The organism is Streptomyces sp. NPDC001728 (genome assembly GCF_040297565.1).
GTDB lineage: Bacteria > Actinomycetota > Actinomycetes > Streptomycetales > Streptomycetaceae > Streptomyces.
In genome coordinates, this window is sequence record NZ_JBEOZK010000009.1 from 156,191 (window position 1) to 213,861 (window position 57,671).

General features: G+C 72.9%; 43 protein-coding genes and 3 tRNA genes (1 of these 46 cut by a window edge). 22 read left to right on the plus strand and 24 right to left on the minus strand.

Annotated elements, in window-relative coordinates:
* Nucleotides 1-122: 122 nt before the first annotated feature.
* Nucleotides 123-2,573 carry a beta-glucosidase family protein gene (locus ABT154_RS16275; protein WP_351857481.1) on the minus strand — a complete coding sequence of 817 codons (2,451 nt, stop codon included), beginning with the start codon at nucleotides 2,571-2,573 and terminating at the stop codon, nucleotides 123-125.
* A gap of 177 nt (nucleotides 2,574-2,750) precedes the next feature.
* Here ABT154_RS16275 and ABT154_RS16280 point away from each other — a divergent pair, with 177 nt between their 5' ends.
* Complete coding sequence (locus ABT154_RS16280; protein WP_351857482.1) at nucleotides 2,751-3,332, plus strand: TetR/AcrR family transcriptional regulator; 582 nt, start codon at nucleotides 2,751-2,753, stop codon at nucleotides 3,330-3,332.
* A 135-nt stretch (nucleotides 3,333-3,467) separates the two neighbouring features.
* Nucleotides 3,468-4,181 (plus strand): carbon-nitrogen hydrolase family protein, encoded by a 714-nt coding sequence (locus ABT154_RS16285; RefSeq protein WP_351857483.1) that lies wholly within the window; start codon nucleotides 3,468-3,470, stop codon nucleotides 4,179-4,181.
* A 173-nt stretch (nucleotides 4,182-4,354) separates the two neighbouring features.
* Here the strand turns inward: ABT154_RS16285 and ABT154_RS16290 are convergent, their stop codons facing one another.
* Complete coding sequence (locus tag ABT154_RS16290) at nucleotides 4,355-6,541, minus strand: M4 family metallopeptidase (protein ID WP_351857484.1); 2,187 nt, start codon at nucleotides 6,539-6,541, stop codon at nucleotides 4,355-4,357.
* A gap of 147 nt (nucleotides 6,542-6,688) precedes the next feature.
* On the opposite strand from ABT154_RS16290, the gene ABT154_RS16295 reads away from it, so the two are divergent.
* A complete protein-coding gene (locus tag ABT154_RS16295) occupies nucleotides 6,689-7,651 on the plus strand; it encodes a LysR family transcriptional regulator (protein WP_351857485.1) in 963 nt (320 codons plus the stop codon).
* A 12-nt stretch (nucleotides 7,652-7,663) separates the two neighbouring features.
* On the opposite strand, the gene ABT154_RS16300 is transcribed toward ABT154_RS16295, so the two are convergent.
* The 4 genes from ABT154_RS16300 to ABT154_RS16315 form a co-directional block, all read right to left on the minus strand.
* Nucleotides 7,664-8,488: an EI24 domain-containing protein gene (locus ABT154_RS16300; protein ID WP_351857486.1), complete on the minus strand. Its 825-nt coding sequence runs from the start codon at nucleotides 8,486-8,488 to the stop codon at nucleotides 7,664-7,666.
* 28 nt (nucleotides 8,489-8,516) lie between these two features.
* Nucleotides 8,517-10,157: a serine/threonine-protein kinase gene (locus ABT154_RS16305; protein WP_351857487.1), complete on the minus strand. Its 1,641-nt coding sequence runs from the start codon at nucleotides 10,155-10,157 to the stop codon at nucleotides 8,517-8,519.
* A 143-nt stretch (nucleotides 10,158-10,300) separates the two neighbouring features.
* A complete protein-coding gene (locus ABT154_RS16310) occupies nucleotides 10,301-10,723 on the minus strand; it encodes an organic hydroperoxide resistance protein (protein WP_351857488.1) in 423 nt (140 codons plus the stop codon).
* Nucleotides 10,724-10,787: 64 nt separating this feature from the next.
* On the minus strand, nucleotides 10,788-11,807 hold the full coding sequence (locus tag ABT154_RS16315) for an NADP-dependent oxidoreductase (protein ID WP_351857489.1): 1,020 nt from the start codon (nucleotides 11,805-11,807) through the stop codon (nucleotides 10,788-10,790).
* A 118-nt stretch (nucleotides 11,808-11,925) separates the two neighbouring features.
* On the opposite strand from ABT154_RS16315, the gene ABT154_RS16320 reads away from it, so the two are divergent.
* Nucleotides 11,926-12,360, plus strand: coding sequence for a MarR family winged helix-turn-helix transcriptional regulator (locus ABT154_RS16320; RefSeq protein WP_332434676.1), 435 nt, complete (start codon nucleotides 11,926-11,928; stop codon nucleotides 12,358-12,360).
* A 52-nt stretch (nucleotides 12,361-12,412) separates the two neighbouring features.
* Here the strand turns inward: ABT154_RS16320 and ABT154_RS16325 are convergent, their stop codons facing one another.
* Complete coding sequence (locus ABT154_RS16325; RefSeq protein WP_351857490.1) at nucleotides 12,413-13,372, minus strand: SCO2400 family protein; 960 nt, start codon at nucleotides 13,370-13,372, stop codon at nucleotides 12,413-12,415.
* Between the two features lie 252 nt (nucleotides 13,373-13,624).
* Between ABT154_RS16325 and ABT154_RS16330 the strand changes: the two genes are divergently transcribed.
* The 4 genes from ABT154_RS16330 (at nucleotide 13,625) to ABT154_RS16345 (ending at nucleotide 19,172) form a co-directional block, all read left to right on the plus strand.
* Nucleotides 13,625-14,686 carry a rod shape-determining protein gene (locus ABT154_RS16330; RefSeq protein ID WP_351857491.1) on the plus strand — a complete coding sequence of 354 codons (1,062 nt, stop codon included), beginning with the start codon at nucleotides 13,625-13,627 and terminating at the stop codon, nucleotides 14,684-14,686.
* Nucleotides 14,687-14,774: 88 nt separating this feature from the next.
* Nucleotides 14,775-16,304, plus strand: coding sequence for a GAF domain-containing sensor histidine kinase (locus tag ABT154_RS16335; RefSeq protein WP_351857492.1), 1,530 nt, complete (start codon nucleotides 14,775-14,777; stop codon nucleotides 16,302-16,304).
* 166 nt (nucleotides 16,305-16,470) lie between these two features.
* A complete protein-coding gene (locus tag ABT154_RS16340) occupies nucleotides 16,471-17,655 on the plus strand; it encodes an MFS transporter (protein ID WP_351857597.1) in 1,185 nt (394 codons plus the stop codon).
* Nucleotides 17,656-17,714: 59 nt separating this feature from the next.
* Nucleotides 17,715-19,172 carry an acyl-CoA synthetase gene (locus ABT154_RS16345; protein ID WP_351857493.1) on the plus strand — a complete coding sequence of 486 codons (1,458 nt, stop codon included), beginning with the start codon at nucleotides 17,715-17,717 and terminating at the stop codon, nucleotides 19,170-19,172.
* Between the two features lie 58 nt (nucleotides 19,173-19,230).
* On the opposite strand, the gene ABT154_RS16350 is transcribed toward ABT154_RS16345, so the two are convergent.
* The 4 genes from ABT154_RS16350 to ABT154_RS16365 form a co-directional block, all read right to left on the minus strand.
* Entirely contained in the window at nucleotides 19,231-22,920 is a 3,690-nt protein-coding gene (locus tag ABT154_RS16350) for a S8 family serine peptidase (RefSeq protein WP_351857494.1), read from the minus strand.
* 221 nt (nucleotides 22,921-23,141) lie between these two features.
* Entirely contained in the window at nucleotides 23,142-24,395 is a 1,254-nt protein-coding gene (locus ABT154_RS16355) for an MFS transporter (protein ID WP_351857495.1), read from the minus strand.
* A complete protein-coding gene (locus ABT154_RS16360) occupies nucleotides 24,392-24,838 on the minus strand; it encodes a GNAT family N-acetyltransferase (protein ID WP_351857496.1) in 447 nt (148 codons plus the stop codon). The genes ABT154_RS16355 and ABT154_RS16360 overlap by 4 nt, the downstream gene beginning before the upstream one ends.
* Nucleotides 24,839-24,913: 75 nt before the next feature.
* A complete protein-coding gene (locus ABT154_RS16365; RefSeq protein ID WP_351857497.1) occupies nucleotides 24,914-25,132 on the minus strand; it encodes a hypothetical protein in 219 nt (72 codons plus the stop codon).
* Nucleotides 25,133-25,152: 20 nt separating this feature from the next.
* Here ABT154_RS16365 and ABT154_RS16370 point away from each other — a divergent pair, with 20 nt between their 5' ends.
* A complete protein-coding gene (locus ABT154_RS16370; RefSeq protein WP_351857498.1) occupies nucleotides 25,153-25,653 on the plus strand; it encodes an NUDIX domain-containing protein in 501 nt (166 codons plus the stop codon).
* Nucleotides 25,654-25,697: 44 nt separating this feature from the next.
* On the plus strand, nucleotides 25,698-27,323 hold the full coding sequence (locus ABT154_RS16375; protein ID WP_351857499.1) for a drimenyl diphosphate synthase: 1,626 nt from the start codon (nucleotides 25,698-25,700) through the stop codon (nucleotides 27,321-27,323).
* Here the strand turns inward: ABT154_RS16375 and ABT154_RS16380 are convergent.
* Nucleotides 27,320-27,808: a MarR family winged helix-turn-helix transcriptional regulator gene (locus ABT154_RS16380; RefSeq protein WP_351857500.1), complete on the minus strand. Its 489-nt coding sequence runs from the start codon at nucleotides 27,806-27,808 to the stop codon at nucleotides 27,320-27,322. The two genes, ABT154_RS16375 and ABT154_RS16380, sit on opposite strands and share 4 nt — an antisense overlap.
* Before the next feature lie 121 nt (nucleotides 27,809-27,929).
* Here ABT154_RS16380 and ABT154_RS16385 point away from each other — a divergent pair, with 121 nt between their 5' ends.
* The 5 genes from ABT154_RS16385 (at nucleotide 27,930) to ABT154_RS16405 (ending at nucleotide 36,429) form a co-directional block, all read left to right on the plus strand.
* Nucleotides 27,930-28,346, plus strand: coding sequence for an organic hydroperoxide resistance protein (locus ABT154_RS16385; protein WP_351857501.1), 417 nt, complete (start codon nucleotides 27,930-27,932; stop codon nucleotides 28,344-28,346).
* A 251-nt stretch (nucleotides 28,347-28,597) separates the two neighbouring features.
* Nucleotides 28,598-30,655, plus strand: coding sequence for a phosphocholine-specific phospholipase C (locus tag ABT154_RS16390; protein ID WP_351857502.1), 2,058 nt, complete (start codon nucleotides 28,598-28,600; stop codon nucleotides 30,653-30,655).
* Nucleotides 30,656-30,778: 123 nt separating this feature from the next.
* Nucleotides 30,779-33,109, plus strand: coding sequence for a hypothetical protein (locus tag ABT154_RS16395; protein WP_351857503.1), 2,331 nt, complete (start codon nucleotides 30,779-30,781; stop codon nucleotides 33,107-33,109).
* 26 nt (nucleotides 33,110-33,135) lie between these two features.
* Nucleotides 33,136-34,080, plus strand: coding sequence for a hypothetical protein (locus ABT154_RS16400; RefSeq protein WP_351857504.1), 945 nt, complete (start codon nucleotides 33,136-33,138; stop codon nucleotides 34,078-34,080).
* Nucleotides 34,081-34,248: 168 nt separating this feature from the next.
* The gene (locus ABT154_RS16405) at nucleotides 34,249-36,429 is read left to right on the plus strand and encodes an FG-GAP repeat domain-containing protein (RefSeq protein ID WP_351857505.1); all 2,181 of its coding nucleotides are present in this window, start codon (nucleotides 34,249-34,251) and stop codon (nucleotides 36,427-36,429) included.
* 260 nt (nucleotides 36,430-36,689) lie between these two features.
* On the opposite strand, the gene ABT154_RS16410 is transcribed toward ABT154_RS16405, so the two are convergent.
* From ABT154_RS16410 to ABT154_RS16420, 3 genes are all read right to left on the minus strand, one after another.
* Nucleotides 36,690-36,763 (minus strand) — tRNA-Ile (locus ABT154_RS16410).
* Between the two features lie 165 nt (nucleotides 36,764-36,928).
* Nucleotides 36,929-37,001: transfer RNA gene (locus tag ABT154_RS16415), tRNA-Asn, on the minus strand.
* 5 nt (nucleotides 37,002-37,006) lie between these two features.
* Nucleotides 37,007-37,079: transfer RNA gene (locus tag ABT154_RS16420), tRNA-Asn, on the minus strand.
* A gap of 170 nt (nucleotides 37,080-37,249) precedes the next feature.
* Here ABT154_RS16420 and ABT154_RS16425 point away from each other — a divergent pair.
* The 4 genes from ABT154_RS16425 (at nucleotide 37,250) to ABT154_RS16440 (ending at nucleotide 42,765) form a co-directional block, all read left to right on the plus strand.
* A complete protein-coding gene (locus tag ABT154_RS16425) occupies nucleotides 37,250-37,561 on the plus strand; it encodes a YtxH domain-containing protein (protein WP_351857506.1) in 312 nt (103 codons plus the stop codon).
* A gap of 30 nt (nucleotides 37,562-37,591) precedes the next feature.
* On the plus strand, nucleotides 37,592-39,031 hold the full coding sequence (locus tag ABT154_RS16430; protein ID WP_351857507.1) for an FGGY family carbohydrate kinase: 1,440 nt from the start codon (nucleotides 37,592-37,594) through the stop codon (nucleotides 39,029-39,031).
* Between the two features lie 75 nt (nucleotides 39,032-39,106).
* Nucleotides 39,107-40,840 (plus strand): ABC transporter ATP-binding protein, encoded by a 1,734-nt coding sequence (locus tag ABT154_RS16435; protein WP_351857508.1) that lies wholly within the window; start codon nucleotides 39,107-39,109, stop codon nucleotides 40,838-40,840.
* A complete protein-coding gene (locus ABT154_RS16440) occupies nucleotides 40,840-42,765 on the plus strand; it encodes an ABC transporter ATP-binding protein (protein WP_351857509.1) in 1,926 nt (641 codons plus the stop codon). Before ABT154_RS16435 ends, ABT154_RS16440 begins: the two co-directional genes overlap by 1 nt.
* Before the next feature lie 85 nt (nucleotides 42,766-42,850).
* Here the strand turns inward: ABT154_RS16440 and ABT154_RS16445 are convergent, their stop codons facing one another.
* The 6 genes from ABT154_RS16445 to ABT154_RS16470 all read right to left on the minus strand — a co-directional run bounded on the left by ABT154_RS16445 (nucleotide 42,851) and on the right by ABT154_RS16470 (nucleotide 50,481).
* Nucleotides 42,851-43,903: an RNA polymerase sigma factor gene (locus tag ABT154_RS16445; protein WP_351857510.1), complete on the minus strand. Its 1,053-nt coding sequence runs from the start codon at nucleotides 43,901-43,903 to the stop codon at nucleotides 42,851-42,853.
* A 74-nt stretch (nucleotides 43,904-43,977) separates the two neighbouring features.
* The gene (gene dnaG, locus ABT154_RS16450; protein WP_351857511.1) at nucleotides 43,978-45,867 is read right to left on the minus strand and encodes a DNA primase; all 1,890 of its coding nucleotides are present in this window, start codon (nucleotides 45,865-45,867) and stop codon (nucleotides 43,978-43,980) included.
* Nucleotides 45,868-45,933: 66 nt separating this feature from the next.
* Nucleotides 45,934-47,196, minus strand: coding sequence for an NAD(P)/FAD-dependent oxidoreductase (locus ABT154_RS16455; RefSeq protein WP_351857512.1), 1,263 nt, complete (start codon nucleotides 47,194-47,196; stop codon nucleotides 45,934-45,936).
* Between the two features lie 117 nt (nucleotides 47,197-47,313).
* Complete coding sequence (locus ABT154_RS16460) at nucleotides 47,314-48,660, minus strand: deoxyguanosinetriphosphate triphosphohydrolase (protein ID WP_351857513.1); 1,347 nt, start codon at nucleotides 48,658-48,660, stop codon at nucleotides 47,314-47,316.
* A 35-nt stretch (nucleotides 48,661-48,695) separates the two neighbouring features.
* Nucleotides 48,696-49,577, minus strand: a complete 882-nt coding sequence (locus ABT154_RS16465) for a sirohydrochlorin chelatase (protein ID WP_351857514.1) — start codon at nucleotides 49,575-49,577, stop codon at nucleotides 48,696-48,698.
* A 202-nt stretch (nucleotides 49,578-49,779) separates the two neighbouring features.
* Nucleotides 49,780-50,481, minus strand: a complete 702-nt coding sequence (locus ABT154_RS16470) for a hypothetical protein (protein WP_351857515.1) — start codon at nucleotides 50,479-50,481, stop codon at nucleotides 49,780-49,782.
* Between the two features lie 75 nt (nucleotides 50,482-50,556).
* Between ABT154_RS16470 and ABT154_RS16475 the strand changes: the two genes are divergently transcribed.
* From ABT154_RS16475 to ABT154_RS16485, 3 genes are all read left to right on the plus strand, one after another.
* The gene (locus tag ABT154_RS16475; RefSeq protein WP_351857516.1) at nucleotides 50,557-51,282 is read left to right on the plus strand and encodes an aquaporin; all 726 of its coding nucleotides are present in this window, start codon (nucleotides 50,557-50,559) and stop codon (nucleotides 51,280-51,282) included.
* Nucleotides 51,283-51,320: 38 nt separating this feature from the next.
* On the plus strand, nucleotides 51,321-52,013 hold the full coding sequence (locus ABT154_RS16480) for a SanA/YdcF family protein (RefSeq protein WP_351857517.1): 693 nt from the start codon (nucleotides 51,321-51,323) through the stop codon (nucleotides 52,011-52,013).
* 158 nt (nucleotides 52,014-52,171) lie between these two features.
* On the plus strand, nucleotides 52,172-54,292 hold the full coding sequence (locus ABT154_RS16485) for a molybdopterin oxidoreductase family protein (RefSeq protein ID WP_351857518.1): 2,121 nt from the start codon (nucleotides 52,172-52,174) through the stop codon (nucleotides 54,290-54,292).
* A gap of 46 nt (nucleotides 54,293-54,338) precedes the next feature.
* Here ABT154_RS16485 and cutA read toward each other — a convergent pair whose 3' ends face one another.
* The 3 genes in view from cutA to ABT154_RS16500 are tightly spaced (each overlapping or abutting the next) and all read right to left on the minus strand, a layout consistent with a single transcriptional unit that may run on beyond the window.
* Nucleotides 54,339-55,058, minus strand: a complete 720-nt coding sequence (cutA, locus tag ABT154_RS16490) for a divalent cation tolerance protein CutA (RefSeq protein WP_351857519.1) — start codon at nucleotides 55,056-55,058, stop codon at nucleotides 54,339-54,341.
* Nucleotides 55,055-56,977 (minus strand): ABC transporter ATP-binding protein, encoded by a 1,923-nt coding sequence (locus tag ABT154_RS16495; protein WP_351857520.1) that lies wholly within the window; start codon nucleotides 56,975-56,977, stop codon nucleotides 55,055-55,057. Before ABT154_RS16495 ends, cutA begins: the two co-directional genes overlap by 4 nt.
* A protein-coding gene (locus ABT154_RS16500) for an ABC transporter ATP-binding protein (protein WP_351857521.1) crosses the window boundary here: on the minus strand, nucleotides 56,974-57,671 show its final stretch. 1,036 nt of this gene lie beyond the right edge of the window; only the last 698 of its 1,734 coding nucleotides appear in the window; its start codon lies off the right edge, out of view; it ends in the stop codon at nucleotides 56,974-56,976. Before ABT154_RS16500 ends, ABT154_RS16495 begins: the two co-directional genes overlap by 4 nt.

Sequence of the window (57,671 nt, forward strand, 5' to 3'; positions counted from 1 at the left end):
CGAAGGAGTGAGGGACCCCGGGGCGGTTGTCAGGTTCCGCCCCGGGGCCGTTCTCGGGGACCCACTGGGGGGTTTCCTCAAGGGACCCGTAGGGGGTCGTCCTCAGGGGTGCCCCCCCGGGGTCAGACCTCCAGTGTCGCGCTCAGCCGGGCGTCTGTCAGGGAGTGCGCGGCCAGGACCTCGTATCCGCCATGGACGAGGGTCCAGTCGTTCTTGTCCTCGTCCCAGATCTCGAAGGCGCGGCGGGGCAGCGCGATCTCGGCCTCGACGGTCTCGCCGGGGCCTGCCTCGACGCTCGCGAAGGCGGCGAGCCAGCGGGCCGGGCGCTCGACGGAGTCGTCGACGGGCGCCAGGTAGAGCTGGACGATCTCGCGGCCGGTGCGGTCGCCGGTGTTGGTGAGCCGGACGGTGGCGGTGTCGGGGCCCGCGGTGAGGGACTCGTACGACCAGGTGGTGTAGCCGAGGCCGTGGCCGAAGGGGTACGCGGGGACGGCGCCGGCCTTGTCCCAGGCGCGGTAGCCGACGAACACGCCCTCGGTGTAGTCGAGTCGGCCCTCGGTGGGAGTGACCTCAGTGACGGGGACGTCGGCGAGGGTGACGGGCCAGGTGGTGGGGAGGCGCCCGCCGGGCTCCTCGGCGCCGGTGAGGACGTCGGCGAGGGCGGCGCCGCCCTCCTGGCCGGGGAACCAGCTGAGCAGGATCGCGGCCACGTCCTCGCGCCAGGGCAGCTCGACCGGGGAGCCGGAGTTGACCACGACGACGGTGTTCGGGTTGACGGCGGCGACGGCGCGAACGAGGTCGTCCTGGCGGCCGGGGAGCGCCAGGTCCTGGCGGTCGAAGCCCTCGGACTCGACGCGCTCGGTGGTGGCGACGACCACGACGGCGGTGGCGGCGGTGCGGGCGGCCTCGACGGCCTCGGCGATCAGTTCGTCGGGGTCACGGCGCGGACCGAGGTGGACGAAGGAGAACATGACGGCCCGCATCGCCTCCTCGGGGTCCTTCTCCAGGGTGTGGAGCAGGGAGACCTCGACGGTCTCGCCGGCGGTGAGCCTGACCTTGCCGCGCTCGACAGGGGAGCCGAAGAAGGCCTCGAAGGGGTCGGCCTCGGGGCCGAGCTCCTGGACGCCGTCGAAGACGGTCCGGCCCGCGACGGTGAGGACGTAGGAGCCGAGGCCGCGGGTGCCGAAGGCGTGGTCGCCGGACTCGCGCGGGGTGAAGGTGCCGACGACCTCGATGGAGGCGAGCTCGTCGTGGGTGACGCCGGCCGGGAGGTCGTCTCCGATCCACTGGACCTGGCCGTTGGGCAGGGAGCCCTCGCCGAGGAGGCGGCCCTCGGCGTCGCGGCAGCGGGCGCGGATGCTGAATCCCTGGTCGGCGGGGACGAGTTCCTCGCTGGGGTCGGCGCCGATGCTGAAGGTCAGCGAGCCCTCCCCGGAAAGCCCCGCGAGGGCGGCGGTGAGGCCGTCGAGCGGGGAGACGACGTGCTCGGGGAAGACCTGGGCGGAGCCGCCGCCGAGGACGCGGGCGTCACGGGCGGCGGCGCCGGAGAGGGCGACGGTGGTGCCGGCGGCCAGCGGGAGCGCGCCGTCCTCGTTCCGTACGAGGACGAAGCCGCGGCGGGCGATCTCGCGGGCGAGGGCGTCGCCGTCGATCGTGGCGGGGTGCTCGGTGACGGCCGGCGGGGCGCCTTCGAGGGCGCCGACGCGGGCGGCGAGCCGCAGGACGTTGCGGACGGCGGTGTCGACGGCGGACTCGGCGACCTCGCCGGCGCGGACGGCGGCGGCGAGGTTCTCGCCGTAGACGGTGTCGGGGCCGGGCATGGCGACGTCGAGGCCGCCCTCGATGTCGCCGGTGGTGGAGCGGGCGGCCATCCAGTCGGAGACGTTGTAGCCGTCGAAGCCCCACTCGCCGCGGAGGACCTCGTTGACCAGGTGGCGGTGCTCAGTCATGGTCACGCCGTTGACCTGGTTGTAGGCCGTCATGATGCCCCAGGGGTGGGCGTTCTTGACGATGGCCTCGAAGGGGGCGAGGTAGATCTCGCGGAGCGGGCGCGGGGCGATCCGGTTGTCGACGGTGAAGCGGTCGGTCTCGGCGTCGTTGGCGACGAAGTGCTTGACGGTGGTGCCGACACCGCCCTCCTGGACGCCCTGGACGTAGCCGGTGGCGACGGCGCCCGTCAGGTACGGGTCCTCGCTGTAGGCCTCGAAGTGACGGCCGCCGAGCGGGCTGCGGTGCAGGTTGACGGTGGGCGCGAGCAGCACGTGGACGCTCTTGCGGCGGGCTTCCTGGGCGAGCAGGTGGCCGGCGCGACGGGCGAGGGCCGGGTCCCAGGTGGCGGCGAGCGCGGTCGGGGACGGCAGGGCCACGGACGGGTCGTCGGCGGTCCAGCGGACGCCGCGGACACCGATCGGGCCGTCGGACATGACCAGGGACTTCAGCCCGATCTCCGGCAGGGCGGGCAGGGACCACATGTCCTGGCCGCCGAGCAGCCGGGTCTTGGCGTCCAGGCCGAGCTTGGCGAGTGCCGCCTCGACGATCGCTTCCCGTGCCGTGTCGGCGCTGGTCTCCGTCATGGCCGTACCTCCTCATTGACGTACCGATGACCCCGATGTGTCCATCCTGCACCCGGTTACCTGTAGACCGGTAGGTGATGTTATCAGTTTGTGACCTTCCTGGAGGGGATACGGTCCTGCCGGAAGCGATGATCGGAAGCGACGGCGGGAACGACGACGCGGAAGGGGGCCACGGCGATGGTGCGGGCCAGGAGTGAGGAACGGCGTGCGGACATCCTCCGCGCCGCCCTCGAAGTGATCGCCGAGCGCGGCTACCGGGGCGCCACCCTCGGCTCGGTCGCCGAGCGGGTCGGGCTGACCCAGCAGGGGCTGCTGCACTACTTCCCGACGAAGGAGGCGCTGCTCGTCGCCGTCCTGGAGGAGCGGGACCGCTGGGACACCAGCGGCGGCCGGGACCGCGAGGGCTGGCGGCTCGACCTGATCGAATCCCTCGTCGAGTACAACGCGATGCGGCCCGGCATCGTGCAGACCTTCTCCGCGCTGCTCGGCGAGAGCGTGACGGACGGGCACCCGGCACGGGAGTTCTTCACCGAGCGGTACGCGCAGGTGCGGGCGAACATGGCGGACGTGCTGCGCACGGAGTTCGGCGACCGGCTGCCGGGCGGGCTCACCCCGGAGCGGGCGGCACCCCTCCTCACGGCGGTGATGGACGGTCTCCAGTACCAGTGGCTCCTGGACCCCTCGGCGGTCGACATGCCGGGCGCCTTCCGGGACTTCCTGCGGCTGCTGTCCGGGGACGACGAGGCGGACACCGCCTGACGGGGTGTCCCGTCGACCAGGCCCCGAGCCCGGCGGGACGGCGACCGCCTTCCTGGCGCTGCCGCGGGAGACCGCGGAGGCCTCGCGGGGGTCCCGTGCTTTCCCGCGCGGCGGGCGCGGGGGATGATGGGGGTCATGATCGTCGCAGCCACCCAGTTCGCCCCGGTCGCCGGGGACATCGAAGCCAACGCCCGTACGATCGCCGGGCTGGTCCGGGCCGCCGGGGCGGAGGGGGCCCGGGTCGTGGTCTTCGCCGAGCTCTCGCTCACCGGGTACGAGCCGTCCCTGGTCCGGGACACCCCCGCCCTGGTCCTCGACGAGGACGACCCCCGCCTCGCTCCCGTACGGGAGGCCTGCCGGGCGACCGGTGCGGCGGCCGTGGTCAACGGGCCGGTGCGGACCGGAGGTTCGCGGCCCGGGATCACCACGCTGGTGATCGGTCCGGACGGCTCGCTCCTCACCCGCTACGACAAGCAGCACCTGTACGGGGTCGAGGCGGAGGCCTTCGAACCGGGCGCCGCCGACGGGCGGTTCGCGCTCGACGGGGTCCGGTTCGCCCTGGCGACCTGCTATGACAACCGCTTCCCCGAGCTGGCGGAGCGGGCCGCCGCCGACGGCTGCGGGGTGTACCTGGCGAGTTCGGTGCTCGGCGCCGACAACGACTCGTTCGAGCGGGTGTACCCGGTACGGGCCAGGGACTTCGGTCTGTACGTGGTGCTCGGCAACGCCCTGGGGGCCAACGAGGAGTGCGTGGGCGTCGGCGCGGCGGGCGCCTGGGGCCCGGACGGCGAGCGGATCGCGGACGCGGGCGGGACGGAACCGGGTTTCGCGCTGGCGGAGGTCGGCTGAGTCAGGGGCACGGAGAAGCCGGGCGGCGGGACGGCGGACCCGGAGGCGCCGGGAGGCGGGGAACGGAGAAGCCGGGCGGCCGTGGGACATTCGGCCGCCCGACTCCGGGAAGGCCGTCACGGAACCCCCGGTCCGCGACGACGTCCCGCCCCCGTTACGGGGCGCTCATCCCCTTACGGGGCGCTCAGGCCCAGCGTGTACGCGCCGGAGCCGCTGTACGCGTGGACCACGTACCGGTAGTAGCCCGCGGTGCCGTAGTAGCTGGTGTCCTCGTCGGCCGTCGCCGTGCCGCCGACGGCCACGTCCACCCAGGTCGCCCCGTTCCACTTCTGGAGGTAGAGGTCGAAGTCGGTGCCGGCCGGGCCGCGCAGGCAGCCCACGTGGGTGCCCGAGGTCGCCGAGTAGTAGTACGAGCCGTCCGGCTGGGCCGCGGCCTGACCGGAGGCCAGGGTGCCCTGGTAGCTGTACTCGGTGTTGTCACAGCCGGTGGGCGGGGTCGTGTTGCCGACCGACAGCTGGTAGGTGACCGTGTGGGTGGTGGAGCCCGTACCGGTGACCGTGATCGGGTACGTGCCGTCGGCCGCGCTCGCGTCGACCTGGACGGTCATCGTGGACGAGGAGCCCGAGGTCACCGAGTCGGGGCTGAAGGAGACCTTGACCCCGGTCGGGGCGCCGCTCGCGGTGAGCTGGACGGTCTGCGCGCTGCCGCCGGTGGTGGAGGTGTTCACCGTGGAGGTGGCGGTGCCGCCGGCCTGGACCGAGCCCGAGGACGGGTTCAGGGCGAGCGAGAAGTCCGGGGTGGTGGTGCCGCCGCAGTCGGTCTCACCGGACTGGGCGGGGACGCCGACCGCGTTCCAGGCCGCCTTCACGGCGTTGCACTCGGCGCTGCCGTAGGTGTTCTTGGCGCTGGTCAGGGTCGCCTTGCGGGCGGCGAGGTGGTTCCAGGAGGAGGTCTTCATGAGCAGGGCGCCCATGAAGATCTTGCCGGCCTTCTGGATGCCGACGCCGGTCACGGAGGACGGACCGCCGGAGCATATGGGGCTGTTGGGCTTGCCGCCGCCCGGGGTGGAGCCCTCGGCGAGCAGGTAGAACCAGTGGTTCTGCGGCCCCGCCGCCGCGTGCACCTCGGTGCCGGAGCTCAACTGCGGGTAACAGTTGGGGGCGTTGTCGGCGAGCGAGGGGTTGTACATGTAGCGGATCGGCTTGTTGTCGCCGAGGAAGTTCAGCTTCTCGCCGACCGTGTAGTCCGGGGTGTCGCTCGGGTTGTCGGCGTAGTGCTCGGTGAGCGCGCCGAAGATGTCGCCCGTCGACTCGTTCATGCCGCCGTTCTCGTTGGACGAGCCCGAGCTGCCCGGCGTCCGGTCGAAGATCTCGTGGCCGTACTCGTGCGCCACGACGTCGATGCCGGTGAGCTGCATGGTGCCGCCCTGGTTGCGGCCGTACGTGGTCTTCGTACCGTCGTAGTACGCGTTGACCTCGCTCAGTCCGGCGCGGGCCGGGACCATGCCGCCCTGGCCGTTCTGGCCGTTGTAGCCGAACCACTCCTTGAGCATGGAGTGTTCCTTCTGCGCCGCGTACATGATGTCGACGCAGGCGGTCACGAGGTCGTTGGCGCCGCTGTTGCCCCAGGGCGAGGAGCCCGTGTACGCGCTGCCGTTCTGCCCGCCGCACTTGAAGCCACCGCGGGTGGTGTCCGTCATGGAGCTCGCGGCGGTGTCGATGGTGACGTTGCCGTTGTGGTAGCCGCGGCCGTCGGCGTGCAGGATCTTGTCGGTGGCGCGGGCGACCGATCCGGTACGGGCGTCGACGAAGGTGTCGAGGGAGCTGGGGGCGCCCTGCGCGGTCCGGCCGATGACCAGGGTGTGCCAGGTGAGGACGGCCTTGCCGCCCTTGAGGAGCACGGTCAGTTCGGGGGCGCTCGCGGACTCGACGGAGGCGAGCTGCTTCCGGGCGGTGGCGAGGGCCGCGGCGGCGCTCACCCCGGCCCGGGTGGAGAGCTTGACGGCGGGCGTCCGGGCGCCGGTGACCTCGCGGACCTTGCCGGTGCTGTCGGAGACGACGACGGCGTCACCGCCGACGACCGGGAGGCCCCGGTAGGTGCGCTCGTAGGCGGCGTAGTACAGACCGTTCGCCCAGGGGGTGACGGACGTCCGGACGAGGTCCTCGTCCGCGCCGTGCCGCAGCTCGTCGAGGCCGCTCGCCGCGGCGCCGTCGGCGGCGGCGAGGGCGAGGGACTTGCCGTGGCCCGGGGGGACGGGCTGCGCCTGCGGGGCCGCGGCGGCGGTGCCGGCGAGGGCGGTCGCGAGGCTCGCCGAGAGCGCCAGGGCGGCCACGGCCGCCGTGAGTCTGGTGGGGTGCAACGTCTGCTCCGATCGGGGTGTGGATCGTGGTGGGGGAGACGGGTCGTCGCGCCGAGTATGGGCGTGGACATGGCTAGTTCGGGACATCTCATCCGGCATAAGACGCGGGTTATGGTGCGGCCGGACGGTGCTGCGTACGCTGCTGAAATGCAGCTGGAGTTGAGGCATCTTGAGGCCGTCTGCCGGATAGCCGAAGCGGGCAGTCTGGGGCGTGCCGCCGGGCGTCTCGGGGTCTCGCAGCCGGCCCTCTCCGCGCAGCTCCGCCGCATCGAACGGGTCGCGGGAGGCGAGCTGTTCCTCCGCGGCCGACATGGTGTGGAACCCACCCCGCTCGGCGAGTTCGTCCTCGCCAAGGCCCGCCTCGTGCTGGGCGAGATGGACGCGCTGGCCGCCGGGGCTCGGGCCGCCGCCCCGCACACCCCGCTGCGCCTCGGCTGCATCCTGCTCGTGCTGGTCGACGGGCTGCTCGGGGAGCTGGAGGGGATCATGGCGGGGCAGGACATCGCGGTGACCGTGGAGCACTCGGCCACCACGCTGACCCGGCAGCTGGGCGCGGGACGGTACGACGCCGTGCTCTACGGGGAGGTCAACGACCACGAGGTGGCTCTGCCGGAGGGCACCACCGCGAGGACCGTGGTGCCCAAGGAGCCGTTCTGCGTACGGCTCTCAGCGCGGCATCCGCTGGCAGGCAGGGAACGGATCGCGCTCGCGGAGCTGTCCGGCGAGTCCTGGATGACCCTGGTGGAGGACGACGACGGCGGCCCCGAGGCGCTGGTCGCGGCCTGCGCGAAGGCCGGCTTCGCCCCGGTGCTGCGACACCGGGTGCCCGACCGCCAGATGCACTACGGGCTGATCGCCGCGGGCCGGGCGATCTCGATGAGCCAGCCGACGGCCCCGCCCGCCGCGGGCACGGTCCTGCGCCCGCTGGAGGGCGATCCGGTGCTCGGGCGGATCAGGCTCGCCTGGAACAAGGCGGCGGTGTCCGCCCGGCACGCGGAGCTGCTGTACCGGGCGGCGGCGCACGCCTATCTGGCGAACGTCGACAACAACGCGTTCTACCGGGTGTGGTGGGACGCGCGACCGGAGCTGCATCCGGTGCTGGAGGTCTGAGGGACCTCGGTCTCAGCGGGGGAAGGGGTGCACCCGCTGGTCGTTCCGGTCGCCCTCTCGGTCGGCCTCGTCCCGGGTCTCGTCCCGGTCCTCGGCGCTCGGCTCGCCCCGCAGGTCACGGGCCATCAGGGTGGCTCCGGCGACGGCGCCCGGCATCAGGAGGACGGCGACGAAGGGGACCAGGAAGGCGAGCGTCAGCGGAACTCCGAAGCCGAGGGCGACCATCCGGCGGCCCCGGAGCAGCCGCAGCCGCTCCTTCAGCTCGACGCCACGGCGCTGGAGCGCGACGGCCGTCAGTTCCTCGGTGAGGAAGAAGCCGGAGACACAGAAGCCGATGGCGGGGACGACGGTCTGGCCGACCACCGGGATGAAGCCGCAGGCGAAGAGGAGGACGCCGTAGAACGCGACCCTCAGCAGCACCCGCACGCTGTCCCGGGCCGAGATCCACAGGTCGCGCCAGAGCGGCAGCCCCGACTCGGGCACCTCGCCGCCCTCGCCGCGGTCGACCTCCTCGGAGAGGGACTCGTAGAAGGGCTGCCCGACGAGCAGGGTCACGGCGGTGAAGGTGATCACCGCGAGGAACAGCCCGAAGGCGAAGACCAGCGCGGTCATCGTGCCCCGGAGGAGGCCGAGCCAGGGCGAGGTCCAGTCGTCGGCGAAGGGGGTCGCCCAGGCGGCCAGGTCGTCGGCGCCGTAACCGAGACCGACGAGCGCGCCCGCGTACAGCACGAGGGTCACGAGTCCGGGCAGCAGCCCGAAACCGAACCACCGTCCGTGCTGGAACACCCACTTCTGGCCCTCGACCAGATGTCTGAAACCCACCCCGAGATCACGCATGGGGGCCACTTTATCGGTGGCGCGCGGGTCAGCTCCCCGGCGTACCACCCGACGTACCGCCCGGTGAACGGCCCGAGGTGCGGAAGGAGCCGAGCGCCGCTTCGAGGTGGGCGCGGGCCTCGTCGGCACGGCCCACCGGGGCGGAGGACCATACGTCGTACAGGGTCCCGGCCTGCTCCCAGCAGACGTCGGCGGTGTGCCGGGGCCCCTCGGCGGCGGTGAAGCCGTTCCAGGTGAACTCCCAGCGGGCGGCGGGCAGTCCCTCGTGCCGGGTCTCCTCCACGGTGGCGTCGCGGTAGCCCGGGTTGGTGCGGGGACCGCTCGCGTCGGAGGCGCGCATCACCCCGATCGCGCCACCGGACGGGATCGCCCTGATCCTGATCCCGACCCAGACGGACCCGTCCCCCGTCGTGTAGAACACCCGGTCGCCGTCGGTGGAGCGGGTCGCTCCGGTGGGTACGGCCAGGGTGAAGCCGCGCTCGTCGGTGACGGCGGTGTACCCGGCGGGCAGCGGGCCGGAGGCGGGGGCGGTGGTCGGCGGGGTGGCGGTCGGCGGGGCGGTGGTCGTACGGGTGGGGGCGGGAGCGAGGGGACCCGCCTCGGGGGCGCCCTCGTCACGGACGGCGATCAGGACGGCGACGGTCACCGCGGCGACGCAGGCGGCGACGGCGGCGGCCACGAGGGGCAGCGCGAGGGCGCCCCGGCGCGCGGGGGTGTCACGGGTGGGGGGCTGGGCGGCGGACATGCCGTCCCGGTCCGGTACGTCTGGAGTGTCGAGCCGAGGAGTGTCGAGCCGGGGGGTGTCGACGTCCGGGAGGCCGGCCGTCGTCAGGGGGGTCTCCTCCCCCGCCGTGACGCAGGCCGTGAGCAGCCGGCCGGCCTCCTCGGCGGTCAGGCGCTTGGCCGGATCGCGTTCGAGCAGGCCGTGGACGACGGGCAGGAGGGGGCCGAGGTGCTCGGGCGGCCGGATCTCCCCGTACACGACGGCGTGCAGGACGGCGCCGATCGAGTCCCGGCGGAAGGGTGAGGTGCCGGTCGCCGCCGCGCACAACAGCGCGCCGAGGGACCACAGGTCGGCGGCGGGTCCCGCCTCCTCGCCCCGCATCCGTTCCGGCGCGGTGTACTCGGGGGTGCCGACGAAGACCCCGGTCCCGCTGAGCGTGGTCGCCCCGGGGAGGCTGGCGATGCCGAAGTCGGTGAGGACCGCGCGGCCGGTGTCCTTCTCCAGGAGGACGTTGGCCGGCTTCACGTCCCGGTGCAGCACGTCGTGGGCGTGGGCGGCGGACAGCGCGCCGAGCAGGGCGAGCCCGAGGCGGGCGGTCTCCCGTACGGACAGCGCCCCGCCGGGGCCGGCCAGCCGGTCGGCGAGCGAGCCGCCGTCGACCAGCTCCATCACCAGGGCGGGCCGCCCCTCGTGCTCGACGACGTCATGGACGACGATCACGTGCGGGTGGCGGACGCGGGCGACGACCCGGGCCTCGCGGAGGGCGCCCGCCGGGTCGGCGTCCGAGTCGAGGGTGAGGGTCTTGACCGCGACGGAACGCCCCAGGAGTTCGTCGGTGGCCCGCCGCACGACGCCGTTGCCGCCCCGGCCGAGGCGCTCGCCCAGGCGGTAGCGCCCGCCGATCAGCTCGTGGCCGGTGCGTTCCGGCCCGTCGTACGACGCCACTCGACTCCCCTGGTCCGCCGGCCAGGGACATGATGCCGCAGGCCGTGCCGGGAAGGCTCACCCGGCCCCGCCCGACGGCCCGGACGCGGCGAGGGCCGTACTCCCGGGTGGGGAGTACGGCCCTCGTTCGACCTCGTCCGGACTCAGACGGCGAGCTCGACCGTGATGTTGCCGCGGGTCGCCTTGGAGTACGGGCAGACCTGGTGGGCCTTCTCGATCAGGCTCTTGGCGGTCTCGGCGTCCACGTTCGGGATGGTCGCCGAGATCTTGACGATGATGCCGAAGCCGTCGTCGTTCTTGCCGATGCCGACCTCGGCGGTGACCGTCGAGCCGGCGATGTCGGCGTTCTCGTTACGGGCGACGACGCCGAGCGCGCCCTGGAAGCAGGCGCTGTAGCCCGCCGCGAAGAGCTGCTCGGGGTTGGTGCCCGCGCCGGATCCGCCCATGGCCTTGGGCGGGTTCACGACGACGTCGAGCTGACCGTCGTCGGTGGCGACCCGGCCGTCACGGCCGTTCTCGGCGGTGGCGACGGCGGTGTAGAGGACGTCGGAGTGCTGGATCGACATGCGAGGTACTTCCTTCATGGGTTCGCCGCGACTCGCGCCCACGATCGCGGCGGCTGAGGGAAGACTAACGGGTCACCGAGACGATCATCTTTCCGGTGTTGTCGCCGCGGAGCAGTCCGAGGAAGGCGTCCACGCCGTTCTCGATGCCGTCGACGAAGGTCTCGCGGTGCTTCAGCTCGCCGGAACCGAGCCAGCCGCCGACCTCCTGGACGAACTGCTGCTGGAGGCCGTAGTGGTCACCGACCAGGACGCCCTGGAGGCGCAGCCGCTTGCCGATGATCATCGCCATGTTGCGCGGGCCCGGGACCGGCTCGGTGTCGTTGTACTGGGCGATCATGCCGCAGATGGTGGCGCGGCCGTGCACGTTGAGCGAGGAGATCGCGGCTTCGAGGTGGTCGCCGCCGACGTTGTCGAAGTAGACGTCGATGCCGTCCGGGGCGGCCTCGCGGAGCTGGTCCCTGACGGGGCCGTTCTTGTAGTTGAAGGCGGCGTCGAAGCCGAGCTCCTCGACGAGGAACCTGACCTTCTCGTCGGAGCCGGCGGAGCCGATGACGCGGGAGGCACCCTTGAGGCGGGCCATCTGGCCGACCTGGCTGCCGACGGCGCCGGCGGCGCCGGAGACGAAGACCGCGTCGCCCTCCTTGAAGGAGGCGACGTCGAAGAGGCCGGCGTAGGCCGTGAGGCCGGTCATGCCGAGGACACCGAGATACGCGGAGAGGGGGGCGAGCGCGGGGTCGACCTTGGTGGCGTGCTGGGCGGGCACCTCGGCGTACTCGCGCCAGCCGAGGCCGTGCAGGACGTGGTCGCCGACGGCGAAGCCCTCGGCGTCGGAGGCGATGATCTCGCCGACCGCGCCGCCGTCCATGGGCCGGTCCAGCTGGAACGGCGGGATGTAGGACTTCACGTCGTTCATGCGCCCGCGCATGTACGGGTCCACGGAGAAGTGCAGGTTGCGCACGAGGACACGGCCCTCGGCGGGCTCGGTGACCGGGGTCTCGCGCAGGGCGAAGTCCGCGGGGGTGGGCCAGCCGTGCGGGCGGGCGACGAGGTGCCACTCACGGCTGGACGCGGGAAGAACGGACATGAGCACGGCCTCCAGGGGGAACGCTCGGGAAAACTTGAGATCAATAAAGATTCACTGACTGAAACAACCATGCGCCTGGATATTTCATGTTGTCAAGTATCCGAGTAGGATGTCACCCATGGCCACCTCACGCACGGACCCCCTGACCCTCGAAGTCGTCGAGCTGATCGGTACGGTCGTGGCGCGCTACTACGAGGAGTACGAGCAGGCGGCCGCGCAGCACGCCCTGACCGGCGCGCAGGCGCGCGTCCTCGGCCTGCTCTCGCTGGACCCGCTGCCGATGCGGCGGATCGCCCAGAAGCTGAAGTGCGAGCCGTCCAACATCACCGGGATCGTGGACCGCCTTGAGGTCCGCGGCCTGGTGGAGCGCCGCCCGGACCCGGCCGACCGCCGTGTGAAGCTGGCCGTCCCCACGGAGGAGGGCCGCGACACGGCACGCCGCCTGCGCGAGTCCCTGGACTTCGCCCGCGAGCCCCTGAACGAACTGACCGAGACCGAACGCACCCTGCTCCGGGACCTGTTGAAGCGCATGCTGGGCACGGACGCGGTCTGAAGCCCGAGCCGAGCCGCTCCCCCACCGCCGTCGGCCGTCCCGCCGTACGGCCCTACACGCACCACCACAGGAACCGGGTGCATGTCGGGGTGGGCGTGGGGGGCGGTGTGGGGGTGGTGCTCGGGGTCGGGCCTGTGGAGGTCGTGGACGCCGGGGGCGCCGGGGGCGCGGACGTTCCCGTCGGCTCCTTCCCCGTCTCCGTCCTCGTCGGTGTCGGCGTGGGGGTCGTGGGCGCCGCCGTCGGGGCGGTGGGCGCCGGTGGACCCTGCGGGCCGCCGTCGCTCTTCCCCGTACCGGAGCCGTCTCCCGTGCCCCTGCCCGGACCCGTACCCGAGCCCTTGCCCGTACTTCCGCCCGGTCCCGTGCCCGCGCTCACCCGGTGCGGGCGCGTCGGCGTCGGCGCGGCCGGGGACGTACCGCCGCCGTCGGGGAGCTCCGTGGTCTCCACCGGGTCCGGGGACAGGGTCTCCTCGGCGACGTCCTGCTCCTCGACGGCCGTGGCCGCGCCCCGCGCCTCCGGTTCCTCCGTCGCCAGCCGCACCAGGGTCAGCGTCCCGGCCGCCAGCACCAGACCGAGGGTGCCGACCAGGACGGTACGGCCCCGGCGGCTCCGCGAGCGTCTGCCCCGGCGCGCGGCGGCGCGACCCCGGACGGCGCGGCGGCCACCGGCCGGCGGGCGCGGCGGCTCCAGGACGTCGAGTTCGTAGACGTGCTCGGGCGCGGCCCGGTCCGGCTCGGCGTGGGTCCGGTCCGGCTCGGCGTAGGCCTGGGCGTAACCCTGGACGTCGTCCGGTGCGTAACCCTGGACGTCGTCCGGTGCGTGACCCTGAGAGTTGTCGGGGGCGTACCCCTGGGCATGGGCCGGGGCGTACCCCTGGACGTGGACCGGCGGGGCCGTTCGCTGGGCGGGTACGTGGGGGGTCTCGTACCGCAGTTCCTCGACCGGAGTCCCGCACCCGGCACAGGCGAGGGCCCCGTTGAGGTGCCGCCGGCACGCGTTGCAGTAGTCCATGGGGCCCGCAGGCTATGCGGCCCGGTACGGCCGCAGGTAGGCACGGACGTGAGGATCCTGTGAGGAAACCGCAGGTCGGCGGCTGTGCGCCGAGATTCTCCCGCTTCGGGGCGTACGCGCGGACGCGCCACGCCGGGCCCCGGGCGGCGCAGCCCAGCGCGCGCCGCGCCCCGGACGGCCGGACGATGCCAACAGGATCGCGTAACGCGAAACGCCTCGCCCGTGCCAGCACCGCACTCCGGAGGATCCGCCGTGACCGTCAGCCTTGAGCAGCTGCGTCGTTGCCATGTCGCCGTCGACCTGGGTGCCGCCCGCACCCGGGTCTTCGTCAAGGGCGCCGGACTCGTCGTCGACGAGCCGAGCGTCGCCGCCGTCAACACCCGTACCGGAGCGCTGATCGCCGTCGGCGCGCTGGCCGAGAAGATGACCGGCCGCACCCCCGACTACATCCGGGTGGTCCGCCCCGTCTCGGGCGGCACCGTCGTCGACATCGACATGGCGCAGCGGATGCTCCGCCACCTCCTCGGCGAGAAGCTGCGCCGCCAGCTGCGCCGCAAGCCCCGGCTGCGCGCCGCCGCCTGCACCCCGCACGACAGCGACCCCCTTGCCCAGCGCGCGGCCGTGGAGACCCTCGTCGGTCTCGGGGCCCGCCGGGTCGAGCTGGTCGACACGCTGATCGCGGCGGCCGTGGGCTGCGGGCTGCCGGTCGAGCAGCCGACGGCGACCATGATCATGGTGTGCGGGGCGGCGACCACGCAGGTCGCGGTGCTGTCGCTCGGCGCGATCGTCACGGCGGAGCGGATGGCGGTCGGCGGCGACGCCATCGACCACGCCGTCATCCAGCATCTGCGCCACCACCACGAGCTGATGCTGCCGAGCCAGTCGGTGCGCCCGCTCCAACTGGCCCTCAGCGGGAACGGTCTGACCCCGCACGGCCCGGCGTGGACCGAGATCCACGGCCGGGACGTCGCCACCGGCCTGGCCCGCTCGGTGACCGTCGACACCGCCGCCGTGCGCGAGGCCATCCACACCCCGCTGACGGCTGTCCTCGACGGCATCGGGAAGGTGCTGCGGGACTGCCCGCCGGACCTGGTGGCCGACCTCGCGGACCGCGGGATCATGATGGTCGGCGGCTCGGCGCTGCTGCCGGGGCTGGACCAGATGCTCCGCGAGGCGACCGGGATGCCGGTGCACATCGCCGAACGCCCGGACGTGTGCGCGGTCCTGGGCCTCGGCGCGATGCTGGAGGGCAAGGTCCAGCCGATGGTCCTCGACCCGCTGGCGGAGCGCGACCCGCTGGCCGACGAGGACTGAGCGCGGACCGGGCCGACGATGCCGACGCGGATCGAGCCACGCCCGGACACCTCCGGCGAAACCTCATGATTCGTATGACAATGGGACCATGACGATCATGGATGAGGACACGGACGAGGACGCGCCCCGTCTGCCGGTGCTGCTCGAAGCCGTCCTCAGCGTCGGCACGGACCTCGAACTCCGCACCACGCTCCAGCACATCGTGGACTCCGCCGCCGAGCTGACCGGGGCCCGATACGGCGCGCTCGGGGTCGTCGACCCCGAGCGCGGCAGCATCACCGAGTTCTTCACCTCCGGCGTCACCGACGAGGAGCGGCAGCGCATCGGCCGCATCCCCGACGGCCGCACCGGGCTGATCGGCGTCCTCATCCAGGACCCGCAGCCGCTGCGGCTCGCGGAGCTGACGGCCGATCCGCGCTCCTCGGGCGTCCCCGAGGGACACCCGGAGATGCACTCCTTCCTCGGTGTCCCGATCCGGGTGCACACCGAGGTCTTCGGCAATCTGTACCTGACGGAGAAGCACGTGGGCGGCTTCACCGAGGAGGACCTCACTCTGCTCCGGATCCTCGCCTCGCAGGCGGGGATCGCGATCGGCAACGCCCGGCTGTACGAGACGGCACGGCAGCGGGAGCGCTGGATCGAGGGGGCCGCCGCGGTGACCACGGCGCTGCTGACCGGCCAGTCCGCGGAGAACGCCCTGATGGCCGTGGCCGAGCAGGCCCGCATCCTCTCCGGCGCCTCCGCCGGGGTGGTCCTCCAGCCCACCCAGGAGGGCGGGATGGAGATCGTGGCCGCCTCCACCACGGACGACCCGGGCGACCTGGTCGGCACGACGATCGCGCCCGGCTCCCCCGTCCTCGTCCAACTCCTGGGCGGGGAACCGGTGTTCATCGAGGACTCGGCGACCGATCCCCGGATGACCACCCATGTGCGGTCGCGGTTCGGCCCCTCGATGATGCTGCCGCTGCAGAGCGGCGGGAAGCTCATCGGCACCCTCGCGCTCCCCCGGCGGCGCGGCGCGGAGCCCTACTCGGCGGTGGACCGGCTGCTCGCCTCGCAGTTCGCCTCGCAGGCGGCGCTCGCGCTGGTCCTCGCGGACGCACGGCACGACCGGGAGCGGCTCGCGGTGTACGAGGACCGGGACCGGATCGCCCGTGACCTGCACGATCTGGTGGTCCAGCGGCTGTTCGCCACGGAGATGATGCTGGAGTCCACCCGGCGGCGGGCGGCCGGCTCCGCCGACGACGACGCGCTGCTCGGGCGGGCGGTGGACGAGCTGGACTCGACGATCCAGGAGGTCCGTACGACCATCTTCGCGCTCCAGCAGCCGCCCGCCGACGCACCGACCTCCTTCCGGGGGAAGGTGCTGCGGGAGACCGGCGGGGCGGCGGTCCTGCTCGGCTTCCAGCCGTCGGTGCACTTCTCCGGCGCGGTCGACACCCTCGTGGACGAGGAGGACGCGGGGAGGATCCTGGCCACGCTGCGCGGGGCGCTCGCGGCGGCCCACCGGCGGTCCGGGATCGGCGCGATCATGGTGGAGGTGTCGGTGGGCGACGGGGGCGCACGGCTGCGGGTCGAGGACGACGGCACACCGCCGACGACGGTGTGCTGGCCGTAGGAGCCCGGCGCGCGGGGCCCGCACGCGCGCGGGCCCGTACCCAGGGCACGCGCGCGGGCACTCGTACGGAGCAGCCCGGCGCGCCGCCGACCCCGTCCCGATCTTGACTGGAGGGGTGACCACCGACACCAAGCCCCCGACCGCCGCGGCCTACCGCAACCTGGTGATGGCGACCATCGGCTTCACGCTCACGTTCTGGGCATGGGACCTGATCGCGCCGCTCGCCAGCTGGTACGGCGACCGGCTCGGCCTCAGCTCCTTCGAGCAGTCGCTGCTGGTCGCGGTGCCCGTCCTCGTCGGCTCGCTCGGCCGCGTCCCGGCCGGGGCGCTGACCGACCGGTACGGCGCGAAGCTGATGTTCCCGCTGGTCTCGGCGCTGACGATCGTCCCCGTGCTGCTGCTGATCGTGGTCAAGGACAGTTACGGCCTGATGCTGGCCGTCGGCTTCCTGCTCGGTCTCGGGGGTACGACCTTCGCCATCGGCATCCCACTGGTCAACTCCTGGTTCCCGCCCGCGAAGCGCGGTCTGGCACTGGGCGTGTTCGGCATGGGCATGGGCGGTGTCGCGCTCTCCGGCTACTTCACCCCGCGCATCGCGAAGCACGGCGAGAACCTGCCGTTCATCGTGGTGGCGGTCGCGCTCGCGGTGTACGCGGTGCTCGCCACGTTCCTCATCACGGACCGGCCCGACCGGCCGGTGCCCACCGCCCCGCTGGCGGACCGGCTCCGCTCGGCGGGCCGGCTGCGGGTCACCTGGGAGCTGTCGGCGCTGTACGCGATCGGCTTCGGCGGCATCGTCGCGTTCGGCGTCTATCTGCCGACGTACCTGAAGACCTGGTACGAGCTCGACCCGACGGACGCGGGCACCAAGGCCGCCGGGTTCGCGCTGGTCACGGTCGTCTTCCGGCCGATCGGCGGCTGGCTGTCGGACCGGGTGCACCCGGCGCTCGTCACGGCCGTCGCGCTGGCCGTGGTCGCCCTGCTGGCGATCGTCCAGGCCTTCGACCCGCCGCTGAACCCGGGCGGCACCATCGCCCTGCTCCTCATGGCGGCCGGTCTCGGCACGGCGAGCGGCTCCGTCTTCGCCCTGGTCTCCCAGGTGACCCCGCAGGCCAAGGTCGGCAGCGTGACCGGCATCGTCGGCGCGATGGGCGGGCTCGGCGGCTTCCTGCCGCCGCTGGTGATGGGCGCGATCTACAGCGCGAAGGGCTCCTACTCGATCGGCTTCATGCTGCTGTCGGACCTTGCGCTCGCGGGCTGTGCGTACGCGTACGGGCGGATGCGCGGGATCCGGCCCGACGGCGACGCGGATGCGGCGGAGGCGACGAAGGTCACGGCCGGCCGGCCCTGACGCCCCGGCAGAATGGCTCCCGGCGACCCTCGCCCTCGACGACCCGAGGAGTACGACAGGTGAGTGCCTTCTTCCCGGCCCTGGCCGACGCGGCCGGGACCGATCCCGAACGGCCCGCGCTGCGCTGCGGCGCCGACACCCTGACGTACGAGGAGCTGGCGCGGGCGGGCGGCGCGGTGGCGGCCCGGCTCGCGGGGTCCCGGCGGGTCGCGGTCTGGGCCACGTCCAGCGCGCACACGGCGGTCGCGGTCGTCGGGGCGCTGCTCGCGGGCGTGCCCGCCGTACCGCTGAATCCGCGCACGGGCGAACGGGAGCTGGCGCACATCCTCGGCGACAGCGCGCCCACGGCGGTCCTCGCGGGGCCGGCGGACGTGCTGCCCGCCGGGCTCGCCGGACTGCCCCGGATCGATGTGGACCTCGCCGCCCACGGCCCGGCGGCCGTCGAACCGGACGACCCGGAGGCCCCCGCCCTCGTCGTCTACACCTCCGGCACCACGGGCCCCCCGAAGGGTGTCGTGCTCTCCCGCCGGGCGGTCGCCGCCTCCCTCGACGCGCTCGCCGAGGCCTGGTCGTGGACGGCGGACGACGTCCTGGTGCACGCGCTGCCGCTGTTCCATGTGCACGGTCTCGTCCTCGGCGTCCTGGGCCCGTTGCGGCGGGGCGGTGAGGTCCGGCACCTGGGCGCGTTCTCGGTGGAGGGCGTGGCGCGGGAGCTGGGTGCCGGGGGCGGCACGATGCTGTTCGGCGTACCGACGATGTACCACCGGCTCGCGGACGCGCTGGCCGGGGACGCGGCCCTGGTCCGGGCGATGGCCGGGGCGCGGCTCCTGGTGTCCGGTTCGGCGGCGCTGCCGGTGCACGACCACGAGCGGATCGCGGCGGCGACGGGCCGGACGGTCGTGGAGCGGTACGGGATGACCGAGACGCTCATGAACACCAGCGTCCTGCCGGGCGCCGGGCCGCGCCCCGGGACGGTCGGGATGCCGCTCGCCGGGGTGGGGCTGCGGCTCGTGGACGAGGACGGTTCGGTGCTCGGGGCGTACGACGGGGAGACGGTCGGCGAGGTGCAGGTGCGCGGCCCGAACCTGTTCTCCGGCTATCTGAACCGGCCCGAGGCGACGGCCGCGGCCTTCGACGGCGACTGGTTCCGCACCGGCGACGTGGCGGTCCGGGAGGCGGACGGCGCGGTGCGTCTGGTGGGGCGCAGGGGGACGGACCTGATCAAGAGCGGCGGCTACAAGATCGGGGCGGGCGAGATCGAGAACGCCCTGCTCGACCACCCGGGCGTGCGCGAGGCGGCGGTCACGGGGGAGCCCGACCCGGACCTGGGCGAGCGGATCGTGGCCTGGGTGGTGGCGCGGGACGGGGAGAGGCCGCCGGCGGAGGCGGAGCTCGCCGACCATGTGGCCGGGCAGCTCGCGCCGCACAAGCGGCCCCGGGTGGTGCGCTTCCTCGACGCGCTCCCCCGCAACGACATGGGCAAGATCCTCAAGAAGGCGCTGCGCGAAGGAAGCTGAGCGGACGGAGTCGGGCCCCCGCCGACGGCGGGGGCCCGGTCCCAGAGGTGTCGGGTGGCTACTTCACGCCCACCGCGCGGATCAGTTCCTGCTTCACCGAGCCGCCCCGGTCGTCGCTCGCCCCGGCCCGCAGCGAGACGGACTTCGCAGCGGCCGGAATCCGCAGCTCGCCGTTCCAGGCGGCGCCGTGGCGGGCGGGCTTGAGGGCGACCTTCGTCCAGGTGACGCCCTCGTCGTAGGAGACCTCCAGGGTGCCGCCGACGATGGTGCCGGTGCCGGTGGCGCCCTTCACGTACTCGGCGGAGATCCCGACGGGCAGCCTGCTCCCGGTGCGGACGTCACCGTCGAGGTCGGTGGCCACGTCGAAGCCGAGGTTGAGCATCGGCAGGTAGGTGGAGCGGCCCGCCGGGGTCTCAGCGGAGCGGAAGGTCCACTCGCTGTGGCCCTTGCCCGCGAGCCGCCAGCGCGCCGGGTCGAGCGCGGTGTCGGTGACCACCTTGTAGGTGGCCTCCTCCGCCGGGGCGTCCCAGGCGTAGGCGCCGGAGCTCTTCTTGCGGTCGACGCGGACGCCGTTGACGTACACCTCGGTGTACTGGGTCATCGAGGCGTCGCCCCACACGTTGCCGAAGCCGGTGTGGTCGTTGCCGGAGTCGCCCCAGCCGGGGGTGTTGAAGCGCAGGTCGTTGCCGGCGCGCTGCTGGCCCCAGCCGAGGCCGGTGCCCAGCCAGGGGTGCCAGACGGGACCGAACCAGTCGAGGTCGACGCGGCTGCCGCCCCGGTAGGACGGGGTGCCGCCGCGCTCCTCCAGGGAGTCGCCGAGGTCGACGGACTCGTGCCAGCGCTGGCCGGTGCCGGTGGAGACGTACTCGGTGCGCCGGGCCGGGAAGGCGATCCACTCCTTGAAGCCGAAGCCGATCGGGAAGGCGTCGGTGATCGAGTAGCGGAACTCGCCGCCCAGTTCCTCGCGCTTGGTCGGCGCGTAGAAGGTGGAGCGGATGGTGGCGAGTTCGTCCTTGCCGGGCCGCAGGACCAGGTCGGTGCCGATGGCGCCGGGGTGTCCCTCGGAGAGGTCGTAGGTGTACGGGGTGAAGCGGGTGCCGGTCAGGTCGACGCGCTTGCCGCGGGCGGCGGCGGCGGCGAGGCGGTCCGCGTCGGCGGTGGCGATGGTGGCGACGGCGAGCGGCCGGTCCTCGTAGTCGGCGGTGCCGAACCACTTCATCAGGCGGCCCGGCCGGTCGTCGGTGACGAACAGGGCCTTGGCGCCCGCGTCCTGGGCGTTCTGGGCGAGCTGCGCCGGGTCGGCGCCCGCGGTCAGGCGGACGAGGACCGCCTTGCCGACGACGTCCTTGCCGGTGTACTCGGCGGCGGTGCCGGTGCCCGCGTCGACGAGGCCGAGACGGTGGCCGCCCTCCAGGAGGGTGGCTCCGGCCTGCGGCGTGGCGTCGGAGAGCCGGGCGCCGTCGACGCTCGCCTCCAGGAGCGGCTTGCCGAGGCGCCAGACGGTCCGGTACTCGAAGGTGCCGGTGGCGGGCTTCTCCGTGGGCGCCGCGAAGATCGAGTCGTACATCGGCGGGACCTGGACGGCTCCGCCGTACGAGGCGCCGTTGGCCTTCCGGTCGAACTCCATCAGGAGCTGACGGGTCTCGGTGCGCTTGTCGACCTCGGCGCGGATCTCGCGCAGCCGCCGTCCGTCGAGGGTGATCTCGCGGTCGCGGTCGAGGGTGATCTCCGGCGCGGTGAGGAAGCCGAGGCCGAGGGAGTCCTTGCCGTGGGAGCCGCGCACGTCGAGGAAGGTGTCGACGGTGTACGTGCCGGGCTTGAGGCGGAGTTCGAGGGTGCCGGACTCGCCGACCGGCACCGGGAAGGCGTCCTCGCCCTCGGCGAGCTTCTGGACGCCCAGGCGGGCGGCGGCGGGGGCGCCGTCACGGTCCTTGACATGGACGGTGAGGGTGTAGCGCTCCTCCTCCTTCACCAGGCCGAGCGCGGTGTGCGCGACGGGGGCGCCGCCGGCGGTGGCGGTGATCCGGCCGGAGGACTGGCCGACGGGGGCCTTGGTGCCGTCACCGGTGACGGTGGTGCTCGCGGAGCCGTGGGCGGGGACGGTGAGGGCGGTGTCGGCGAGGGTGGCGACACCGGCCGCCATGCCGTCGACGGAGAGGTTCAACTCGACCGGGGCGTCGGAGGAGTTGGTGTAGGTCAGGGTCCTGGTGACCGGCTTGCCCTCCTCGTACGGCCAGGCGGTGAAGCCGAGGTCGGCGGAGCCGGTCGCGGTGACGTTCGCGGAGATCGCGGCGGCCACGTCGACGCGCCCGGAGCCGAGGGCGTACGCGGAGGCGTCGAGCGTCCTCGACGAGGACATCAGCGCGTCCTTGAGGCGGGCGCCGGTCCAGTCGGGGTGCTTCTCCGCGAGCAGCGCGGCGACACCCGCGATGTGCGGGGTCGCCATCGACGTACCGCTCATGCTCGTGTACAGGCCGCTGCCACCGACGAGCTGGGAGCGGGCCGCGAGGATGCCGACGCCGGGCGCCGACAGGTCGGGCTTGAGAGCCTGGTCGCCGTAGCGGGGGCCCTGGCTGGTGAAGTACGCGGCCTCGTCGGCGGAATCGACGGCGCCGACGGTCAGCGCGGAATCGGCGGCCCCGGGCGAGCCGATGGAGCCCGGGTAGCCGGAGTTCCCCGCGGCGATGACGAAGAGGGCGCCGGTCTCGGCGGAGAGGGTGTTGACGGCCTGGGCCATCGGGTCGGTGCCGTCGCTGGGCTCGCTGGAGCCGAGGCTCATCGAGACGATCTTCGCGTCGATGTCCTTGGCGGCCCACTCCATGCCGGCGATGATCTCCGACTCGGAGCCGTAGCCCTCGTCGCTGAGGACCTTGCCGACGGCGAGGGTGGCGCCGGGGGCGACGCCCTTCTCCTTGCCGTCCGAACCGGCTCCGCTGCCGCCGACGGTGGAGGAGACATGGGTGCCGTGGCCGTTGCGGTCTGCGACCTCCTGGCCGGCGATGAAGGACTTGGTCTCGGTGACCCGGCCCGCGAGGTCGGGGTGGGCGAGATCGGCGCCGGTGTCGAGGACGGCGACCTTCACACCCTTGCCCGTGAGCCCGGCCTCCCAGGCCTTCGGGGTACCGATCTGGGCGTTGGACTCGGCCATGGCGGCCTTGACGCGGCCGTCGAGCCACACCTTGCCGGGGGCGGCGGCGCGGGAGGTGCCGCGCGCGGTGAAGCCCTGCCAGAAGGCGGCGGGGTCGGTGGCGGTGACGGCGGCGCCGCCGATGCTGGGCAGGGCCCGGACGGTCTCGGCGCCGCGCGGGGCGGCGGCGCGGGCGCCCTTCCCGCCGTACGTGACGATCAGCGGCAGGTCGCCGGTGATGCCCTGCTCGACGAGGCCGGTGACGTCGAAGAGGCGCGGGTCGAGCGCGCCGGAGTCCAGGTAGGGGCGGGCCTCGTCGGGGATCACGGTGACCCGGCCGTTCGCGGTCCGGCTGCGCATCGCGCCGGTGGCGCCCTTCGCCCGGTCGACGGTGACGGTGCTGTTGCCGCCGCCGAGGTCGGTGAGGGTGACGCGGTCGCCGGTGACGAGGGTGACGGTGGTGCTCGCCTTCGGGGCGGCGGTGGCCTTGAAGGTGTCCGGTACGGGGGTGGCGGTGGTCCCGGCGGCGGCGGTCTGCCCGGCCGTGAGCATCACGAGGGTGATGCCTGCGGCGATCAGCGCGGCTCTCCCTCTGTCGAAGGGTGCGTTCCTCGACGTCATCGTTCGAACTCCTCGCGGACCCGGGGTCGGGGGTGTTTCCGGGTGCCGCGAGGAGTCTTGGCCTGGGAGAGGGGAGTTGACTCCTGTCGTTCCTGGCGGTTATGCGCCGTGGCGGTCAACCGCCAGACCAGGAAGGTCGGTTCGGGGTGAAATCGCTCGGGGGAGGTACGGGACCCGGCTCAGGGCTCGGGTCGGGGCGAGGGCGAGGTGGGGCGAACCGCTCAGGGCGTCGGGTCGAGGGCGTCGTACCGGCGGAAGCCGCGTGCGTACAGGGAGAGGGCGCCGACCGCGAGGACGCAGGTGATGCCACCGCCGGTGATGGCGACGGCGGGCGAGGTCAGATCGGCGACCGAGCCGGCGAGGAAGTCGCCGAGCCGGGGCCCGCCCGCCACGACCACGATGAACACGCCCTGGAGCCGGCCGCGCATCTCGTCCGGGGCGGCGACCTGCATCATCGTGTTCCGGAAGATCATCGAGACGGTGTCGGAGTACCCGGCGAGGGCGAGCAGCAGCAGCCCGAGCCAGAGGTTCCGGGTGAGCCCGAAGACGGCGATGGCGGTGCCCCAGCAGGCGACGGCGATCAGGATCGCCTGCCCGTGGTGGCGGATACGGCCCTGCCAGCCGGAGAGGACCCCGCCGAGCAGCGCGCCGAACGCGGGTGCGGCGACGAGGAGTCCGGTGGTCTTCGCGTCGCCGCCGTACCAGAGCACGGCGACGGCGGGGAACAGCGCGCGGGGGTGGGCGAGGATCATCGCGCAGAAGTCCGAGAAGAACGTCATGCGGAGGTTGGGGCGGGTGGCGAGGAAGCGCAGCCCGTCGAGGACCGAGGCCCTCTTGTTCCCGGTCCGCTCCGGGAGCATCGAGGGCAGCCGCCACATCGCGTACAGGCTCGCGGAGAAGGCGACGGCGTCGACGAGGTACGCGGTCTGGTAGCCGGCGAGCCCGACGATCAGACCGCCGAGGCTGGGGCCGACGAGGGTGCCGAAGGTGGTGACCATCGAGTTCAGCGCGTTGGCGGCGCGCAGCTGCTCGGGGGGCAGGAGCCGGGGGATCATCGAGGAGCGGGCGGGCGCGTTGAGCGCGGCGCAGACGGACTGGAGGGCGACGATCCCGTAGAGGAACCAGAGCCGGTGGAAGCCGGCGAACGCGGCGGAGGCGAGCGCGATCGACAGCGCGGCGGAGCCGGAGGCGCTGAGGAGGCCGAGCTTGCGGCGGTCGACGGTGTCGGCGATGGCGCCGCCGTAGAGCCCGAAGACGACGAGGGGTACGAGGGAGAACAGCCCGACGAGCCCGACGGAGAAGGGCGAGCGGGTGATGTCGTACACCTGGAGGGAGATGGTGAGGGCGGTCATGCCCTGCCCGACCCAGGAGACGGTGTTGCCGAACCAGAGCCGGCGGTAGTGCACGGAGGTCCGCAGCGGGGTGAGGTCGGCGAAGACCCTGCGGCGCTCCCGGGTGTCCTGCGTGGCGGTCACGCGAGCTCGTACCGGAGCTCGGGGCGGTCCCAGTGGACGTGCCCGGCGGCGGGGACGGTGCCGGTACGGACGGCGCCGGTGCGCAGATAGAACTCCTCGGCGGGCGGGTGCGCGACGACCCGCACGGCACGGAGCCCGGCGTCCCTGGCCTGCCCGGTCATGTGCTCCATGAGCAGCCGCCCGATGCCGAGCCCCTGGGCGCTGTCGGCGACGAAGGCGAGATCGAGCTCGGCGTCCTCGACGACGAGCGCGTAGAACCCGAGGACGCGTTCACCCGGGTCGACGGCGACGAAGACGGGATGGTGCTCGATGTACGCACCACCGACCTGATACCCCTCGACCATGCCGGCATAGTCACCCCGATAGGCCCCGGACCCCCGAACAAGCCGGGTGAGCCGCTTGGAATCATCGGCGACGGCACGCCGGACGGTGAACTCGGACATGGGGTGAGTATAGGGGCGGACTTGACGTTCGATCCTTACGTTTTTTCGCGTGGGATCCGAAGATCGCACAGGCGGCTACGATACGTCATCATGCAATCGCACTACGTGATGGGCGACGCCCCTCGCGATCTTCTCGACCCTCTTGACCCTCTTGACCTTCTCGGCCTTCTTGACCCCCTTGGCCCTCTTGACCCTCTTGACCTTCTCGGCCTTCTTGACCCTCTCGGCCTTCCTGGCCTTCCTGACGGCGGTGTTGACTTCGGTATCCGTCCACGCCCCGTCCGCGCGACGCACGCGCGGGTGCGGGAGCGGGCATGAGTGCGCACGCGCATGAGCGGGTGGACTACGTCGATCCCCGGGATCGGGTCGTCGCGCAGGGGCGGCGGACCGCCGGGGTTCCCGCCGGACTGCTCCGGCGTTACGCCGCCACCGTCTGCACCGATCACGCCGGCCGTGTCCTGCTCTACCGGCGGACGCCCTCCGCGCCGGTCTACCCCGACCACTACGACGTACTGATCGGCGGGGCCGTGCGGACCGGTGAGGCGTACCGCGCCGCCGCCCTGCGGGAACTCCGGGAGGAGTTGGGCTGGGAGACGGCGACCGGGCTCGTCGAGGCGTACCGGATCCGGGTCGACGATCCCCACGGCCCCTGCTTCCTGACGGTCCACCGCTGGGTGGCCGACCGGCCGCCCCGGCCCGACCCGGAGGAGGTCGCCTGGTGCGGCTTCGTCGCACCGCTCACGGTCGTGACCGGCGGCTACACCCCGGTGGTCCCGGCCGGCGCCGACGCCGTACGGCGCCTCCTCCCCCTCTGATCCCCCGTCCCCACCCCCCGCACCTCACGAAGGACACCTCCCCCATGACGTACTGCGCGCTGCCCTTATCCGGCGCCACCCTCGCCGTTCCCGGCCCCCGGCCGGAATCCGCGCCCACCGCCGGCCCCCTCGACCGCGCCCGCGCCCGGCTCGCCACCCGGCTGCTGGCGGCGGCCGGTCCGGACGGTCTGCTCCGCGCCCCCTGCGACAGCCGCATCCTGGAATCCGCCCTGGCCCTGCGGCTGCTCACGGTGACCGGGGTCGACCCGGACGCGCAGGAACGGCTGACGCGCCGCCTCAAGACCGCCCTGGACGAGGGCGCCCCCGACCCCGTGCAGGAGGCGGCGGCCCGCGCCGCGCTGGGCGAGTACGTGGACGGACCGGCCGCGCTGACCCGGCTGCTCGGCGGCTTCGACCACTTCACCGCCGGGCGCAAGCGGCTGATGTTCCAGACCGTCCTGGCGGAGCTGGGCGCCCACGGCTTCCCCGAACTCCCGTCCCCCGGCGCGGCCTTCGAGGCGCGCGGCCAACAGAGGTGGCTGATCACGGAGATGGCCGCCCTGAAGGTCCTGTACGCCTTCGGCACCGGCTCGCCCCGGCTCGTCACCGAGGAGGACTGGCGCGTCCTGGTCCCCTGCGCGCTGCCCGGCCCGCCACCGGACGGCTGCCATCTGGCCCGGATCCTGGCCCTGTTGGCGCTCCGGCACCGCCCGGGTTCCGCGACGGCGGTGGCCGCGTGCGCCCGGGAGCTGCGCGGGATGCTCCGCGAGGACGGCGGGCTGCCGTTCATCACCGGTCTGGGTGTGTTCGCGACGGCGACCGGCGGCCTCGCCCTGGCGGGCACCGGGGCCCCGGCGCACACCCTGAAGGCCCTCGCCACAGCACTGACTGAACGTCAGAATCCGGATGGGGGCTGGGGTTTCGACCGCCATGTCGGCCAGAGCGACGTCGACGACACCTCGTACTGCGTGGAGTTCCTGCGGACGGCCGCACCCGAACGGCTCGGCGCCGAGGTGGCGGCGGGTGAGCGGTATCTGCTCGCCCGGCGCGGCGGGGACGGCGGCTTCCCCACCTTCGAGCCGGGCACGGCCTCCGAGGTGGCGATAACGGCGGCGGCCGTGAACGCCCTGGCCCCCGAGCCCGCCCACCTGCCCGTGGTGACCGAGGCGGTCCGGCTCCTGGTCGCGCGGCAGGAGGAGGCGGGGCCCTTCGAGCGGAGCTGGAGCCTGAACGAGAGCAACGCCCTCTTCCGTACGGTCCTCGCGTACGACTCCTTCCGGGCGGCTGCGCCCGGCCATCCGGCGGGCACCGAGGTCGCACGGGCCCGAGCCCGAGCCGTGGCGCGGCTGATCGACACCCAGAACGCGGACGGCGGCTGGGGGCACGTACCGAGCGACCCGAGCGACCCGATCAGCACCGCGTACGCGCTGATCGCGGTGGCCAGGACACCGGCGGTGCCGTCGGCGGTGGGCGCGACGGAACGCGCGGTGCGTCACCTCCTCGAACGGCAGCGCCCGGACGGTGGCTTCGTCTCGCGCCCGGACCAGGCCGGCCCGAGGCCGCTCCCGTACCACGTACCGCTCCTCACGGACGTGTGCGTACTGCTGGGCCTGAACCACGCGCGCGGCCTGAGCCCCACGCGCGGCCGGGGCGCGACGACGGCCCGCTAGGGCGTCGCGCAGGCGGCGAGGTCGTCCGGGTCGACGCGGTCGAGCCGGGCGGCCAGGGCGTCGAGCCGTTCCCGCAGCTCACGGATGTCGTCGAGGCCGAGGCCGGTCGCGGCGGCGATCCGGCGCGGGACGCCGAGGGCCTTCGCCCTGAGGGCGGTCCCGTCGGCGGTGGGGCGCACGGTGACGGACCGCTCGTCCTCGGGACTGCGCCGCCGCTCGACGTATCCGGCCGCCTCCAGCCGCTTGAGCAGCGGCGACAGGGTGCCGGATTCGAGCCGCAGCCGCTCCCCGATCCCCTTCACGGGCAGCTCGCCGTGTTCCCAGAGCACCAGCATGACGAGGTACTGGGGGTAGGTGAGCCCGAAGTCCTTGAGGGCCTCGCGGTACACGCCGTTGAACGCGCGGGTCGCCGCGTGCAGCGAGAAGCAGATCTGGTGGTCGAGCCGGAGGAAGTCCTCGTCCGGGACGGTGTCGAGCGTCTCCATGGGACCAGGATACGCGAGGGCACTTCACACGCGATTGAGTTGTGCGCAACTTAATCGTGCGCTACTAATGGAGAGCGCCACACGCAGAGCACCGCACCCCGAGGACAGGAACGGAAGACCCATGGACGCCATCTACACCGCCGTCGCCACCGCCAACGGCCGCGAGGGCCGCGCCGTCAGCTCCGACGGCCACATCGACCTCCCCCTCGCCCACCCCCAGGCCCTCGGCGGCGACGGCCGGGGCACCAACCCCGAGCAGCTCTTCGCCGCCGGGTACGCGGCCTGCTTCGCGAGCGCGATGAACCTGGTGGCCCGCCAGGAGAAGATCGACATCTCCGAGGTCTCGGTCACCGCCGAGGTCTCCATCGGCAAGGACGCCGCCGACGGCGGCTTCGGCCTGGCGGTCGTGATGCGCGCCGAGTTCCCCGACCACCTCCAGGGCGAGGCCGGCCTGGCCCTCCTGGAGAAGACCCACGCCTTCTGCCCCTACTCGAAGGCGACCCGCGGCAACATCACGGTGGACCTCGTCGTGGAGTGATCTCCTGTTGGTTCGTGCCCGCCCCCGATGGCCATCTACCCACCGGGGGCGTTCGGTTGTGAGTTTTCATGTTCGAGCACGGGGGATTCGTCTACCGTACGGCGAGCAGTCATGGGACGGCCGCCGGGCCGTGGCCCACGGACGCTCTCCTTGGGGCGCCCGTCGGCCGGTCCGCCCGGTCGTCGCGCCCGCACCCCCACGCCCGCGCCCGCACCCAGCGCTCGCGCTCACACCGGAGGAGAACTCCCCCCATGGCCGATCTCGACCGTCGCCGCTTCCTTCAACTGGCGGGCGGCACCGCCGCGTTCACGATGCTCTCGGAGAGCATCGCCCGCGCCGCCGCGATCCCGGCGCAAGGCTCCACCGGCACGATCCAGGACATCGACCACATCGTCGTCCTGATGCAGGAGAACCGTTCCTTCGACCACTACTTCGGGGCGATGAAGGGCGTGCGGGGCTTCGGCGACCCGCGCCCGGTCACCCTCCCCAGCGGCAAGTCCGTCTGGAACCAGGAGGACAACTTCGGGAACGTCACGCTCCCCTTCCGGCCGACCAGCGACAAGCTGGGCATGGAGTACCTCCAGGGCCTGAACCACGACTGGCAGGGCGGCCAGAGCGCCTTCAACAAGGCCAAGTACAACAACTGGATCCCGGCCAAGACCAAGGCCACCATGGCGCACCTCACCCGCGAGGACATCCCCTTCCACTACGCCCTCGCCGACGCCTTCACCGTCTGCGACGCGTACCACTGCTCGTTCATCGGCGCGACCGACCCCAACCGCTACTACATGTGGACCGGCCACGTCGGCAACGACGGCACGGGCGGCGGCCCCGTCCTCAACAACGCCGAGGCGGGCTACGGCTGGACCACCTACCCCGAGCGCCTGGAGGCGGCGGGCGTCTCCTGGAAGATCTACCAGGACATAGGCGACGGCCTGAACGCCGGCGGCACCTGGGGCTGGATCAACGACGCCTTCCGCGGCAACTACGGCGACAACTCGCTGCTCTACTTCAACAACTACCGCAACGCCCAGCCCGGCAACCCGCTGTACGACAAGGCCCGCACGGGGACGAACGCCAAGAACGGCGAGGGCTACTTCGACCGGCTGCGCGCCGACGTCCAGGCCGGCACGCTGCCGAAGATCTCCTGGATCGCCTCCCCCGAGGCCTTCTCCGAGCACGCCAACTGGCCTTCGAACTACGGCGCCTGGTACATCGCGCAGGTCCTGGACGCGCTGACCTCGAACCCGGACGTGTGGGCCCGTACCGCACTGTTCATCACGTACGACGAGAACGACGGCTTCTTCGACCACGTCGTCCCGCCGTTCGCCCCGGGCGACGCCTCATGGGGCAAGTCCACGACCGCCACGACCCTGGACTGGTTCCCCGGCAAGATCGGCTACGCGGCCGGCCCCTACGGCCTGGGCCCGCGCGTCCCGATGATCGTCGTCTCGCCCTGGTCGACCGGCGGCTACACCTGTTCGGAGACCTTCGACCACACCTCGGTGATCCGCTTCATGGAGAGCCGCTTCGGCGTCCGCGAGCCGCAGATCTCGCCCTGGCGGCGTGCGGTCTGCGGCGACCTGACCTCCGCCTTCGACTTCACGCGCGCGGACACATCGGCGGCCCCGCTGCCACCGACGGCCGGCTACTACCCGCCGGACCGGAACCGCCACCCCGACTTCCCGGCCACCGCACCGGCCGTCGGGACGATGCCCCGCCAGGAGCCGGGCTCCAAGCCCACCCGCCCGCTGAGGTACGCCCCGTACGTGGACGGCGCGGCGGACGTGGCGGCCGGCACCTACCGCCTCACGTTCAGCGGCGGCCCGGCGGCGGGCGCCCAGTTCTACGTGACCTCGGCCAACCGCACCGACGTCCCGTGGACCTACACCGCCGAGGCGAACAAGTCGATCGCCGACACCTGGAACACGAAGTACTCCAAGGGCGTGACCGACCTCACCGTCCACGGCCCGAACGGCTTCCTCCGCCGCTTCCGCTCCCCCGGCAGGACGGCCGTCCCGGAGGTGACCGCCCGTCACAACGCGAGCACGGGCAACCTGGACCTGTCGTTCACCAACCCGACGGGGTCCCCGGCGACCCTGACGGTCACCAACGCCTACGGAACCACCCAGACGCTCACCGTCGCGAACGGCGCCACGGCCACCCACACCGTCGCCCTGACCTCGGGCCACTGCTGGTACGACGTGACGGTCACCTCGTCCACGTCCACGGACTACCTCCGCCGCCTCGCGGGCCACATCGAGACCGGCGCCCCCGACGTCTCGGACCCGGGCATCCTCACGTACTGAGCGGCGTCCGCGTCGGAGGGCGACCCCCACCCGACGACGCGGCGGCCGGGGCCGCGGTCCACCGGAACTCAGGACGCGTACAACCATTCGACGACCCGGGCTGTCCACTCTGTCGTCGCCGACGTGAACACACGGGCGACAGCAGGTTTCTTTCTCCTGGGGGTTGTCATCCTGTACTCCGCTCGTTCCGCGCGTTCCGTCCTCACCCGCCGGCGTCACCTCACGGCCGCCGTCGCCACCGCCCTCGCCGTCACCCTCGGCGCGGGCGTCCTCGCCGCCGCCCCCGCCTCCGCCTTCACCGACGCCGTGACGGCGCAGGCGGGGACCACGGCCGCGAAGCCGGTGGTCCTCAAGGCCACCGACCGGCTCGACGCCGTCGGCGCGACCGGGTTCGTCGCCGGCGGACGCTGGTACGCGTACGCGGACGGCAGTTCCCTGCCGCTGTCCGCGCCGAGCTACGACAGCGCGGGGGGCGATGTCGTCGCGACCGGTGACGAGTCCACGCTGACGGCGTCCCGCGTCGTGAGGCTGCACGACATGGCCACCGGCACCGCGCCCGTCACCGTCGACCTGGGCGCGCTCAACGCGCGCTACGTGAAGGCCGTCGGCCCCGATTCCGTGCTGGCGCAGGTGCCGCTGGAGGACGGCTCCGTCGAGCTGCGGCTCGTCACCGCCGGCGCGGACGGGGCCACCCAGCGGAAGATCGCGGGCGTCCCCGCCGGGAAGACGTGGTTCACCGCCTCGGCGCTCGTGAACGGCTCGGTCGCCGTCCAGTACTTCTCGGGTGAGGACGCGGCCCGCCGGGCCCACTACGCCGTGGTCGACGTGGCCGCCGCCGAGGCCGTCTCCACCCTGGTCACCTCGCCCGCCCACAACGGCGACGTCGGCCTCTCCGCCACCCATGTGCTGGCGGCCACGACGAAGGGCGCCGAGGGCTACCGCGGCTTCGTCGCGCTCGACCGCGCCACCGGCGTGGAGACCCCGGTCGATCTCGGCCTCGACTCCGACCTCGTCACCGGCCTGACCGGCTCCTGGGCGACGTACGCCGCCCGGACCGGCCTGACCGACGAAGGCATGCTGGACGAGACGCGCAAGGCCCTCGTGCCGCTCCGGGCCCGGTCGCTGGCGAACGGCGAGACCGTCCGACTCCTCGACCACGTCACCAAGGTCCTCACCGCGCCCGACGGTTCGCTGCTCGCCGAGGGCGGCACCACCAAGGACGACGAGGGGCTCTACCGGATCGCCGTGGACGCGGACGGCAGGCCCGCCGCCCGGCTCGTCGCCTCGAAGGGCGTGCCGACCGAGGTCGTCTACCGCGGTACCGACATCCCGTACTCCTCCCTCCGCCTCGACAGGAACCCCACCCTCAAGTGGCGTTTCTCGCGGGTCAACATCGATGTGCACCTCACGCTGCGGAACCGGGCGACCGGCGCCGCCTTCTCGTACACGATGCCCCTCTCCACCGAGTCCGCCGGCTCCCCGTACTACTACGGCGACAACACCGTCGGCATCACCTGGGCGCGCATCGCCGAGCTGTCCCAGCTGGGCAAGGACGCCCGTTCCGGCGTGTACGACTGGACCATCCGCGCCGTCCCGCAGAACGGCGTCGGCCCGGATCTGGAGGCGTCGGGCAACTTCCAGGCCGGCCACACCGCCGACCTGCACGACATCAAGCAGAACGGGGGACCGTCGCTGGTCGTCCGGGACGCCGCCGGACAGATGAAGCGGATCGACACGCGCTACGACGCCGCCGCGAAGACCCTCAAGGCGACCGGGGCGCCGGTCGCCGGCGGCGGCGGGTGGGGTGCCTACGACCGGATCGAGGCCGCCGGGGACGTCGACCACATCGACGGCGGCGACGTCGTGGCACGCGACCGCGACGGCTTCCTGTGGCTGCACCAGGGCGCCGGCAACAGGTGGAGCCCGACGTTCACGCCCCGCCGGCGCATCGGCGACGGCTGGAACACCTACGCCCGCTTCACCGGCGGCAGCGACCTGACCGGTGACGGCCTCGCCGATCTGGTGGCCGTCGACGCGAAGGGCGACCTGTACCTGTACCAGTCCACCGCCTACACGGAATCGGTGTACAAGGCCCGCAAGAAGACCGGTCACGGCTGGGGGATCTACGACCGGATCACCGCCGTCGGCAACGTCGCCGGAGCGGGCGCCGGTGACCTCGTCGCCCGCGACAAGGACGGCGTGCTCTGGCTCTACCTCGGCAAGGGCGACGGCACCTTCGCCCCCCGCACGAAGATCGGCGGCGGCTGGAACGCCTACGACGACGTCATCGGCATCGGCGACGCCGACGGCGACCGCGTCACCGACCTCCTCGCCTACGGGCCGAACGGCGCCGCCTCCTTCTACAAGGGCACCGGCGACTGGAAGGCACCCTTCGCGTCCCGTGTCACGAGCCCGGTCCTCAGCGGCGCCGGCGCCTACAACATCGCCTTCTGACCCCCAGATCCTCAGGGAGCCCCACTGTGAACCCCGTACGCTCCGCGCGTCCGAAACTGCGGCGCGCCAAGGCCGCCGCCGCCGTCGCCCTCGCCACCGCCCTCGGCGCGGGCACCCCGGCCTCCTCGGCGAGCGCCGCGCCGTACCCGTCCTACCCGCCGAAGAACATGCACGGCCTGAAGAACCCGTTCATCTCCCCGGACCTGCTCGCCCGGGACGCCTCCGGGAAGGTGTGGAGGATCGGCAGCGTCCGGGACGCGAGCGGCAAGAACTTCACCGCCGCGGGGGCCCCGGTCCTGGAGGGCGGCGGCTGGAACGCCTACGACCGGATCGAGATGATCGGCGACGTCACCCCGGACGGCTACCCGGACGCCGTCGCCCGCGACCGCGACGGCGTCCTGTGGAAGTACACCGCCAAGTCCAAGTCGTACGCGGGCTCCTTCTGGACCCGCACGAGGATCGGCGGCGGCTGGAACACGTACACGATGTTCACCGGCGGCAGCGACGTGCGTTACGACCTCCACCCCGACCTCGTCGCGGTCGACAAGCGGGGCGACCTGTACCTCTACGAGGGCTCCGGCGGCGCGGGCGAGCGCACGTACCTGCCCCGGCGCAGGATCGGCCACGGCTGGGGGATCTACGACCGGATCACCGCCGTCGGCGACATCGGCGGAGCGGGCGCCGGTGATCTCGTCGCCCGCGACAAGGACGGCGTGCTCTGGCTCTACCTCGGCAAGGGCGACGGCACCTTCGCCCCCCGCACGAAGATCGGCGGCGGCTGGAACGCCTACGACGACGTCATCGGCATCGGCGACGCCGACGACGACTGGCGCAACGACCTCTACGCCTACGCTCCGGACGGCACCGGGTACCTCTACCGGGGCAACGGCGAGTGGAAGGCGCCCTTCGAGGACCGTGTCGCCAACACGACCCTGAAGGACTCCGGGATCAAGGCCGCTCTGGTCTTCTGACCCCGGCCACGCCCGATCCGTCCGACGGCGACCGGTTCGCCCCGGTCGCCGTCGTCCCCGGCGTCTCGGTAGTACAACCTTTCGGCATCCTCAGGGGTCTCGCGGGTGGGACGGAACCTCCGTCACACCCGCATCTCCTTCACCGGCCCTGCCTACGAGGATCACGCCATGACTCTCCCCCTCCGTCCGACCCGTCGCGCGCTCGCCGTCGCGGCCGGGACGGTGCTCGCGGTCACCGCCGGGGTCGCCCTGACGCCGCCGGCCGTCGCCGCCCCGGCCGTCGCCGCCCCGGCCGCCGTCGCGGCGACGGGCGCCACCGAGCAGCTCCTGCCGCTGCCGGGCACCCTCGCGGGAACGGGAACGAGCGGGTACCTGACCCGCGAGGACCTGGGGAACGAGGGCGTCTTCTTCCGCTGGGTCCGCTACTCCGACGGTGCGGCGACCCTGGTGCCCAACGACTACACCGTGCGGCACCTCAACGGCTCGGACAGCGTCGTCTCCGAGGACCGCGAGACCGCGACGATCCACGACATGACGACGGGCACGGTCGTCCGGACCGTCCCCAACTCGGCGCTGTACCAGCAGTACGTCCTGGGAGCCGTCGGCTCCACCCTCCTGTCCCTCTCCACGGACGGGACGACGGGCTTCCAGAAGCTGCGCGTGTACCGCCCCGACGCGACCACCCTCGCGACCGGCCTGCCCGCCGATGCGAAGAGGGTCGCGGTCGGGACGGTCCGGGGCGGCACCGTCGCCGTCAGCTACGAGGTCGACAGCGTGCCGTACAAGGCCGTGCTCGACCTCGCGACGAGCACGCTCAGCGGCGCCGAGCGCTCCCCGTTCCCGCTCAACGCCTGGGCCGGCGACCAGTCGGAGACCACCCGCGCCTGGCAGAAGAGCAACAACGCACCCCTCCTCATCGAGGACCTGAGGAGCGGCGCCCGGTCCTCCGTCGACCTCGGGAACACCTACCGCCCGGTCGTCCGCGTCCTCGGCGACTGGGCGCTCTTCGCCGACGCGCGGAACTTCTACGAGCCGTCCCCGGTCCAGGCGCTCCGCGCGCGGACCGTGTCCGGCGAAGAGGTCCGTCTCCTCGACACCGTCACGAAGGCCGTCGACGAGCCCGACGGCTCGCTCCTCGTCCAGGGCGGCACCCTGGCCGACGGCCAGGGCCTCTACCGGGTCCGCGTCGGCGCCGACGGCAGGCCGGCGGCGACCAGGATCGCGTCCAGCGGCAAGCCGGTGAAGCTCACCTTCGGGCCGTCGAAGATCCCGGTGGTGCTCGACCTCGACAAGAACCGCACCGGGGTGGACCTCGACTGGCCGCTGTCCCGGCTCAACGCCGAAGTCACCGTCACCCTCCGCCACCAGCGCACCGGCAAGGCGCGCACCACGGTCCTCTACCCGTCGAACAACGACTACGTCGCCGAGAACCTGGTCCGCTTCGCCTGGGACGGCACCCTCGACAGCGGCGAGCGCGCCTTCAACGGCGCCTACGACTGGACGGTGACCGCCACCCCGCGGGACGGGCTCGGTCCGGCGGCCACGGCCTCCGGCTCGTTCACCGTCGCCCGCAAGGCCAACGCGAGCGACCTGACGGACAACGGGTCCCCCGACCTGATCGTCCGGAACAACGGCGACCTCTACCGCCTGGACCTCACCCACTCGGATCTGCCGGGCTTCGGCACCGTCCGCACCGAGATCGGCTACGCCTGGGGCCTCTACGACCGCGTCGAGACCACCCGGAACATCGCCGGCTCGGCGCTGCCCGACCTCGTCGCCCGCGACAAGAAGGGCGGCCTCTGGCTCTACCAGGGCGACAGCTCGGGCGGGTACGGCGTCCGGAGCTGGATCGGCGGCGGCTGGCAGGTCTACGACCAGATCGCGGCCGGCTCCGACCTGAACCGCGACGGGCGCCCCGACCTCGTCGCCACCGACAGGACGGGCACCCTCTGGCTCTACCAGGGCACCGGCGTCGCCAAGGCCCCCTTCGCTCCCCGCACGAAGATCGGGCACGGCTGGAACACCTACGACCGGGTCGCCGCGACCGGAAACATCGGCGGCGACCCGTCCGGCGACCTCGTCGCCCGCGACCGGTCCGGGGTCCTCTGGCTGTACCTGGGCCGGGGCGACGGCACCTTCGCGGCCCGCACGAAGATCGGCGGCGGCTGGAACGCCTACAACGACTTCAGCTCGGTGGCGGACGCGAACGGCAACGGCGTGGACGACCTCGTCGGCGTCAACAGCCTCGGCGACGCCAAGCTCTACCTCGGCACGGGCAACTGGCGTGCGCCGTACACCCGCCCGCAGGAGCTCAGCGGCGGGGACTACGACGACAGGCTGCTGGGCTGACCGACCCGGGCGCCCCGGCCGCACGGCTCAGCGAGCCTGCGGCCGGATGTGCGGCGTGTCACACACGGGATCCGCGGGATCCTCATGGGACCATCGACGTGGTTCCGCCTCGACGCTCCGGCCCGTACCGCGGCTCAGAAGGTACGGATGGGACGAGGCAGGCCGGTGACGCCCGTTCCGCCACACCGGCGCGAGACGATCACCGCGCGCGGAACCACCCCTTCGGGGGCGTTCTCGCAGGTCAGAACGCCTTTCTACGGTGGGGCGGGTGGGACTCGAACCCACGGCCGACGGATTATGAGTCCGCTGCTCTAACCGGCTGAGCTACCGCCCCGTACGGTGAGGCGCGTACATGTGTGCGCGCCGTCTGCCGCAGCATAGCCGCTCATACGATCTCCTGCTCCGGAAGATCGGCTCTGCTGACCATGAAGACTTCGCCGCGTCGCGCATGGTTCCCCGAGACGCGAAAAAGGACCCCTGAGGGTCCTCTTTCGTTCCGCTCCCCCGGCTGGACTCGAACCAGCAACCCTCCGGTTAACAGCCGAATGCTCTGCCAATTGAGCTACAGGGGATCGCGCTCCCCCGACTGGACTCGAACCAGTAACCTGCCGGTTAACAGCCGGCTGCTCTGCCAATTGAGCTACAGGGGATTGCTGCGTTGCACCGAACGGACCCGGTCCGGTCGTACCGGGAGGGCGCTCGCTCGCTGCGAGACATACATTAGCGCAAGCAGGGGGGTGCTCCGCCAATCGGTATCGCCGTCGGCACCGCCCGGGCACCCGCGATGCATCAGCGAAGCTCTCCAGGGAAGGTGGTGGCCATGCGATACAAGCTGACGTTCGTCGTAGGACTCGCCCTCGGTTACGTGGTCGGCACGCGTGCCGGACGCGAGCGTTACGAGCAGATGAAGCAGTCCGCCAAGGACTTCACGCAGAACCCGGCCGTGCGGAACGCCGCCGAGTCGGCCGCCCAGACCGGGCGGCAGGCCGCGGGCAAGGCCGCGCACGTCGTGGGCGACAAGGTCGGCGACCGGCTGCCGTCCTCCCTGACCGACCGGTTCCAGGCCCTGTGCGGCCACGGACGGTCGAACGGAAGGGTCGAGGACGACGACTGGGGCACCAGCAACACCTGAACCGTCCCGCGTGCGGCAGAATCAGGTGTCATGGGGATAGTCGCCGGACTCGACAGCTCTGCGGAGTTCACACGCATCGTCGTCTGTGACACGGACACGGGTGCCGTACTGCGGCAGGGGTACGCCCCCCATCCGGGCGAACCCAAGGCCGTCGACGTCGACCCGCAGACCTGGCTGCTCTCGCTCGGGGAGGCCGCCACCGGCGGACTCCTCGAGGGCGTGCAGGCCATCGGCGTGTCCGCGCAGCAGCACGGACTCGTACCGCTCGACGCGCAGGGCGGCCTGGTGCGGCCCGCGCTCGTCCGCAACGACAAGCGGGCCCAGGTCGCCGCCGCCGACCTCGTCGACTCGCTGGGTGGCCGGCAGGCGTGGGCAGAGGCCGTGGGCTCCGTGCCCGGCGCCGGACAGCCGGTCGCCAAGCTGCGCTGGCTCGCCCGCACCGAACCCGAGCACGCTCGTCGGATCTCGATGGTGCTCCAGCCGCACGACTGGCTGGTCTGGCAGCTGCTCGGCCGGCCCGCGCGGCGCACCACCGACCGCGGCGCCGCCTCCGGCACCGGTTACTGGTCGGCCCGCACCGGCACCTACCGCCCCGACCTCGTCGAGCTGGCGCTCGGGCACCAGGCCGTCCTGCCCGAGGTCCTCGGGCCCGCCGAGGCGGCCGGCACCACCCCCGAGGGGCTGCTGATCTCCGCCGGCACGGGCGAGACGATGGCCGCCGCGCTCGGCCTCGGTCTCGGCCCCGGCGACGCGGTGGTCTCGCTCGGCGCCTCCGGTTCCGTGATGGCCGTCCACCACGAGGCCCTCTCCGACCCCAGCGGCATGATCACCTCCTTCGCCGACGCCACCGGCATGCACCTGCCCGTCGTCCACACCTCCAACGCGGTACGGGTGCTGCGCGGCACCGCCGAGATGCTGGACGTCGAATCCCTCGACGAGCTGTCGGCGCTCGCCCTGAAGTCGACCCCGGGCTCCTCCGGGCTCGTCCTGCTGCCCTATCTGGAGGGCGAGCGGACCCCGAACCTGCCGCACACCGCGGGCACCCTCAGCGGACTGCGGCGGGCGTCGATGAAGCCCGAGCACCTGGCGCGGGCGGCGTTCGAGGGGATGCTCTGCGCGCTCACCGACGCGATGGACGTGCTGCGCGGGCGGGGCGTCGAGGTGCGGCGGGTCTTCCTGCTCGGCGCCGCGGCAGCGCTCCCGGCGGTGCAGGCGCTCGCTCCCGCGCTGTTCGGCGCCCAAGTCGTCGTCCCCCAGCCGGCCGACTACGCGGCGCTCGGTGCCGCCCGGCAGGCCGCCTGGGCCCTCGGGGTGGCGAAGGGCACGCTGTCGCCGTCCGCTCCCCCGGCCTGGCAGGGCGCCGCCGCGCAGATCCTGGAGCCCGGCGAGGAACTGGCGACGGGACAGGCCGTACGGCAGCAGTACGTGGCGACGCGGGACCAGCTCCACCCCGGCGCCTTCGCTTCGTAAAGTCTTGCCCAGGGCTCGGCCCGCGCCCCAAAACCGAGTCGTAACGCACCGGGGGCGCGGGCGATAGTAGAAGCCGTGCTCATAAGACTTCTCCGAACCCACCTCGGGCCCTACCGAAAACCGATCGCACTGCTCGTCCTGCTGCAGTTCCTGCAGACCTGCGCGAGCCTCTACCTGCCGACCCTGAACGCGGACATCATCGACAACGGCGTCGTCGACGGGGACACCGGCTACATCCTGCGGTTCGGCGCACTGATGGTCGGCGTGTCCGTCGTCCAGGTCGTCTGCAACATCGGGGCCGTGTACTACGGCGCCCGGACCGCCGCCGCCCTGGGCCGGGACGTGCGCGGCGCGGTCTTCGACCGGGTGCAGTCCTTCTCGGCGCGGGAGCTGGGGCACTTCGGCGCGCCCTCGCTGATCACCCGTACGACCAATGACGTGCAGCAGATCCAGATGCTCGTCCTGATGGCGTTCACCCTGATGGTCTCCGCGCCCATCATGTGTGTCGGCGGCATCGTGATGGCCCTCGGCCAGGACGTGCCGCTCTCGGGCGTGCTGCTCGCCGTGGTGCCGGTCCTCGCCGTCTCCGTCTCGCTGATCGTGCGGCGGATGCGACCGCTCTTCCGCACCATGCAGACGCGCCTCGACACGGTGAACCGGGTGCTGCGCGAGCAGATCACCGGCAACCGCGTCATCCGTGCCTTCGTGAAGGACGGATACGAGGAGGAGCGGTTCCGCGGCGCCAACGCGGACCTGACCGATGTGTCGATGGCGACCGGCCGGCTGATGGCACTGATGTTCCCGACGGTGATGACCGTCGTGAACGTCTCCAGCGTCGCCGTCGTCTGGTTCGGCGCGCACCGCATCGACAGCGGCGGGATGCAGATCGGCGCGCTGACGGCCTTCCTCGCCTATCTGATGCAGATCGTGATGGCGGTCATGATGGCCACCTTCATGTTCATGATGGTGCCGCGGGCCGAGGTCTGCGCCGAGCGCATCGAGGAGGTCCTCTCGACCGAGTCGAGCGTGGTGCCTCCGGCGGACCCGGTGAGGACGCTGGACCGGCGCGGTCATCTGGAGGTCAGGAGCGCGGACTTCCGCTACCCGGGCGCGGAGGAGTCCGTCCTCAGGAACGTCGAGCTCGTGGCCCGCCCCGGGGAGACCACCGCGATCATCGGCTCCACCGGCAGCGGCAAGTCCACCCTCCTCGGACTCGTCCCCCGGCTCTTCGACACCACCGGCGGCGAAGTCCTCGTCGACGGCGTCGACGTCCGGAAGCTCGACCCCGAACTCATGGCCAGGACCGTCGGACTCGTCCCCCAGAAGCCGTACCTCTTCTCCGGGACCGTCGCCACCAACCTCCGCTACGGCAAGCCCGACGCCACCGACGAAGAACTCTGGCGCGCGCTGGAGACCGCCCAGGCCGCCGACTTCGTACGGAAGCTGGAGAACGGCCTCGACGCCCCGATCGCCCAGGGCGGCACCAATGTCTCCGGCGGCCAGCGCCAGCGCCTCGCCATCGCGCGCACCCTGGTGCAGCGGCCCGAGATCTATCTGTTCGACGACTCGTTCTCCGCGCTCGACTACGAGACGGACGCCCTGCTCCGTGCCGCGCTCGCCGAGGAGACGGCCGAGTCGACCGTCGTCATCGTCGCCCAGCGGGTCTCCACCATCCGTGACGCCGACCGGATCGTCGTCCTCGACGCGGGCCGGGTCGTCGGCACCGGACGGCACCACGAGCTGATGGCGGACAACGAGACGTACCGGGAGATCGTGCTCTCCCAGCTCACCGAGGCGGAGGCAGCCTGATGGCCGGTCCTGGCGGACGCATGATGGCCGGTGGCGGCCCCGACCAGCGGTCGATGGACTTCAAGGGCTCGGGCAAGCGGCTGATCAAGCAGCTGGCGCCCGAGCGCGGCGCGCTCTGGGTGATGCTGATCGCCGGTGTGCTCTCGGTGGCGGCCTCCGTGGTCGGCCCGAAGATCCTCGGCAAGGCGACCGACCTCGTCTTCGCGGGCGTCCTCGGGCGCCAGATCGAGGGCGGTACGAAGGCGGAGGCGATCGCGCGGCTGCGCGCCTCGGGCGACTCCGGCATGGCGGACATGCTGTCCGGGGTCGACTTCACGCCGGGGCAGGGGATCGACTTCTCCGCCGTCGGCGACGTGCTGCTCGTGGTCCTCGGCGTGTACGTGGCGGCGGGCCTGCTCATGCTGGTCTCCACCCGCATGTCGATCAAGGTGATCAACCGGACGGTCTACCGGATGCGGGAGGACGTCCAGACGAAGCTGGCGCGGCTCCCCCTGTCGTACTTCGACAAGGCGAAGCGCGGTGAGGTGCTGTCGCGGGCGACCAACGACATAGACAACATCTCGCAGACGCTCCAGCAGTCGATGGGGCAGCTGATCAACTCGCTGCTCACCATCGTCGGCGTGCTGGCGATGATGTTCTGGATCTCGCCGCTGCTCGCCCTGGTGGCGCTGGTGACGGTGCCGGTGTCGGTGTTCGTCGCGGCGAAGATCGGCAAGCGCTCGCAGCCGCACTTCGTGCAGCAGTGGAAGTCCACGGGCACGCTCAACGCGCACGTGGAGGAGATGTACAGCGGGCACACCCTGGTGAAGGTCTTCGGCCGGCAGGCGGAGTCCGCGAAGGACTTCCGCGAGCAGAACGACGCTCTGTACGAAGCCGGTTTCAAGGCGCAGTTCAACTCCGGCGTCATGCAGCCGGTGATGTTCTTCGTCTCGAACATCAACTACGTCCTGGTGGCCGTCGTCGGCGGTCTGCGGGTGGCGAGCGGCACGCTCTCCATCGGTGACGTACAGGCCTTCATCCAGTACTCGCGCCAGTTCTCGATGCCGTTGACGCAGGTCGCGTCGATGGCGAACCTGGTGCAGTCGGGCGTCGCCTCGGCCGAGCGGATCTTCGAGCTGCTCGACGCCGAGGAGCAGGAGCCGGACTCCCCGACGAGCGCGCACCCGGCGGACCTCAAGGGCAAGGTCGCCCTGGAGGGCGTCTCCTTCCGCTACGAGGCCGACAAGCCGCTCATCGAGGACCTGTCGCTCACCGTGGAGCCGGGCCAGACGGTCGCGATCGTCGGCCCGACCGGCGCGGGCAAGACGACCCTGGTGAACCTGCTCATGCGGTTCTACGAGGTGACCGGCGGCCGGATCACCCTCGACGGGGTGGACATCGCCGCGATGACCCGGGAGCAGCTGCGCTCCGGGATCGGCATGGTCCTCCAGGACACCTGGCTGTTCGGCGGCACCATCGCCGACAACATCGCGTACGGCGCGACGCGCGAGGTGACCCGGGAGGAGATCGAGGAGGCGGCGCGGGCCGCGCATGCCGACCGGTTCGTCCGCACCCTGCCCGAGGGCTACGACACGGTGATCGACGACGACGGGGCGGGGGTCAGCGCGGGCGAGAAGCAGCTGATCACCATCGCGCGGGCGTTCCTCTCGGACCCGGTGATCCTGGTCCTGGACGAGGCCACCAGCTCGGTCGACACCCGTACCGAGGTGCTGATCCAGAAGGCGATGGCCCGACTCGCCCACGGGCGTACCTCGTTCGTGATCGCGCACCGGCTCTCCACGATCCGGGACGCGGACGTGATCCTGGTGATGGAGAACGGTTCGATCGTCGAACAGGGCACGCACGAGCGGCTGTTGTCGTCGGAGGGGGCCTACGCCCGGCTGTACGCGGCACAGTTCGCGCAGGCGGTCGCCGAGGTCGACTGACCGGGCAGGTGACCCGTGCCGCATGATGTGCGGCACGGGTCACCTGAACCGAGCCGCGGCGCAGACCGTGCCGGTCCGACAGGCCCTAGTCCAGATAGCCGCGCAGCTGGTCCGCGTAGGCGTGGTCGCGGAGTTTGTTGAGGGTCTTGGACTCGATCTGGCGGATGCGTTCGCGGGTCACGCCGAAGATGCGGCCTATCTCCTCCAGGGTGCGGGGCCGGCCGTCGTCGAGGCCGTAGCGCAGCTGGACGACCTTGCGTTCGCGTTCGCCGAGGGTGGAGAGCACGTCCTCCAGGTGGCGGCGGAGCAGCAGGAAGGCGGCGGACTCGACGGGTGAGGCGGCGTCGCCGTCCTCGATGAGGTCGCCGAGGGCGACATCGTCCTCCTCGCCGACGGGGGCGTGCAGGGAGACCGGTTCCTGGGCGAGGCGGAGGACTTCGCCGACCCGCTCGGGGGCCAGGTCGAGCTGAGCGGCGACCTCTTCGGCGGTGGGTTCGTAGCCGCGTTCCTGGAGCATCCGGCGCTGGACGCGGATGACCCGGTTGATGAGTTCGACGACGTGCACGGGGACGCGGATGGTCCGGGCCTGGTCGGCGAGGGCCCGGGACATCGCCTGGCGGATCCACCAGGTGGCGTACGTGGAGAACTTGTAGCCGCGCGCGTAGTCGAACTTCTCGACGGCCCTGATGAGGCCGAGGTTTCCCTCCTGGACGAGGTCGAGCATGGTGAGGCCGCGGCCCACGTACCGTTTGGCGACGGAGACGACGAGGCGGAGGTTGGCCTCGATGAGCCTGCGCTTGGCGATCCGGCCGAGGACGACGATCCGGTCGAGGTCGCCGGCCAGTCGCGAGTCCAGGTCGGGGGTGCTGGTGAGCTTCTCCTCAGCGAAGAGTCCGGCCTCGACCCGGCGGGCGAGGTCGACCTCCTCCTCGGCGGTGAGCAGGGGGATGCGGCCGATCTCGCGGAGGTACTGGCGGAAGAGGTCGGAGGAGGGCCCGTTGCCTCCGGGTTCGGGCCGGCGTCGCTGCGGCACCGCCGCCGCCCCCTCCGTGTCCTCGCCGGGTTCGGCCGGTTCCTGCGGCACGGTCTGGGTCTGCACGGCGGGCGACCTCCTGGAGGGGCGGAACGACTCCGTCATCCAGTGTGGGGTACGACACACCGAGGCCACGAGGGGCGTGCGGTGACTTTTTGAGACCGGGAGACTACCGGACGTCAGAGTGCGCCGGCACCGTGCGTCTTGAGGGCCGTCTTGTACTGCTGGAGGACGAAGACCTCCTGCTGCGCGGCGGCCTGCTGCTCCGGGGACACCGAGCCCAGGCGCTTCAGGGCGGAGTTCAGCTGGTCGATGCGGCGGTCGACGGCACGGAGCCGGACGGCGGCGAGCTGTTCGGCCGCGTAGACCTCGTCGACCGCCTTGGCCGCGAAGATCGCTTCGACGGCGAGTTCGGTGACGAGGGAACGGACCGTGTCGTTGGGCGCGGCCTCGCGGACGACGTCGAGGTAGTCGGAGGGGGCGCCGTCGGCGCCGCCGGCGTCCTGGATGCACTGGCGGACGGCCGCGTAGGGCGGTGCGGTGAACTCGTCGGTGCCGTAGGCGTCGAAGAACGGCGAGACCAGCTCGGGGCGCTGGAGCGCCAGCTTGAGGAGTTCCCGCTCGGTGCGGTGGGCGGGGCTGCGCAGGTTGAGCGCGGGGCCGGACTGCGCCGCCGGTGCCTCGATCTGCGGTGTCTCGCGGCGCGGCCGGTCGGCCGTCGGGCCGCGTCCGCCGCGGTCCCGCTGCCACTGGGCGACCCGGCTCACCCGCTGGACGACGAACCGCTCGTCCATGATGCCGAGCATGCCGGCGAGCTGTACCGCGACGCCGTGCCGTACGGCCAGGTTCTTGAGCTTGGCGACGATCGGGGCGGCCTCGTCCAGCGCGGCGGCCTGGCCTCCCGCGGTGTCGAGGTCGTAGCGCTTCACGATCTGGCGGAGGGCGAACTCGAAGAGCGGGGTGCGGGGTTCGGCCAGTTCCGCGACGGCCGGGTCGCCCTTGGCGAGCCGCAGGTCGCAGGGGTCCATGCCGTCGGGGGCGACGGCGATGTACGTCTCGGCGGCGAACTTCTGGTCGTCCTCGAAGGCGCGCAGGGCGGCCTTCTGGCCGGCGGCGTCGCCGTCGAAGGTGAAGATGACGCGGGCCGAGCCGTTGTCCATGAGGAGGCGGCGGAGGATCTTGATGTGGTCGCCGCCGAAGGCGGTGCCGCAGGTGGCGATGGCGGTGGTGACCCCGGCGAGGTGGCAGGCCATGACGTCGGTGTAGCCCTCGACGACGACGGCCCGGCTGACCTTGGCGATGTCCTTCTTGGCCAGGTCGATGCCGTAGAGCACCTGGGACTTCTTGTAGATCGGGGTCTCGGGGGTGTTGAGGTACTTGGGGCCGTTGTCGTCGTCGCGGAGCTTGCGCGCGCCGAAGCCGACGATCTCGCCGCCGACGTCCTTGATCGGCCACATGAGGCGCCCGCGGAAGCGGTCGATGGGGCCGCGGCGGCCGTCCTGGGAGAGCCCGGAGAGGATGAGTTCCTTGTCGGAGAAGCCCTTGCCGCGCAGGAAGCGGGTGAGGTGGTCCCAGCCGGCCGGGGAGTAGCCGACGGCGAAGTGGGCGGCGGCGGCCTGGTCGAAGCCGCGCTCGGCGAGGAACTTGCGGCCGATCTCCGCTTCGGGCGAGTCGAGTTGGTCGACGTAGAACTGGGCGGCGGCCTTGTGCGCCTCGACCAGCCGAATGCGCTCGCCGCGCTGGTGGCCGGGGTTGTAGCCGCCTTCCTCGTACCGCAGGGTGATGCCCGCCTTGGCGGCGAGGCGCTCGACCGTCTCCGAGAAGGAGAGGTGGTCGATCTTCATCACGAAGGCGATGGTGTCGCCGCCCTCCTGGCAGCCGAAGCAGTGGAAGAGTCCCTTGCTGGGGCTGACCTGGAAGGAGGGCGACTTCTCGTCGTGGAAGGGGCAGAGGCCCTTGAGGTTTCCGCCGCCCGCGTTGCGGAGCTGGAGGTACTCGGACACGACGGCGTCGATCGGGACCGCGTCCCGGACCGCCTTCACGTCGTCATCGTTGATCCTGCCTGCCACGCATGAAGTGTACGGGGGTCCGGGGGTCGCCCCCCGATGATGTGCGGTCGGGGGGCCGGGGGTCCCCTACGGAGCCAGGTTCTCCAGGGGGACGGAGGAATCGGCGAGGGCGTCGGCATCCACGGCCGTGCGGGAGCGGATGAGCCGCTGGATCGGCTCTGTGACGTCCCACACGTTCACGTTCATGCCGGCGAGGACCCGGCCCTCCTTGAGCCAGAAGGCGATGAACTCGCGCTTGCCGGTGTCGCCGCGGACGACGACCTGGTCGTACGAGCCGGGGGGCGCCCAGCCGGAGTACTCCATGCCCAGGTCGTACTGGTCGGAGAAGAAGTAGGGGACGCGGTCGTAGGAGACGGGCTGTCCGAGCATGGCGCGGGCGGCGGCCGGGCCGCCGTTCAGGGCGTTGGCCCAGTGCTCGACGCGCAGCCGGGTGCGGAGCAGCGGGTGGTGGGCGGCGGCCACGTCCCCGGCGGCGTACACGTCGGGGTCGGAGGTGCGCAGCGACTCGTCGACGGCGATGCCGCCGCCGTCGGCGCGGTCGACGAGGGCGAGCCCGGAGTTCTCGGCGAGGGCGGTGCGGGGGGCGGCGCCGATCGCGGCGAGCACGGCGTGCGCCGGGTGCTCCTCGCCGTCGTCGGTGCGGACGGCGAGGACCATGCCGTCCTGGCCGACGATCTCGGTGAGCCGGGCGCCGAAGTGGAAGCGGACGCCGTGGTCGCTGTGGAGGTCGGCGAAGAGCTGGCCGAGCTCGGGGCCGAGGACCCGGTGCAGCGGGGTGGGGTCGGACTCGACGATGGTGACCTCGGCGCCGTAGCCGCGGGCGGCGGCGGCGACCTCCAGGCCGATCCAGCCGGCGCCGGCGATGACCAGGTGGCCGTTGTCGCGGCCGAGGCCGGTGAGGACCTGGCGGAGCCGGTCGGCGTGGGCGAGCCGGCGCAGATGGTGGACGCCCGCGAGTTCGGTGCCGGGGACGTCGAGGCGGCGGGGCTCGGCGCCGGTGGCGAGGAGCAGTTTGTCGTAGCGGATGACGGTGCCGTCGCCGAGGCGCACGGTGCGGGCCTCGCGGTCGACGGCGGTGACGGACTGCCCGAGGTGCAGTTCGATGTCATGGCCCGCGTACCAGGCGGCCTCGTGGACGAAGACGCTGTCGCGTTCCTTGACGCCGGTGAGGTACCCCTTGGAGAGGGGTGGGCGCTCGTAGGGGTGGTCACGTTCGTCGCCGATGAGGATCACCCGGCCGTTGAACCCCTCGGCTCGCAGGGTCTCCGCCGCTTTGGCCCCTGCCAGGCCCCCGCCGACGATGACAAAGGTCTGATCTGCGTCGACCACGTCGTTTCCTCCTCTTTGCGACCGGTTCCAACCTACGCCCCCGGGAGTTCTCAGGGCCGTACCGCCTCGGGGCGTGCATGCGAGCGTCCCGTACGGAGCCGGGTGACGGAAGAGGACCTACGCGCGGTGCGGGCGGAGGTGGGCGTGGAGGGCTCGGGCGGAGGCGTCGGTGAGGGAGGCGATCTGGTCGATGATGACGCGCTTGCGGGCCCGGTCGTCGCGGGCCGTGTCGAAGAGGGACCGGAACTGGGGTTCGAGGCCGTCGGGGGCGCGGACGACGAGGGCCTCGGCGAGTTCGGCGACGACGACTCGCTGGTCGGCGCGGAGGGCCTCCTGCTGGGGGCGCTGCATCACGTACCGGTCGGCGACGGCCTTGAGGACCGCGCACTCGTTGCGCGCCTCGCGGGGGACGACGAGTTCGGCGCCGTAGCGCGTGAGGCGCCCGGAACCCCAGGCCTCCCGGGTGGCGCCCTCGGCGGCCAGGCAGAAGCGGCCGATGAGCTGGCTGGTGGCGTCCTTGAGGCGGGCCTGGGCGACGGCCGAGCCGTCGTAGCCGTGCGGCCACCACTCCTGGTCGACGAGCCGGTCGAGGGCCTCGGCCAGCTCCTGCGGGTCGGTGTCCCCGGGTACGTAGCGGCCGATGGCGACCGCCCAGATGTCGGCGCGCTCGGGCTCGGCGAGCAGCAGGTTGGGGTCGATGTGCCCGGCGTGCAGACCGTCCTCGAAGTCGTGCACCGAGTAGGCCACGTCGTCGGACCAGTCCATGACCTGGGCCTCGAAGCACTTGCGGTCGGCGGGGGCGCCGCGCCTGATCCATTCGAAGACGGGCAGGTCGTCCTCGTACACGCCGAACTTGGGCGAGCCGGGGTCCTCGGGGTGTCCGCCGCGCGGCCAGGGGTACTTGGTGGCGGCGTCGAGCGCGGCCCGCGTGAGGTTGAGCCCGACGCTGACCAGCTCGCCCTCGTCGTCCTTCACGAAGCGCTTGGGCTCGATGCGGGTGAGGAGGCGGAGCGACTGGGCGTTCCCCTCGAAGCCGCCGCAGTCCTCGGCGACGTCGTTGAGCGCCTGCTCGCCGTTGTGCCCGAAGGGCGGGTGGCCCATGTCGTGGGAGAGGCAGGCGGCCTCGACGAGATCGGGGTCGCAGCCGAGGGCGGCGCCCAGCTCGCGGCCGACCTGGGCGCACTCCAGGGAGTGGGTGAGCCGGGTGCGGGGGCTGGCGTCCCAGGCGTGGCCCCGGGTGCCGGGGGTGACGACCTGCGTCTTGCCGGCGAGCCTGCGGAGCGCGGCGGAGTGCAGCACGCGGGCGCGGTCGCGCTGGAAGGCGGTGCGGCCGGGGCGTTTGTCGGGCTCGGCGGCCCAGCGCTCGGTGGCGGCCGAGTCGTACCCCGGGGTGTCGGTGAGGTGCGTGGGGTCCTGGCTGTCCTTGATGTCCGCGCTGTCCGCGCTGTCTGTGATGCCTTCCATGACTCGAAGGTAACCGGAGGCACCGACAGAAGCGCTCAGACGGTGGCGAGTTCCCGCCTCGGGCTGGTGCGCCCCAGGGAGGTGTCGTAGCGGTGGAGGACCAGCCGGGCCAGCGCCGGGTGGGCGCCGAGCGGGGCGGAGGCGATCCAGGGAGCGTCGGCGGCGGCGCGGGCGGCGAAGAGGCCGGGGGCGGTGAAGCAGGAGGCGACGGCGACCCGGTGGCGGCCCCTGGCGGCGAGGGCGCGGACCGCCTCGGGGACGGTGGGGGCGGCGGCGGAGGCGTACGCGGGGACGACCGGGACGCCGCCGAGCCGTTCGCCGAGGAGCGCGGCGATGCCGCGGATCTCGGCGGCGGAGCGGGGGTCGCGGGATCCGGCGGAGGCGAGGACCACGCCGGCGGAGCGGGAGGCGCCGTCCTCGGGGGTCCAGCCGGCCCGGGCGAGCCGGTCGGCGAGGGCCTCGACGAGGAGCGGGTGCGCGCCGAGCGGTCCGGCGACGCGGGCCCGGAGGGCGGGTGTGGCGGCGAGGGCGGCGGGCAGGTCGTGGGTGACGTGGTGGCCGGGGGCGAGGAGCAGCGGGACGAGTACGGCGTCCCGGCCCTCGGCGGCCAGTTCCGTGAGGGTGGCGTCGAGGAGCGGGGCGTTCAGCTCGATGTGCGCGAGCCGCACGTCGAGCCCGGGCCGCAGCTCGCGGACCCGGCCGAGGAGCCGGTTCAGGGTGGCGCGGGCGCGGGGGTCGCGGCTGCCGTGGCCGACGGCGACGAGGGTGGGCGTGGTCATGGGCGGGGACACCTCCTCGTCGTGCTTCCGCGGTCGGGGGCCGTACGGACGCACGTGGCCGAGCTGGAGTCCGAGCTGCTCGGTGATCCTCCCGAGCAGCCCGGCGGCGTGGGCGAAGGTACTGTCCGGCTCCGTCATGCACCGATCCTGCGGGTCGCAGGTTGCCTGCCCGTTGCGCGGGGGTCACGACTTTCTTCCGTGACCTCACGCTCACGCGCGCGGCGGTGTCGGCCAGTCCCACGCGCTCGCGTGCGGTGCGGTGCGGCCAGAGGCAGGACCACGCGCTCGCGTGCGGTGCGGTGCGGCCAGAGGCAGGACCACGCGCACGCGTGCGGTGCGGTCAGGCGTCCAGCCAGACCCTCAGGGGGCCCGTTTCACGGAAGCCCGTGGCCAGTGCGGGCGTGAGGTCGTCGCCCGACTCGTAGCCGACGGCGACGTGGCCGTCCGGCACCAGGCCCAGGCAGCCCGCCCAGGCCACGGCCGGGTCCGTGTCCCCCGTGGCGAAGAGGTTGGAGACGCCCGTGACGCGGGCGCTCGCGCTGAGCACCGCGCCGCCGAGGATCCGCCCGTCGGCGCCGTGTCCCGCGACGATCGTGGTCGCCGGGTCGGCGAGGAGTTCCGGCCGGAACAGGGCCGCCTCCTCGGCGTCGCCGTCGCTCCAGGCGAGGGCCCAGGCGGCGAGTTCGTCCGGGGTGCGGACGGCGCGCCAGTCGCCGGGGGCCGGGGGCACCGGGAGGCCCGCCGGGCGGTGGATCCACTGGGCCTCGAAGAGGAGACGGAAGCCCTCGGCCGCCAGGTCCAGGCGGGCGTAGCTGTCCTTCACCGAGGCACCGGGGGTGCTTCGGTCGATGCCGGTGAGGACGTCGCCGGCCTTCGCGTCCCCGGTCAGCGTCACCGCGTCCGGGTAGTAGAGCGGGGTGCGGCGGTCGTGGGTCCAGGCGCGGGGGCCGAAGGTGCCGGGGTGGCCGTGGGCCGCGCACATGGCCCGGCACCACTCGGCGTTGTTGCGGACGGCCTCCGCGAGGACGGCATCGATGATCATGGGCGGATCGTACGGGTCGGCACATCTCCCCCTCTCCCCTTTTTTCCTTCCGGATCACGGAATATCTTTTCCGCCATGAGAATGCCCCCGCCCACGCTCCCCCGGCGTGCCGCCGCCGAGTTCATCGGCACCGGCGCCCTCGTCGCCGTCGTCGTCGGCTCCGGCATCCGCGCCGACTCCCTGAGCCAGGACATCGGTGTCCGGCTGCTCGCCAACGCCGCCGCCTCCGCCCTCGGCCTCGGGCTGCTCATCGCCCTGATCGGACCGCTCTCCGGCGCCCACTTCAACCCCGTCGTGACCCTCTCCGAGTGGTGGTCCGAGCGCCCCGAGCACGGGGGCCGCCAGGCCGCCGCCTACATCGGCGCCCAGGTCACCGGCGCCGTCGCCGGGGCCCTGCTCGCCGAGGCCATGTTCGGGCGGACGCCCGGCGCCGGCTGGGCCACCGAGCCCCGCACGGAGCCCCATCTGCTGCTCGGCGAGGCCGTCGCCACCGCCGGTCTCGTCCTCGTCGTACGGGGCCTGCGCCACATCGGGCGCCCCTCCCTCGCCCCGGTCGCCGTCGCCGGCTACATCGGCGCGGCCATCTGGTTCACCTCGTCCGGGTCCTTCGCCAACCCGGCGGCCACCGTCGGCCGCGCCTTCACCGACTCCTTCACCGGGATCGCGCCCGCCTCCGTGCCCGCCTTCGCCGCCGCCCAACTGCTCGGCATGCTGCTCGGGATGGGCCTGGCCGGTGTGTTGTACGGAACAACCCGCACGTCCGGCGAACCGAATCCCGCCGAGGCGCGTCGGACGGGGTGACAGACCGCCACCGCTCCCCGCACCACGGAGGTTCCCGCATGCCGGCACGGCTCACCCGGTTGATCCCCCGCACCACCCGGGCCCGCCGCCGTACCGTCCAGGCCGTGATGCTGGGCGCCGTGCTCGCCCTCGCCCCGGTCACCTGGATGCACACCGCCGCCGCCGGGAAGCTCCGTACCACCGCCGACGTGCCCGCCCGGGACGTCGGCGTCGTCTTCGGCGCCGGGCTGTGGAACGGCCGCCCCACCCCGTACCTCGCGCACCGGCTCGACACGGCCGCCGAGCTGTACCGGACGGGCAAGGTCCGGGTCCTCCTCGTCACCGGCGACAACAGCCGGACCGCGTACGACGAACCCAGCGCCATGCGCGCGTACCTCACCGCGCGCGGGGTGCCCGACGGCCGGATCGTCAGCGACTACGCGGGCTTCGACACCTGGGACTCCTGCGTCCGCGCCCGGAAGGTCTTCGGCGTCGACCGGGCCGTGCTCGTCACCCAGGACTTCCACATCAAGCGGGCCGTCGCGCTCTGCGGGCGCGCGGGCGTCGACGCGTACGGCGTCGGGGTGCCCGAACCCCACGACCGCACCTGGTACTACGGCACCACCCGGGAGCTGTTCGCGGCGGGCAAGGCCGCCCTCGACGCCGGTCTGCGGCCCGACCCGCACTTCCTCGGCCCACAGGAGAAGGGCGTCGTCGAGGCGCTGGCCTCGGCGGCCCACGCCCCTCGGTGAGGCGAGGGACCGAAGCGGTGAGGCGAGGGACCGAAGCGGTGAGGCGAGGGACCGAGGCGCCCCCTCACCCCGGAGGCCGCGGGGCGCGGAGCGCATGGCACCGCGCCCGTAATGCGCGGCGCCACCCCGCGTAACACTCCCGACGCACGCTGAACCCCATGTCCGAGGTCACCGCCGTACCCACCCACTGCCCCTACTGCGCCCTGCAGTGCGGCATGTCGCTCCGCCCCACCGGCGTCCCGGAACTGCCCGCCGAGGTGGTCGAGCGGGCCGACTTCCCCGTCAACCGGGGCGCCCTGTGCGGCAAGGGCCGCACCGCCCCCTCCGTACTCTCCTCCCGGGTCCGGCTCACCGAACCCCTGGTCCGGCGCCCCGGCACGGGGGCCCTGGCGCCCGCGTCCTGGGAGGAGGCGCTCGGCGCCGTCGCCGACGGGCTGCGCCGCACCCGCGCCGGGCACGGCCCCGACGCCGTGGGGGTCTTCGGCGGCGGCGGCCTCACCAACGAGAAGGCGTACACCCTGGGCAAGTTCGCCCGGCTCGTCCTCGGCACCTCGCAGATCGACTACAACGGGCGCTTCTGCATGTCGTCGGCGGCAGCCGCCCACGGCAGGGCCTTCGGGCTCGACCGGGGGCTGCCCTTCCCCCTGGAGGACATCCCGAGGACCGGCTGCGTGATCCTCGTCGGCTCCAACCTCGCCGAGACCATGCCGCCCGCCCTGCGCCACCTCACCGAGCTGAGGGAGAACGGCGGGAAACTGATCGTGGTCGATCCGCGCCGCACCCGCACCGCCGAACACGCCGACCTGCACCTCGCCCCCCGCCCCGGCACCGACCTCGCGCTCGCCCTCGGCATGCTGCACCTGGTCGTGGCCGAGGGGCGGGTGGACGAGGAGTTCGTCCGGGAGCGCACCGCGGGCTGGGGGGCCGCGCGCGCCGGGGCCATGTCCCACTGGCCGGAGCAGGTCGAGCGGATCACCGGCGTGCCGGTGCCGCAGCTCCGGGAGGCGGTCGCGCTGTTCTCCGACGCCCCCACCGGCATGGTCCTGACCGCGCGCGGCCCCGAGCAGCAGTCCAAGGGCACCGACACCGTCGGCGCCTGGATCAACCTCTGTCTGGCCACCGGCAAGGCGGGCCGCCCGCTCAGCGGCTACGGCTGCCTCACCGGCCAGGGCAACGGCCAGGGCGGTCGCGAGCACGGCCAGAAGGCCGACCAGCTGCCCGGCTACCGCAAGCTCGACGACCCGGCCGCACGCGCGCACGTGGCCGGGGTCTGGGGCGTGCCCCCCGAGTCGCTGCCGGGCCCGGGGCGCAGCGCGTACGAACTCCTCGACGCGCTCGGCGGCGACGTGAGGGCCCTGCTGCTCATGGGCTCCAACCCGGTGGTCTCCGCGCCCCGCGCCGCGCACGTCGAGGAGCGGCTGCAGTCGCTCGACTTCCTCGCCGTCGCGGACGTGGTGCTCTCCGAGACCGCCGCGCTCGCCGATGTGGTGCTGCCGGTCACCCAGTGGGCGGAGGAGACCGGCACCATGACCAGCCTGGAGGGCAGGGTCCTGCTCCGGCGCCGCGCCCTCACCCCGCCCGCCGGGGTGCGCAGCGACCTGGAGGTGCTGCACGCGCTCGCCGGACTCCTCGGCTGGGAGAAGGGGTTCCCCGCCGAGCCCGAGGAGGTCTTCGACGAGCTGCGGCGGGCCTCGGCCGGCGGTCCCGCCGACTACTCGGGCATCGACTACCGGCGGATCGAGGAGGAGCAGGGCGTCTTCTGGCCCTGCCCGGCGGCCCCGGAGGGCGCCGGGGCCCATCCCGGGACGCCCCGGCTGTTCCTCGACCGCTTCGCGACCGACGACGGGCGGGCCCGGTTCGTGCCGGTGGTGCACCGGGCGGCGGCCGAGGAGACGGACGCCGAGTACCCGGTGGTCCTCACCACCGGGCGGGTCGTGTCCCAGTACCAGTCCGGGGCGCAGACCCGGCGGGTCGCCGAGCTGAACGCGGCGGCGCCCGGCCCCTTCGTGGAGCTGCACCCCCGGCTGGCCGAGCGGCTGGGGGTGGCGGAGGGCGAGCGGATCGCGGTGGTCTCGCGGCGCGGGCGGGCGGTCGCACCGGCCCGGATCACCGCCGCCATCCGGCCGGACACCGTCTTCATGCCGTTCCACTGGTACGGGGAGGGGCGGGCCAACACCCTGGTGAACCCGGCGCTGGACCCGGTGTCCGGGATGCCGGAGTTCAAGGTGTGCGCGGTGCGCCTGGAGCCGGTCGGCACCGAGGACGCCAAGGCCGGCTGAACCGGCCGGACGAGCCACGGCCGACCGGTCAGGCGCACCACAGGCCCTACGGCCGGTCGAACCAGTCCCCGCTCTCGATGACCTCGCCGAGCGGCGCGTCCGGCGCCGCCAGGAACACCCAGGCGGACACCCGCGCCCCGTCCCGTACCCGTACGACGTCCATCGCCGCCCGCTCGTACCCGACGGGCAGCTCAAGGCGGTCGAGCAGCCCGAACAGGTCGCCGTAGTCGCCGGGCGAGGGCGTGAGGAGCGTGCCGACCACCTTGCCGCCGTTCGCCGGGACGACGTACGGGTAGCCGGGCCCGTCGCGCAGGACCGCCCCGTGCAGCACGGCGTCCTCCTCGGTGCCGATCCGGCCGGCGAGGAACCGGTCGTGGTTGTACGCGCCGGGGCGCAGCGTCCCGTAGACGAAGAACGGCCGCTCGTCGTCCACGGGGGCCGCGGTCACCTCGGCGGCCTCGGTCTCCCGCTCGACCCAGCGGGCGTACTCCGCGCCCACCCGGGTCACCCGGGTGGCGAGGATCTCGGGCGTCTCGTAGTCGTGGGCGGCCAGCAGGTACGCCTCCAGGGCCGGGAAGCGGGCCTCGGCGGTCTTGAACTCCACCTGCCACTCCTCGGTCGTCTCGATCGCGCCCCGCCAGTGGTAGACGGAGGTGACGGGCCCCGAGATCTGCGCGCAGGCGACGAGCCGGGCCTCGACGGCGCCGCGCGCCAGGGCCTCGGCCTTGGCGCGCGCGTCGATGGTGGTGCGGACGGTGACGATCACGTCTCCACCGTACGGGCGAACTGGGCCGCGTGCAGCCGGGCGTACGCCCCTCCGGCGGCGAGGAGTTCCTCGTGGCCGCCCTGTTCGGCGATGGCTCCGTCCTCCATCACCAGGATGGTGTCGGCGTCGCGGATCGTGGAGAGCCGGTGGGCGACGACGAAGCTGGTGCGGCCGGCCCGGAGCGAGGCCATCGCCTGCTGGACGAGGACCTCGGTGCGGGTGTCGACGGAGCTGGTGGCCTCGTCGAGGACGAGGATCACCGGGTCGGAGAGAAACGCGCGGGCGAGGGTGATCAGCTGCTTCTCCCCGGCGCTGAGGCCGCCGCCGTCCTCGTCGAGCACGGTGTCGTACCCGGCGGGCAGGGTGCGGACGAAGCGGTCGGCGTGCGCGGCCCGCGCCGCCTCGACGATCCGCTCGCGGGAGACCTCGCCGGGCACGCCGTACGCGATGTTGTCGGCGATGGTGCCGCCGAACAGCCAGGTGTCCTGGAGGACCATGCCGATCCCGGAGCGCAGTTCCTCCCGGGTCATCGCGGCCGTGTCGACGCCGTCGAGGGTGATCCGGCCGCCGGTCACCTCGTGGAAGCGGAGCAGCAGGTTGACCAGGGTGGTCTTGCCCGCGCCGGTCGGTCCGACGATCGCGACGGTCCTGCCGGGCTCGACGGTGAGCGACAGGTCCTCGATGAGCGGCTTGCCCGGCTCGTAGCGGAAGGCGACCTTCTCGAAGGAGACCCTGCCGCGCGGCTCGGCGGGCCTCTTCGGCGCGGCCGGGTCCGGGGTCTCCTCCTCGGCGTCGAGGAGGTCGAAGACCCGCTCGGCCGAGGCCACCCCGGACTGGAGGAGGTTGGCCATCGCGGCGACCTGGGTGATCGGGCCGTTGAAGTCGTACGAGTACTGGACGAAGGCCTGCACGTCGCCGACGGAGAGGGTGCCGCTCGCCACCCGCAGTCCGCCGACGACGGCGATGGCGACGTAGTTGAGGTTGCCGACGAAGGTCAGCGCGGGCTGGATGAAGCCGGAGACGAACTGGGCGCGGAAGCTCGCCCGGTACAGCTCCTCCCCCAGCTCGTCGAAGCGGCGCACGGCCTCGGCGCGGCGGCCGAAGGCGACGACCTCCGTGTGGCCGGTGATCATCTCCTCCACGTGGCTGCCGAGCCGGCCGGTGACCGCCCACTGCTTCACGAACTGCGGCTGGGCGCGCTTCCCGACGAGGGCGGCGACGGCGATCGAGACGGGCACGGTGGCGAGGGCGACGAGCGCGAGCAGCGGGGAGATCCAGAACATCATCACCAGGACACCGGCCAGGGTCAGCAGGGCGCGGACCATCTGGCTGAAGGCCTGCTGGAGGGTCTGGGTGACGTTGTCGATGTCGTTGGTGGTGCGGGAGAGCACCTCGCCGCGCGACTGCCGGTCGAGATACGTGAGGGGCAGCTTCGCCAGTTTGTGCTGGGCCTCCCGGCGGAGCCGGTGGCCCGCCCGCTGGACGACGGTGGTGGCGATCCGCAGCTGGGCCCAGGTGAGGAGGGAGGACCCGGCGACGACGAGGGCGGACAGGGCGAGGAGCCGGCCGACGGCAGGGAAGTCGACCCCGGCGGGGCCGGTGGCTCCGGTGATGACGAGGTCGGTGGCGCGGCCGAGGAGGAGCGGGCCGAGGACGGAGAGGGAGACGGCGGCGGCGCCGGCGGCGAGGACGCCGAGGAGACGGGGCCGGTCGGGGGCGAGGGTGCGCAGGAGGCGGAGGCCGGAGGCACGGAAGGAGAGGGAGCGTTCGAGGGAGGGGGTGCCGAGGCCGGGGCCGCGCTGGGGCGGGGGGCCGGTGCGGGCGGGGGCGGTGGCGGGGCCGCCGGGGGTGGTGCCGGGAGCGGAGGGTGTGGTGCCGGGGGTGGTGCCGGGGGCGCGGGGCTCGGTCGCCGTACTCACGCGGCTTCCTCCTCGGTGAGCTGGGAGAGGACGATCTCCCGGTAGGTGGCGTTGTCCCGCATCAGGGACGTGTGGGTGCCGGTGCCGACGCTCCGGCCCCGGTCGAGGACGACGATCCGGTCGGCCTGCCGGATGGTGGAGACCCGCTGGGCGACGATGACGACGGTCGCGTCCGCCGTCTCCTCGCGCAGGGCGGCGCGGAGCCGGGCGTCGGTCCCGGGGTCGAGGGCGGAGAAGGAGTCGTCGAAGAGGTAGAGGCGGGGGCGGGCGACGAGGACCCGGGCGATGGCGAGGCGCTGGCGCTGGCCGCCGGAGAAGTTGGTGCCGCCCTGGGAGACGGGCGCGTCGAGGCCTTCGTCGAGCGTGCGGACGAAGTCGGCGGCCTGGGCGGTCTCCAGCGCGCGCCAGAGTTCTTCGTCGGTGGCGTCGGGCTTGCCGTAGCGGAGGTTGGTGGCGACGGTCCCGGAGAAGAGGTACGGCTTCTGGGGGACGAGTCCGACGGTCCTGGCCATGAGTTCGGGGTCGAGCTTCCGGACGTCGACGCCGTCGACGAGGACTTCGCCGCCGGTGGCGTCGAAGAGCCGGGGGACGAGTCCGAGGAGGGTGGACTTGCCGCTGCCGGTGGAGCCGATGATCGCGGTGGTCTCCCCGGGGCGGGCCACGAGCTCGACGTTCCTGAGGACGGACTCCTCCG

Excerpts from the sequence above, each read along its gene's own strand:
- ABT154_RS16275 (WP_351857481.1), bottom strand. The coding sequence starts at position 2,573 with ATGACGGAGACCAGCGCCGACACGGCACGGGAAGCGATCGTCGAGGCG.
- ABT154_RS16280 (WP_351857482.1), top strand. The coding sequence starts at position 2,751 with ATGGTGCGGGCCAGGAGTGAGGAACGGCGTGCGGACATCCTCCGCGCC.
- ABT154_RS16285 (WP_351857483.1), top strand. The coding sequence starts at position 3,468 with ATGATCGTCGCAGCCACCCAGTTCGCCCCGGTCGCCGGGGACATCGAA.
- ABT154_RS16295 (WP_351857485.1), top strand. The coding sequence starts at position 6,689 with ATGCAGCTGGAGTTGAGGCATCTTGAGGCCGTCTGCCGGATAGCCGAA.
- ABT154_RS16300 (WP_351857486.1), bottom strand. The coding sequence starts at position 8,488 with ATGCGTGATCTCGGGGTGGGTTTCAGACATCTGGTCGAGGGCCAGAAG.
- ABT154_RS16310 (WP_351857488.1), bottom strand. The coding sequence starts at position 10,723 with ATGTCGATCCAGCACTCCGACGTCCTCTACACCGCCGTCGCCACCGCC.
- ABT154_RS16315 (WP_351857489.1), bottom strand. The coding sequence starts at position 11,807 with ATGTCCGTTCTTCCCGCGTCCAGCCGTGAGTGGCACCTCGTCGCCCGC.
- ABT154_RS16320 (WP_332434676.1), top strand. The coding sequence starts at position 11,926 with ATGGCCACCTCACGCACGGACCCCCTGACCCTCGAAGTCGTCGAGCTG.
- ABT154_RS16325 (WP_351857490.1), bottom strand. The coding sequence starts at position 13,372 with ATGGACTACTGCAACGCGTGCCGGCGGCACCTCAACGGGGCCCTCGCC.
- ABT154_RS16335 (WP_351857492.1), top strand. The coding sequence starts at position 14,775 with ATGACGATCATGGATGAGGACACGGACGAGGACGCGCCCCGTCTGCCG.
- ABT154_RS16340 (WP_351857597.1), top strand. The coding sequence starts at position 16,471 with ATGGCGACCATCGGCTTCACGCTCACGTTCTGGGCATGGGACCTGATC.
- ABT154_RS16350 (WP_351857494.1), bottom strand. The coding sequence starts at position 22,920 with ATGACGTCGAGGAACGCACCCTTCGACAGAGGGAGAGCCGCGCTGATC.
- ABT154_RS16360 (WP_351857496.1), bottom strand. The coding sequence starts at position 24,838 with ATGTCCGAGTTCACCGTCCGGCGTGCCGTCGCCGATGATTCCAAGCGG.
- ABT154_RS16370 (WP_351857498.1), top strand. The coding sequence starts at position 25,153 with ATGAGTGCGCACGCGCATGAGCGGGTGGACTACGTCGATCCCCGGGAT.
- ABT154_RS16375 (WP_351857499.1), top strand. The coding sequence starts at position 25,698 with ATGACGTACTGCGCGCTGCCCTTATCCGGCGCCACCCTCGCCGTTCCC.
- ABT154_RS16380 (WP_351857500.1), bottom strand. The coding sequence starts at position 27,808 with ATGGAGACGCTCGACACCGTCCCGGACGAGGACTTCCTCCGGCTCGAC.
- ABT154_RS16385 (WP_351857501.1), top strand. The coding sequence starts at position 27,930 with ATGGACGCCATCTACACCGCCGTCGCCACCGCCAACGGCCGCGAGGGC.
- ABT154_RS16390 (WP_351857502.1), top strand. The coding sequence starts at position 28,598 with ATGGCCGATCTCGACCGTCGCCGCTTCCTTCAACTGGCGGGCGGCACC.
- ABT154_RS16405 (WP_351857505.1), top strand. The coding sequence starts at position 34,249 with ATGACTCTCCCCCTCCGTCCGACCCGTCGCGCGCTCGCCGTCGCGGCC.
- ABT154_RS16425 (WP_351857506.1), top strand. The coding sequence starts at position 37,250 with ATGCGATACAAGCTGACGTTCGTCGTAGGACTCGCCCTCGGTTACGTG.
- ABT154_RS16430 (WP_351857507.1), top strand. The coding sequence starts at position 37,592 with ATGGGGATAGTCGCCGGACTCGACAGCTCTGCGGAGTTCACACGCATC.
- ABT154_RS16440 (WP_351857509.1), top strand. The coding sequence starts at position 40,840 with ATGGCCGGTCCTGGCGGACGCATGATGGCCGGTGGCGGCCCCGACCAG.
- ABT154_RS16445 (WP_351857510.1), bottom strand. The coding sequence starts at position 43,903 with ATGACGGAGTCGTTCCGCCCCTCCAGGAGGTCGCCCGCCGTGCAGACC.
- ABT154_RS16460 (WP_351857513.1), bottom strand. The coding sequence starts at position 48,660 with ATGGAAGGCATCACAGACAGCGCGGACAGCGCGGACATCAAGGACAGC.
- ABT154_RS16465 (WP_351857514.1), bottom strand. The coding sequence starts at position 49,577 with ATGACGGAGCCGGACAGTACCTTCGCCCACGCCGCCGGGCTGCTCGGG.
- ABT154_RS16470 (WP_351857515.1), bottom strand. The coding sequence starts at position 50,481 with ATGATCATCGATGCCGTCCTCGCGGAGGCCGTCCGCAACAACGCCGAG.
- ABT154_RS16475 (WP_351857516.1), top strand. The coding sequence starts at position 50,557 with ATGAGAATGCCCCCGCCCACGCTCCCCCGGCGTGCCGCCGCCGAGTTC.
- ABT154_RS16480 (WP_351857517.1), top strand. The coding sequence starts at position 51,321 with ATGCCGGCACGGCTCACCCGGTTGATCCCCCGCACCACCCGGGCCCGC.
- ABT154_RS16485 (WP_351857518.1), top strand. The coding sequence starts at position 52,172 with ATGTCCGAGGTCACCGCCGTACCCACCCACTGCCCCTACTGCGCCCTG.